This window comes from Xanthomonas hortorum (genome assembly GCF_024339125.1).
GTDB lineage: Bacteria > Pseudomonadota > Gammaproteobacteria > Xanthomonadales > Xanthomonadaceae > Xanthomonas > Xanthomonas hortorum.
Genome location: NZ_CP101417.1, coordinates 2,737,972 through 2,794,797, shown reverse-complemented (window position 1 = coordinate 2,794,797; position 56,826 = coordinate 2,737,972). Strand labels below are relative to the sequence as shown.

52 protein-coding genes, 3 tRNA genes, 1 other RNA gene and 1 pseudogene (2 of these 57 cut by a window edge) are annotated in these 56,826 nt (G+C 64.2%); 13 read left to right on the top strand and 44 right to left on the bottom strand.

Going from position 1 to position 56,826, the window contains the following annotated elements; genetic code table 11:
* The 4 genes from NMB96_RS12005 to NMB96_RS11990 form a co-directional block, all read right to left on the bottom strand.
* A protein-coding gene (locus tag NMB96_RS12005; RefSeq protein WP_023902969.1) for an ABC transporter ATP-binding protein crosses the window boundary here: on the bottom strand, positions 1–378 show its 5' portion. 390 nt of this gene lie to the left of the window's left edge; the window shows 378 of its 768 coding nt (coding positions 1–378); its start codon is at positions 376–378; its stop codon lies off the left edge, out of view.
* Positions 379–395: 17 nt separating this feature from the next.
* A complete protein-coding gene (locus NMB96_RS12000; protein WP_255084933.1) occupies positions 396–1,646 on the bottom strand; it encodes an efflux RND transporter periplasmic adaptor subunit in 1,251 nt (416 codons plus the stop codon).
* Between the two features lie 373 nt (positions 1,647–2,019).
* Entirely contained in the window at positions 2,020–2,967 is a 948-nt protein-coding gene (locus NMB96_RS11995) for a glycerophosphodiester phosphodiesterase family protein (protein ID WP_023902967.1), read from the bottom strand.
* A 157-nt stretch (positions 2,968–3,124) separates the two neighbouring features.
* On the bottom strand, positions 3,125–5,818 hold the full coding sequence (locus tag NMB96_RS11990; protein WP_255086958.1) for a TonB-dependent receptor: 2,694 nt from the start codon (positions 5,816–5,818) through the stop codon (positions 3,125–3,127).
* 49 nt (positions 5,819–5,867) lie between these two features.
* Here NMB96_RS11990 and NMB96_RS11985 point away from each other — a divergent pair, with 49 nt between their 5' ends.
* Positions 5,868–6,119 carry a hypothetical protein gene (locus tag NMB96_RS11985; RefSeq protein WP_225970168.1) on the top strand — a complete coding sequence of 84 codons (252 nt, stop codon included), beginning with the start codon at positions 5,868–5,870 and terminating at the stop codon, positions 6,117–6,119.
* On the opposite strand, the pseudogene NMB96_RS23535 reads toward NMB96_RS11985, so the two are convergent.
* From NMB96_RS23535 to prpB, 11 genes and pseudogenes are all read right to left on the bottom strand, one after another.
* Positions 6,025–6,241, bottom strand: a pseudogene (locus NMB96_RS23535) (hypothetical protein); the annotation flags it as partial. The gene NMB96_RS11985 and the pseudogene NMB96_RS23535 overlap by 95 nt on opposite strands.
* 214 nt (positions 6,242–6,455) lie before the next feature.
* Positions 6,456–6,923: an REP-associated tyrosine transposase gene (locus NMB96_RS11980; RefSeq protein WP_183086857.1), complete on the bottom strand. Its 468-nt coding sequence runs from the start codon at positions 6,921–6,923 to the stop codon at positions 6,456–6,458.
* A 153-nt stretch (positions 6,924–7,076) separates the two neighbouring features.
* Positions 7,077–11,978 carry an alpha-2-macroglobulin family protein gene (locus tag NMB96_RS11975; protein ID WP_255086957.1) on the bottom strand — a complete coding sequence of 1,634 codons (4,902 nt, stop codon included), beginning with the start codon at positions 11,976–11,978 and terminating at the stop codon, positions 7,077–7,079.
* Positions 11,979–12,877: 899 nt separating this feature from the next.
* A complete protein-coding gene (locus NMB96_RS11970) occupies positions 12,878–13,849 on the bottom strand; it encodes a nucleoside hydrolase (protein ID WP_043888992.1) in 972 nt (323 codons plus the stop codon).
* Between the two features lie 105 nt (positions 13,850–13,954).
* Positions 13,955–16,171, bottom strand: coding sequence for a TonB-dependent receptor (locus NMB96_RS11965; protein ID WP_043888991.1), 2,217 nt, complete (start codon positions 16,169–16,171; stop codon positions 13,955–13,957).
* Positions 16,172–16,471: 300 nt separating this feature from the next.
* Entirely contained in the window at positions 16,472–17,671 is a 1,200-nt protein-coding gene (gene prpF, locus NMB96_RS11960) for a 2-methylaconitate cis-trans isomerase PrpF (RefSeq protein WP_023902919.1), read from the bottom strand.
* Positions 17,672–17,762: 91 nt separating this feature from the next.
* Complete coding sequence (locus tag NMB96_RS11955; RefSeq protein ID WP_023902918.1) at positions 17,763–18,080, bottom strand: type II toxin-antitoxin system RelE/ParE family toxin; 318 nt, start codon at positions 18,078–18,080, stop codon at positions 17,763–17,765.
* Complete coding sequence (locus tag NMB96_RS11950) at positions 18,077–18,319, bottom strand: type II toxin-antitoxin system ParD family antitoxin (protein ID WP_043888990.1); 243 nt, start codon at positions 18,317–18,319, stop codon at positions 18,077–18,079. Before NMB96_RS11950 ends, NMB96_RS11955 begins: the two co-directional genes overlap by 4 nt.
* Before the next feature lie 90 nt (positions 18,320–18,409).
* Positions 18,410–21,001: a Fe/S-dependent 2-methylisocitrate dehydratase AcnD gene (gene acnD / locus NMB96_RS11945; RefSeq protein ID WP_183086859.1), complete on the bottom strand. Its 2,592-nt coding sequence runs from the start codon at positions 20,999–21,001 to the stop codon at positions 18,410–18,412.
* A gap of 193 nt (positions 21,002–21,194) precedes the next feature.
* Positions 21,195–22,349, bottom strand: a complete 1,155-nt coding sequence (gene prpC, locus NMB96_RS11940) for a bifunctional 2-methylcitrate synthase/citrate synthase (RefSeq protein WP_255084932.1) — start codon at positions 22,347–22,349, stop codon at positions 21,195–21,197.
* Between the two features lie 75 nt (positions 22,350–22,424).
* The gene (gene prpB / locus NMB96_RS11935; RefSeq protein WP_043888989.1) at positions 22,425–23,321 is read right to left on the bottom strand and encodes a methylisocitrate lyase; all 897 of its coding nucleotides are present in this window, start codon (positions 23,319–23,321) and stop codon (positions 22,425–22,427) included.
* 146 nt (positions 23,322–23,467) lie between these two features.
* Between prpB and prpR the strand changes: the two genes are divergently transcribed.
* Positions 23,468–25,069, top strand: coding sequence for a propionate catabolism operon regulatory protein PrpR (gene prpR / locus NMB96_RS11930; protein ID WP_255084931.1), 1,602 nt, complete (start codon positions 23,468–23,470; stop codon positions 25,067–25,069).
* Positions 25,070–25,309: 240 nt separating this feature from the next.
* Here the strand turns inward: prpR and NMB96_RS11925 are convergent, their stop codons facing one another.
* A complete protein-coding gene (locus NMB96_RS11925; RefSeq protein WP_255084930.1) occupies positions 25,310–25,636 on the bottom strand; it encodes a hypothetical protein in 327 nt (108 codons plus the stop codon).
* Positions 25,637–25,821: 185 nt separating this feature from the next.
* On the opposite strand from NMB96_RS11925, the gene NMB96_RS11920 reads away from it, so the two are divergent.
* Together NMB96_RS11920 and NMB96_RS11915 are read left to right on the top strand one after the other, a co-directional pair.
* Positions 25,822–26,073 carry a type II toxin-antitoxin system Phd/YefM family antitoxin gene (locus tag NMB96_RS11920; RefSeq protein WP_043888988.1) on the top strand — a complete coding sequence of 84 codons (252 nt, stop codon included), beginning with the start codon at positions 25,822–25,824 and terminating at the stop codon, positions 26,071–26,073.
* Complete coding sequence (locus NMB96_RS11915) at positions 26,070–26,327, top strand: Txe/YoeB family addiction module toxin (protein ID WP_023902910.1); 258 nt, start codon at positions 26,070–26,072, stop codon at positions 26,325–26,327. Before NMB96_RS11920 ends, NMB96_RS11915 begins: the two co-directional genes overlap by 4 nt.
* 196 nt (positions 26,328–26,523) lie before the next feature.
* On the opposite strand, the gene NMB96_RS11910 is transcribed toward NMB96_RS11915, so the two are convergent.
* The 12 genes from NMB96_RS11910 to NMB96_RS11855 all read right to left on the bottom strand — a co-directional run bounded on the left by NMB96_RS11910 (position 26,524) and on the right by NMB96_RS11855 (position 36,437).
* A tRNA-Val gene (locus tag NMB96_RS11910) sits at positions 26,524–26,598 on the bottom strand.
* Positions 26,599–26,842: 244 nt separating this feature from the next.
* Positions 26,843–27,196 (bottom strand): PilZ domain-containing protein, encoded by a 354-nt coding sequence (locus NMB96_RS11905; protein ID WP_003483889.1) that lies wholly within the window; start codon positions 27,194–27,196, stop codon positions 26,843–26,845.
* On the bottom strand, positions 27,193–28,152 hold the full coding sequence (locus NMB96_RS11900; RefSeq protein WP_183086860.1) for a DNA polymerase III subunit delta': 960 nt from the start codon (positions 28,150–28,152) through the stop codon (positions 27,193–27,195). The genes NMB96_RS11905 and NMB96_RS11900 overlap by 4 nt, the downstream gene beginning before the upstream one ends.
* Positions 28,149–29,207, bottom strand: coding sequence for an endolytic transglycosylase MltG (gene mltG / locus NMB96_RS11895; RefSeq protein WP_023902908.1), 1,059 nt, complete (start codon positions 29,205–29,207; stop codon positions 28,149–28,151). Before mltG ends, NMB96_RS11900 begins: the two co-directional genes overlap by 4 nt.
* A gap of 66 nt (positions 29,208–29,273) precedes the next feature.
* Complete coding sequence (locus NMB96_RS11890; RefSeq protein ID WP_023902907.1) at positions 29,274–30,629, bottom strand: aminodeoxychorismate synthase component I; 1,356 nt, start codon at positions 30,627–30,629, stop codon at positions 29,274–29,276.
* Between the two features lie 170 nt (positions 30,630–30,799).
* Positions 30,800–32,035: a beta-ketoacyl-ACP synthase II gene (fabF, locus tag NMB96_RS11885; RefSeq protein ID WP_104550722.1), complete on the bottom strand. Its 1,236-nt coding sequence runs from the start codon at positions 32,033–32,035 to the stop codon at positions 30,800–30,802.
* 140 nt (positions 32,036–32,175) lie between these two features.
* Positions 32,176–32,415, bottom strand: a complete 240-nt coding sequence (acpP, locus tag NMB96_RS11880; RefSeq protein WP_002814322.1) for an acyl carrier protein — start codon at positions 32,413–32,415, stop codon at positions 32,176–32,178.
* Positions 32,416–32,571: 156 nt separating this feature from the next.
* The gene (gene fabG / locus NMB96_RS11875) at positions 32,572–33,315 is read right to left on the bottom strand and encodes a 3-oxoacyl-ACP reductase FabG (RefSeq protein WP_255084929.1); all 744 of its coding nucleotides are present in this window, start codon (positions 33,313–33,315) and stop codon (positions 32,572–32,574) included.
* A gap of 87 nt (positions 33,316–33,402) precedes the next feature.
* Entirely contained in the window at positions 33,403–34,347 is a 945-nt protein-coding gene (fabD, locus tag NMB96_RS11870) for an ACP S-malonyltransferase (protein WP_023902902.1), read from the bottom strand.
* Between the two features lie 222 nt (positions 34,348–34,569).
* Positions 34,570–35,547 (bottom strand): beta-ketoacyl-ACP synthase III, encoded by a 978-nt coding sequence (locus NMB96_RS11865; RefSeq protein WP_023902901.1) that lies wholly within the window; start codon positions 35,545–35,547, stop codon positions 34,570–34,572.
* Between the two features lie 88 nt (positions 35,548–35,635).
* On the bottom strand, positions 35,636–35,830 hold the full coding sequence (rpmF, locus tag NMB96_RS11860; protein WP_003483870.1) for a 50S ribosomal protein L32: 195 nt from the start codon (positions 35,828–35,830) through the stop codon (positions 35,636–35,638).
* 97 nt (positions 35,831–35,927) lie between these two features.
* Complete coding sequence (locus NMB96_RS11855; protein WP_043888986.1) at positions 35,928–36,437, bottom strand: YceD family protein; 510 nt, start codon at positions 36,435–36,437, stop codon at positions 35,928–35,930.
* Positions 36,438–36,548: 111 nt separating this feature from the next.
* On the opposite strand from NMB96_RS11855, the gene NMB96_RS11850 reads away from it, so the two are divergent.
* The gene (locus NMB96_RS11850; RefSeq protein WP_255084928.1) at positions 36,549–37,124 is read left to right on the top strand and encodes a Maf family protein; all 576 of its coding nucleotides are present in this window, start codon (positions 36,549–36,551) and stop codon (positions 37,122–37,124) included.
* Positions 37,125–37,227: 103 nt separating this feature from the next.
* Here NMB96_RS11850 and NMB96_RS11845 read toward each other — a convergent pair whose 3' ends face one another.
* Together NMB96_RS11845 and NMB96_RS11840 are read right to left on the bottom strand one after the other, a co-directional pair.
* Positions 37,228–38,943 (bottom strand): hypothetical protein, encoded by a 1,716-nt coding sequence (locus tag NMB96_RS11845; RefSeq protein ID WP_255084927.1) that lies wholly within the window; start codon positions 38,941–38,943, stop codon positions 37,228–37,230.
* Positions 38,944–39,050: 107 nt separating this feature from the next.
* On the bottom strand, positions 39,051–40,901 hold the full coding sequence (locus tag NMB96_RS11840) for a glycosyltransferase family 39 protein (protein ID WP_255084926.1): 1,851 nt from the start codon (positions 40,899–40,901) through the stop codon (positions 39,051–39,053).
* A gap of 36 nt (positions 40,902–40,937) precedes the next feature.
* Between NMB96_RS11840 and NMB96_RS11835 the strand changes: the two genes are divergently transcribed.
* Genes NMB96_RS11835 through NMB96_RS11820 form a run of 4 tightly spaced genes read left to right on the top strand, consistent with a single transcriptional unit; the run spans position 40,938 to position 45,331 of the window.
* Positions 40,938–41,891, top strand: a complete 954-nt coding sequence (locus NMB96_RS11835; protein WP_023902896.1) for an AAA family ATPase — start codon at positions 40,938–40,940, stop codon at positions 41,889–41,891.
* Between the two features lie 5 nt (positions 41,892–41,896).
* A complete protein-coding gene (locus NMB96_RS11830; protein WP_023902895.1) occupies positions 41,897–42,853 on the top strand; it encodes a DUF58 domain-containing protein in 957 nt (318 codons plus the stop codon).
* Entirely contained in the window at positions 42,846–44,798 is a 1,953-nt protein-coding gene (locus NMB96_RS11825) for a transglutaminase TgpA family protein (RefSeq protein WP_023902894.1), read from the top strand. Before NMB96_RS11830 ends, NMB96_RS11825 begins: the two co-directional genes overlap by 8 nt.
* Positions 44,795–45,331, top strand: coding sequence for a Slp family lipoprotein (locus tag NMB96_RS11820; RefSeq protein ID WP_006448424.1), 537 nt, complete (start codon positions 44,795–44,797; stop codon positions 45,329–45,331). Before NMB96_RS11825 ends, NMB96_RS11820 begins: the two co-directional genes overlap by 4 nt.
* A gap of 122 nt (positions 45,332–45,453) precedes the next feature.
* On the opposite strand, the gene NMB96_RS11815 is transcribed toward NMB96_RS11820, so the two are convergent.
* The 4 genes from NMB96_RS11815 to dnaX all read right to left on the bottom strand — a co-directional run bounded on the left by NMB96_RS11815 (position 45,454) and on the right by dnaX (position 49,002).
* A complete protein-coding gene (locus NMB96_RS11815) occupies positions 45,454–45,804 on the bottom strand; it encodes a histidine triad nucleotide-binding protein (RefSeq protein WP_006448425.1) in 351 nt (116 codons plus the stop codon).
* 105 nt (positions 45,805–45,909) lie between these two features.
* Positions 45,910–46,506 carry a recombination mediator RecR gene (gene recR, locus NMB96_RS11810; RefSeq protein WP_023902893.1) on the bottom strand — a complete coding sequence of 199 codons (597 nt, stop codon included), beginning with the start codon at positions 46,504–46,506 and terminating at the stop codon, positions 45,910–45,912.
* A 99-nt stretch (positions 46,507–46,605) separates the two neighbouring features.
* Positions 46,606–46,926, bottom strand: coding sequence for a YbaB/EbfC family nucleoid-associated protein (locus NMB96_RS11805; protein ID WP_005913896.1), 321 nt, complete (start codon positions 46,924–46,926; stop codon positions 46,606–46,608).
* Between the two features lie 6 nt (positions 46,927–46,932).
* The gene (gene dnaX, locus NMB96_RS11800) at positions 46,933–49,002 is read right to left on the bottom strand and encodes a DNA polymerase III subunit gamma/tau (RefSeq protein ID WP_023902892.1); all 2,070 of its coding nucleotides are present in this window, start codon (positions 49,000–49,002) and stop codon (positions 46,933–46,935) included.
* Positions 49,003–49,235: 233 nt separating this feature from the next.
* Here dnaX and NMB96_RS11795 point away from each other — a divergent pair.
* Positions 49,236–49,328: transfer RNA gene (locus NMB96_RS11795), tRNA-Ser, on the top strand.
* 69 nt (positions 49,329–49,397) lie between these two features.
* Positions 49,398–49,494: signal recognition particle sRNA small type (gene ffs / locus NMB96_RS11790), an RNA gene on the top strand.
* A 76-nt stretch (positions 49,495–49,570) separates the two neighbouring features.
* Here ffs and NMB96_RS11785 read toward each other — a convergent pair.
* The 6 genes from NMB96_RS11785 to NMB96_RS11760 all read right to left on the bottom strand — a co-directional run bounded on the left by NMB96_RS11785 (position 49,571) and on the right by NMB96_RS11760 (position 53,365).
* Entirely contained in the window at positions 49,571–50,020 is a 450-nt protein-coding gene (locus NMB96_RS11785; protein WP_043888984.1) for a molybdenum cofactor biosynthesis protein MoaE, read from the bottom strand.
* Complete coding sequence (locus NMB96_RS11780; RefSeq protein ID WP_043888983.1) at positions 50,017–50,262, bottom strand: MoaD/ThiS family protein; 246 nt, start codon at positions 50,260–50,262, stop codon at positions 50,017–50,019. The genes NMB96_RS11785 and NMB96_RS11780 overlap by 4 nt, the downstream gene beginning before the upstream one ends.
* On the bottom strand, positions 50,259–50,756 hold the full coding sequence (gene moaC, locus NMB96_RS11775) for a cyclic pyranopterin monophosphate synthase MoaC (RefSeq protein WP_023902889.1): 498 nt from the start codon (positions 50,754–50,756) through the stop codon (positions 50,259–50,261). Before moaC ends, NMB96_RS11780 begins: the two co-directional genes overlap by 4 nt.
* Positions 50,757–50,832: 76 nt before the next feature.
* Positions 50,833–51,867, bottom strand: a complete 1,035-nt coding sequence (gene moaA / locus NMB96_RS11770; RefSeq protein ID WP_023902888.1) for a GTP 3',8-cyclase MoaA — start codon at positions 51,865–51,867, stop codon at positions 50,833–50,835.
* Positions 51,867–52,616: an MBL fold metallo-hydrolase gene (locus NMB96_RS11765; RefSeq protein ID WP_168956936.1), complete on the bottom strand. Its 750-nt coding sequence runs from the start codon at positions 52,614–52,616 to the stop codon at positions 51,867–51,869. The genes moaA and NMB96_RS11765 overlap by 1 nt, the downstream gene beginning before the upstream one ends.
* Positions 52,616–53,365 carry a 3-deoxy-D-manno-octulosonic acid kinase gene (locus NMB96_RS11760; protein ID WP_255084925.1) on the bottom strand — a complete coding sequence of 250 codons (750 nt, stop codon included), beginning with the start codon at positions 53,363–53,365 and terminating at the stop codon, positions 52,616–52,618. The genes NMB96_RS11765 and NMB96_RS11760 overlap by 1 nt, the downstream gene beginning before the upstream one ends.
* Before the next feature lie 20 nt (positions 53,366–53,385).
* Between NMB96_RS11760 and NMB96_RS11755 the strand changes: the two genes are divergently transcribed.
* Complete coding sequence (locus NMB96_RS11755) at positions 53,386–54,435, top strand: glycosyltransferase family 9 protein (RefSeq protein ID WP_255084924.1); 1,050 nt, start codon at positions 53,386–53,388, stop codon at positions 54,433–54,435.
* A gap of 105 nt (positions 54,436–54,540) precedes the next feature.
* On the opposite strand, the gene NMB96_RS11750 is transcribed toward NMB96_RS11755, so the two are convergent.
* Positions 54,541–54,945: a DUF6165 family protein gene (locus NMB96_RS11750; protein ID WP_104550703.1), complete on the bottom strand. Its 405-nt coding sequence runs from the start codon at positions 54,943–54,945 to the stop codon at positions 54,541–54,543.
* Positions 54,946–55,044: 99 nt separating this feature from the next.
* Positions 55,045–55,135, bottom strand: a tRNA-Ser gene (locus tag NMB96_RS11745).
* A 197-nt stretch (positions 55,136–55,332) separates the two neighbouring features.
* On the opposite strand from NMB96_RS11745, the gene NMB96_RS11740 reads away from it, so the two are divergent.
* Complete coding sequence (locus NMB96_RS11740) at positions 55,333–56,037, top strand: PP2C family protein-serine/threonine phosphatase (protein WP_006450178.1); 705 nt, start codon at positions 55,333–55,335, stop codon at positions 56,035–56,037.
* Here NMB96_RS11740 and dnaQ read toward each other — a convergent pair.
* Together dnaQ and rnhA are read right to left on the bottom strand one after the other, a co-directional pair.
* Positions 56,034–56,768: a DNA polymerase III subunit epsilon gene (gene dnaQ / locus NMB96_RS11735; protein ID WP_006450177.1), complete on the bottom strand. Its 735-nt coding sequence runs from the start codon at positions 56,766–56,768 to the stop codon at positions 56,034–56,036. The two genes, NMB96_RS11740 and dnaQ, sit on opposite strands and share 4 nt — an antisense overlap.
* A gap of 12 nt (positions 56,769–56,780) precedes the next feature.
* Positions 56,781–56,826, bottom strand: partial view of a ribonuclease HI gene (gene rnhA, locus NMB96_RS11730; RefSeq protein ID WP_255084923.1) — the 3' portion only. It continues 407 nt past the right edge of the window; 46 of the gene's 453 nt are visible here — the last part of the coding sequence; the start codon falls outside the window, past its right edge — the gene reads right to left on this strand; it ends in the stop codon at positions 56,781–56,783.

Genomic DNA, 56,826 nt, shown 5'->3' with positions numbered 1-56,826 from the left:
AGCGCTGATGCCATCGCGGTAGGTCAGTGGCAGGGCGACGTTTTCTTCGACAGTGAGATCTGCAATCAGGTTGAAGGCCTGGAAAATGAAGCCGATTGCCTCGTTACGCACGCCGGCACGCGCACGCGCGTTCAACTCGGCGACGTTGCGTCCATCGAGCAGATGCACGCCGCTGCTGGGCGCATCCAGCAATCCCAGGATCGACAGCAGCGTGGACTTGCCGCAGCCCGATGGCCCGGTGATCGCGACAAAGTCGCCGCGCGAGATGTCCAGGGCGATCTCGGCCAATGCGTGGGTTTCCACCTCGTCTGTATGAAATACCTTGCTCAGTCCTTGCAGCCGGATCAGCGGTAAGGCGGCAGCGTCGATGTGATGCATGAAAATCTCCTTGGGCACTAGCGTAAACGCAACCGCGGGGACTGCGCCCACTGGCTGGTATCGGAAAGGATGAGTTGATCGCCCGGCTGCAGCCCGGCACGCACTTCGATGCGGTCGCTGGCGGCGGCGCCGAAGCGCACCGGCACGCGCGTGGCAATGTCCTCGCCGGGGCGGATCACGAACAACGCTGCGGCGGCATTGGGCGCTGCCAACGCGGGCCGCGCGATGCTGACGACATCGTGCAGTGTGCCTAGACGAATACGCCCCTCGACCGACAGGTCCGGTCGCGCACCTGCCGGCAGTGGCTGCGCAAAGCCGACATCCACACTCACGCTACTGCTGCGCACCGCAGGATCGATCCGCAGCAGCGTTCCGGTGACCACCCCGTTGCGGGTATCCACACTCACCGGCAATTCCAGCAGCAGGTCCTTGGCCAGCACTTCAGGTACCTGCAGGCGTGCAAGCAATTGCTCGGGCCGCGCCACCCGCGCCAGCTTGGTACCGACCTCGACCTGCTGCCCAGGTTCGACATCGACTTGCTGCAAGATGCCGTCGATGCCGGCACGCACCTCCAGCGCGGCAACCTGCTGACGCGCGATCGCCAGACTGCTGGCCACTTCATCGCGGCGCGATTGTGCGGCACGCAGCTGCGCTGCCATGTTCTGGCGGAATGCGGCCACGCGTTTGTGCTCGATGTCCGCGCGGCCATGCTGTTGTTCTTCGGTGATCTGGCTCTCGCGCAGCTCGATTGCCGAGATCACCCCCGCCGTATGGCCGCGCTCGTAGGCCTGGGTCTTGACTTCGGCGATACGCCAGTCCGAGGTGGCGCGTGCTTCCAGTGCCTGCTGGTCGAGCAGTTGCGATGCTAGCGCGGTGCGCGCCGCAGCCACATCGGCCTCGGCACCCGCCAAGGCTGCCGCCGCTTTTTCCTGATTGGCCAGCAGCTCCGGATTGAGCATGCGCAGGATCACGGTGTCTGCCTGCACGCGGCTGCCGGCCTGCACCACCACTTGCTGCAAGGTGGCCGGTGCGCCTGCGGCAATCCAGCGCATGTCGCGCGGCACCAGCACACCGGTGGCCCGGATCTCACGCAGCATGTCGCCACGCTCGGCGGTACCGATCCACAAAGTGGCCCGCTCCACGCGTGGACTGGCACGGCCCAGACCAAGCACTGCAACGATGCCGATCAGCGCACAGGCAGTGCCGGCAAGCAGCGCCACGTGCAAACGGCGCAAACGAAAACGCGTGGGAGATTTGGCGATATCCATGCGCTAGTGGCAGCAGAACGCGTGCCAACCTGGCTCAGGTCGCAACCACTTGATTCGCAAAGAAAGCGCACCAAGCGTTCAAAACGCGCAACGTACGATACCGGACAACCACCGACCGAATCCGGACCATCGGTACTCAGATCCGGTGCTGCGGACAGCGCGTTGTCTCGGTCGTGCTGGGGCTCAATACAAACGCTGTCGTATTGCGTCTACCAGGCTGAAGCCAGCGTCACGCTCGGCAGCCTTTCATTCGAGGATGCATGCATCGATCGCACGACGTGCAGCCCACGGTCTACTGGCGATGCACCGTCTTTCGATCCATCAATTGCCAACTAGCTGACGCAATTCTCGCGCGTACCAGCGCTTGCGCAACTCAACGCTTTTCCAAACTCGCGCGATAGCGCAGCAGCGCTTCCGGCGCATCGGTCTGGATGATCGATACGCCATCGCGGTACAGGCGGCCCCACACCTTGTCCGGGTCGCGCTCGGCATCGGCGTCGCCGCCGTAACCGGCGATAAATCCTTCCCATAGCGAGTTGACCATCAGTCGCACGTTGTGCGCCTTGCTCACGGCGACCAATGCTGGTAACTGCGCTGCCGACATCTTGGGTAACTCGAACGCGGCCGGACGCGCGTTGCGCGTTTGCGCGGTGGCGATCGCGGCCAGGTCGGCATTGCCATGCGCGTTGATCAGGATCGGGAAGAAATACACCTTGTCGAACGGCAGCATCGCCGCCATTGGCGGTGTGGCAATGCCGGCTTCGGCCTTGACGATCACCTGGTGCTGCATGCCGGCGCGTGCGACCGCGTCGACCACCTGCACGTAGATCGCATCCTTGACGTCCAGATTGAGCAGGATATGGCCCTTGGACTTGGCCAGCATCTGATCGAGCGTGACCACGCGTTGATCGGTCAGCGGTGCCTGCGCGCCACCTTCGTCGCTGCGCAGGCGCAGCTTTTGCAGGTCAGCCAAGGTCAGCTCGGACAGTTTGCCGGTGCCATCGGTGGTGCGGTCCACGGTGGCGTCGTGCAGCATCACCAGGGTGCCGTCGGCGGCACGCCGCACATCGGTTTCCATCACATCGGCGCCGATGGCGATGCAGCGCTCAAGCGCGGCCAGCGAGTTTTCTGGTGCGGTGCCGTTGAAACCATGCTCCGGTGCCGGCGCGTGGCACCCGCGGTGGGCAACGACCAAGATGCCGCCGTTTGGATTGGTCAGCCGGGCCTGGATCGCGGCCACACCGGTGGGGGCTGCGCTTGCAGTGGTGGCGAGCGCCACGCACAGCATCGCCGCGAGGGCGGCAACAGAACGTAATGTCATCGAACAACTCCGCTTGAAGGGGATTAACAGAACGACTGCGCGTCCGTCGAGCGGGCGCAGCCAGCACACGGTGCGGCATCTACCACTCGCATACGTCGACTCCTACGCATCGACTGCGCCCAGCTGACGACCGCTCACCACGCGCCATTCGCCGTGCTTAAAACGTCGGCGTAAAACGCAGACCGAACCAATAGGTGGTGGGCACCGAGTAACTGTCCTTGAGCAGGTTCTGCCCGGGACCGGTCACGCTGGTGATGCGGCTGTGGGTGAGGTTGCTGACCTGACCGATCAGGCTGAGCTGTTTGCTGATCGCGTAGGTGGCAGTGAAATCCAGCTGCGAGCGCGGCGACCAGTACAGATCCTGCCAATCGATATTGCTGACGATGGCGCGCAAGGCCTTGCCCTGACGGTTGTAGGCCGCGCGTAACTCCAGACCGCCGGTGTTGTAGAACAGCGTGGCATTGGCGGTGTAGTCCGGCTGGCCAACCAGGTTGTCGAGCTTGCGCTCGCGCTGGGCCACGTTGCTGCCGCTGCCGACGCTGTACGGCACATCCAGGCTGCCATCGAGCACGGCGAAGTTCGCACTGAAGCCGACACCGCTCAGCCATGGCGCAATCGGCGCCAGGGTATTGACGATGCCGTTGAATTCCACCCCGCAGATGCGCGCCTTTGCAGCGTTGGCCGGCGTGCTGATCAGCGCGTTGGCGTAGGTGGTGCCGTCGAAGGTGAAGCTGTCGGTGCGCGAGAGCGTAAAGATCTCGTCCTGGATGCGCTTGTCGAACACTGCGGTGGAGGCGAACGCATCGAAATCGCCAGGCAAACGCCATTCCAGCGACAGATCCAGGTTATTGGACACGCGCGGCTTGATGTTCGGGTTGCCGATGGTGACGGTGACGCCTTGCGCATTCGGATTGCCAGCGTCGGCGGTGTTGACGAAGCCGATCGAGGTGCGTGCTGCATACGCATCGTACGGTGGGCGACCGAGCGTGCGGCTGGCACCGGCGCGCAGGTCGAGTGCGTCGGTGAGGTGGTAGGTCATGATCGCCGAGGGCAGCAGATAGTCGTAGTCCGCATTGGTCGGATTATCGACATACACATAGCGATTGGTGGCGGTGTCCAGCTGCCGCTGGCGGCCGACGGTATTGAGCTTGGTACTGTCGAAATGCAGGCCGCCCTGCACGTTGAAACGCTCGCTGCGATAGCTGACCAGGCCATAGCTGCCGAAGGTTTTTTCGGTATGGGTGAAGTTGTCCTGATTGCTGAAAGCCTGCTGGTCGGTGCTGTTGAACGCGCTCAGCGGCGTTGCAGCGAGCACGCGGTTGGCCTTGTCCGAATCGATGGTGATCAGGTTCAGGCCGGCATAGCGCATCGGCGCCCTGCCAGTGCCCGCCACATCGGCCAGGCCGAACGCCGGCGCGCTGGTGTTGGGCTGATACTCGACGCGATAAATGTCGTAAGACGGTTTGTCGGTGGTGTACGACACGCCGGCCGCAAAACCAATCCCTTGATCGCTTTCGCCCTGATTGAAGCCGTAATCGAGCCGGCCGGTGAGGATGCGATCGGCCGCGGTGCGCTTATAGTCCGGGCGCCAGTACGACAGGCTGTAATTGTCCAGGTTGTTGTAGGCCTGCGGCGATACTCCGAAGCGTTGATCGAAGCCGGAGGTGTCGTAGTTGAACGCGTAGTTGGGCGTGGCATTGATGGTCACGCCACTGCCGGTCTGGCCCACCGGCACCGGCGCGGCGCGGGTGATGCCGGTGGCGTACTTGATCATGCGGATCGGCTCGTCGTAGGTCGCATCCGACCACGCACCGCGTGCAGAAAACTGCTGCCGATCGGTGGGCCGCCAGATCGTGCCCAACTGCGCCACCTTGGTGCGCGTGGTGACGATCTGGTTGGAATAGCCCACCTCGATATCGCCACCGGGATAGCTGCCGGAGGTGGCGGTCTGATTGAACACCTGGCCACGGTTGCGCGGGTCGATAAGGACCTCGTTGCGCTGCATGTTGTCCTTGAAATAGTAGTAGCCGGCCGTTGCATAGGCTTCCAGCGCAGCACTGGGATGCACCTCGAACTTGCCGGTCACGCCGTAACGGTCGCGCTGATTCTGCACGTACCAATACTTGTCCTGCTGCGGCACCGCCCAGCCATTGCCGAGATTGGCGCCCGTCTGCAGCACGCCGTTGTTGTCGTAGAACCCGTAGTGCACCGTGTCGGTGGTCATATGGGTTTCGGTGTAGCTGCTCAGCGTCTGGTAGTTGGCCGACAGCGTGAAGCCGTATTGCTGCTCGCTACCGAAGGTGCGGCTGCCGGTCGCATTCAAGCGATAGCCCGGGTCGTCCTGATCGCGCGGCTTGCCGACATCGTTGGCGTGGCCGAGCGCCGCTTCAGCGCTGAAAAAGGGCTTACCGCCGTTTTCGAACGCGCTGCGCGTCTTGAGGTTGATCGCGCCGCCGGTGGCATTGGGATCCAGATCCGGCGTAAACGTCTTGACCACCTGCAGCTCGCTGACCATCGAGGCCGGCAGCAGATCCAACCGCACGCCACGGGTGATCGAGCCGAGCGTGCCGTTCGGCGTGCCGGGCGAGGCGATGGTCAAGCCATCGATGGTGACGTTGTTGTACGACGGGCCCAGGCCGCGCAAGACCGGCGTGGCCGCTTCGTCGCGCGGGTGCTCGTTGTCGGTCGCCGGCAACACTGACAAACCAGGCACACGGCGCAGCGCTTCGACGATGGTGCTGTCGGGCAGTGCGCGCACATCGGTGGCACTGATCACATCGGTGATATTGGTCGCTGCGCGCTTGCTTTCCACCGCGGCGGCATTGGCACGACGCACGCCGGTGACCTGCATGGCGTCGAGGGTTTGCACGCCGGGTTTGCTGTTGGGAGGTGCGTCGGCGTTGGTTACTTCGCCTTGTGCCGATGTTGCCGATGTTGCCGATGAAGGCGATGAAGGCGATGCAGCAGGATCTACGGAATCTGTAGATGCATCCAGCGACGATGGAGAACGTTGCTTTGCCGTTGCAACTTCAGCATCGGACGTGGTTGCCTCGTCAGTATTAGCCGTAGCTGTATCTCTCGGTGTAGGTGTAGGTGCAACTACACTCGCTGATGCGCTCGCGATCGTGGCCATAGCCGCAGAAGACGTTTGAACCGAGGCATCGGCCGGCATGGCTGCACGCTCGTTGGCGCATGCCTGCGAAGCTGGCGAACATGCCGCAATGGCCACGGCGAGAACGGACAAGTGCAAACGGTACGAATCGGAGCGCTGCATGGAATCCCGTAAGTCGCGCAGCAAGGACGCCGCGCCTGTGAGAAAGCACGCCACCGTAGCTAGTAAAAATGACCCTTGCGTGTCGCTTGCATCGCACTGAAAAGACACTGCGCAATGATGTCTCCATATGCGAAGCAGCGGTTTTGCTGGCGTAGGAGCGCGCTTGCGCGCGATGAGGCTTTCCCAGTGATGCCAATCGCGCGCAAGCGCGCTCCTACGGCAGCCAGATTGCATCCCAGAATGGATATTTGCCGATCCTTTCAACCAGTCCGGCGCGTAGCGGATTGGCGATAAGGTAGCGAGCCACGCTGCGCAGATCGTCTTCCTTGCGCAAGGCACGGTCGTGGTAGGCACGCGCCCAAACCGCCTCGCGCATCCCGCGTTGCCTGTTGACCGCACGCGTGCTGGCTGCCTTCATGCATGACACCGTTCGCGCCAGTGGCGTCACATCTCCCAACTCCACCAGCCAATGGACATGGTCCGGCATCAGTACCCAAGTAAGTAACGTGGCATCTTCCGGCAGCGCGGCGATGAATGCGCGGCACGCCGACGCGGCCAGCTGAAAATCGTCGAACACACGTCGCCGCTGGCAGGTTGTGACGGTGAGTAGATAGCAGCAATTTGCAAGCGAGCGCCGGCCACGACGTAGCGCACGATGTCCTGGTGAAATAGAGCTGAGCATCGATACATTCTGGCCCACCCATGCAAACGCTTGCATCGGAGTCGGACGCTCGGGTCGGTGAGAAAACTCCCGAAACGTAGGAGCGCGCTTGCGCGCGATGGGGCATTACCGGGAAAGCCTCATCGCGCGCGAGCGCGCTCCTACATTGATCTCCTACGGCTGCACCACCGTCATCGTTGCCGGCGTACTGCGCCCCACACCGCGCAACTCCGGGCGGTACATGTCTTCCACCAACGATGGCGGCACCGTGTAGGTGCCCGGCGTGACCGCACGCACCAGGTAATACAGCTGCGCCTTGCTGCCCGAGGACAGCGACAGCGCAGCCACATAACGGTCGTCGCGGAACTCTTCGTGTTTGACGTCGGCGGCGCTGGAACGCTCGCTGATGCCGATGCCATCTACCACCACATCGGCCCACTGTTTGGCATCGCCGAGATTGAAGTTCTCGATTTCCAGGCCGGCCGGCAACAGGTCGGTGAGCAACGCGTCCGGCATGCTGCTGTTGGCGGTGATGACCACCCGCACGATCAACGCTTCGCCTTCTTTCAGCGGACGCGGCGTCCACGGTTTGCCGTCGGTGGTGTACCAGCTGCGCTCCACGCTGAGGTTGCGCGTGTCCGGCTCCGGTGCGCTGCGCGGAATGCCGGCCACTTCCAGGCTGGCATACATCGGTGCTTCGCCCTGCGGTGCGAACTGCACACCGCGCGCCAAGGCGGCGCTATCGAAACTACGCCCGAACAAACGGGCCGGCGCAATCTCCTGCACCTCGCCGCCCACTGTCAGCGTGCCGGAGACCTGCTTGCCCTGCCCGACCATCAAGGCCTTGCCCAAGCGCGCAAGCGCCACCTGCTCCTGCGTGCTCAGCCACAGCCAGCCGGTGGCGCGACGTGCATCCAGCGCGCGACCCAACGCAACCGCACGGGTGTCGTACTCGGGCTTGGACAAGCCACGCTCGTGCAGCAGCGCCATCATCAACGCATCGTCGCGGATCGCACTGCCGTAATCGGCGAAGTATAGCGGACGCTCGCTGCTGTCTTTGGCGAACCCTGCCTTGATCGCCGCCTCGCCGCGCTTGGTATCGCCCTGCAGCGACAACGCCGCACCCAGATGCACCAGCGACAAACCGGTCAGTGCCTTGTCGCGCTGGTTGTCGTACAGCGCGCGCAGCGTGCCGAGTGGGGCGCGGTTGACGCGTGCCAGCACGTACCCCGACCAGGCCTGATTGGCGAACTTCAGGCTATCGCGGCGATCCTGCCCGTAGAACTCATTGCCACCGGACAGCAGATCTTCGCTGAGCCGATTGAGCGCTTTCTGCAGCACGTTGTCGGGCACTGCAAATCCGGCGTCCTTGGCGTCGAGCAGGAACTCGGCGATGTAAGGCGTCAGGCCCGGATTGACGTAGCCGTCGTCGCCCCACATCGAAAAATGCCCGCTGGCGATCTGCATCGAGGCCAGGCGACCGAACGCGCCTTCCATGCGCTCGCGGCGCGTGGCCGCATCCAGCCCCTTGGTGCCGAGCGCCTTGGCAGTGGCATCGTCGAGCAGCAGCGCCGCATAGCCCTTGCTGGTGGTCTGCTCGGCGCAGCCGTACGGATACTCCAACGCCCCTTGCAAGGCGCTGGCGAACGGAATCGGCGGCAACGGGCTGACCACCATGCGCGCAGTGACCGAGCCGGCCATCAGGCCATCGGCAAAGCCGCTGTCCAGGGTGATCGGCGCCAGCGGATCGAGCACGCGCGTCTGCGCACGCAACACCTGCGGCCAACCGGCACGCACCGGCAGGTCGTAGCTGCGGTCGGCCTTGAAGCCATTGCCGTCCACACGCACGCGCACCTTGGCCACGCTATAGCCTTCGGTAGCGCTCAACGGGAAGCTCAGTGTCTGCTTGGCATCCACACCGAGCTTGACGCTGCGCGACGCCTCGGCAATGGCCAGTGGGCCAACACCCTCTACGCGCACATTGAACTCGCCCGGCTTGCCGGTGAAGTTCTGCACATCCAGCGTCACCGTGCTGCGGTCGCCCGGCGCCATCACGCGCGGCATGCTGGCCTCGGCCAGGATCGGCGCACGCACTACGGTTTCCATATCGTGATTACCGTAACGCGTGTCCGAATACACCAACGCCGAGACGCGCAGCGTGCCGTTGAAATCCGGTACCGGCAGTTGCACGCGCGCATTGCCCTTGGCATCGAGTTTTACCGAGCCGGAAAACAGGTCCACGGTCTGCACGCGCGCGGTCGGGCGCTTGGCTTGCGGCAAGGCTTCCAGGGCCATGTCGCCGCCGAACTTGAGCTTGCCGCTGGCGCCTTCGAAACTTTCGATCACCCGCCCATAGATATCGTAAGAATCGGTGCCCAACCGGCGCTGCGCGAAGAACTGCGCGTTGGCATCGGGCACCGGGAAGCGGGTGATGTTGAGGATGCCCACGTCCACTGCAGAGATGGTCACGTGCGCAGCCTTGCCGGCCAACTCCGGCACGCTCACCGTCACCGGCAACGCCTGCTCGGGGCGCATCTGCTTAGGCGCAGCCAAGCCCACCGCCACACGCCGTGTCTTGCGATCCATCGGCACAAATGCCACACCCACCGCGCGCGCCGGGGTGATCTTGCTCGGCGCACTACCACCGCGGAATACCAACGCGGTGACGTACACATCGTGGCGCTCCCAGCCTTCCGTCACCGGGATTTCGAAGGTGCTGCCCGGCTTGACGTCGATGTCCCGCACGTACAGCAGCTTGTCGCTTTCCACCAACAGCACGCCCTTGCCGGCATGCGGCGGGGTCAGCGTCACCTTGAGCGTATCGCCGGCGCGGTAGCCGGTCTTGTCCAGCGCCAGCTTGACCTTGTCCGGGCGCGCATCCAGGCCGCGGTTTTCGTCGTTCCAGCTCCAGCCGGCGCGGAACGGGTAGCGCGTGGTCAGGCCGGTGACCGGGTCGAACACGTCCAGGCGGTACTCGCCCCACTCCACCGGGACATCGAGCTTGGCATTGCCGCTGCCGATGTCGAGCGTGCGCGTGTCCTTGTTCTCGAAGCGGCGGGTGAAGTCGTAATCCCAATGGTCGTCGGTGTAGTTCCAGTGGTAGTCGCGCAGCTCGCGCACCAGCGTGGCCTTCAGGCCCTTGGCCGGTTGCGGTTTGCCATCGGCATCCACGCGGGTGATTTCGAAGCGCGCAGTGCCATTCGCATCGGTGCCGTCCTTGTCGTCAAACAAGGGGCGTACGCCAACCAGCGCCTTGGCCGGCCACAACACGCGCTTGACGGTGCGGGTGACGGTGCGCCCGCCGGTCTCGTACACGCTGCCGGACACCACCGCGGCGATTGTGCTGACCGGCTTGGCTTCGGCGGGCAGCGCGATGTCTTCGCGCAAGACGCCGTCGCTGCCGAACTCGGTATCGATCACGTCCTTGGCTTCGCGCGGCAGCTCCAAGGTGGGGTCACCGAAGAACCAGCCCGGCAACGACTCCAGCGGATGCTGTTCGACGCTGACCGCGAGCTTGGCGGTGAAGCGGTTGCCATCGGCCGGCGCGCCATACAGGTACGCGGCATTGGCGACCAGCCTGAACGGCTGGCCGGCACTCAAGGTCTTTTGCGCGGCATCCAGATCCAGCTTCATGCGCTCGGGCAAGAACTCTTCCACGCGCACGGTCATGCCCTGCACGGCGTCCTTGCTGGCCGGATCGGTGCGGAATTCCACCTGCCAGCGCCCGGTCGGCGCATCGGCGGGAATCTGCTGGGTGAACTCGAAATAGCCCTGCTCGCCGGGCTGCAGCTTGGTCTCGCGGAAGGTCTTGCCGTCCGGCTGCTTGAGGCGCAGGAACACTGGCTGCGGCTTGGTCGGCTTGCCGTCGTTATCGCGCAGGATCGCCGACACGCGCATGGTCTCGCCGGGGCGATACAGGTCGCGGCCGGCCCAGGCGAACACATCGAACCAGGCACTCTGCCGCCCGGCCACCGCAAATTCGCTCAGATCCAGCGCCGGCTGGTTGAACGGCAGCACCGAGATATCGGTCTTGCTGCGCGCCGTCAGCACGTGGCCGGCATCGAGCGTGTAGTTGAGCAACGCATTGCCGTTACCGTCGGTGGCGCCCTTGAGGAACAGTTCGCCCTTGGCATCTAGGACGCGCAGTTCCACATTCTTGATCGGCTCACCGCTCTGCAGCGAGGCGGTGTGCACGAACAGCTTGTCCTTGTAGGCGCGCGTATGCAGGCCGATGTCGCTGACGGTGAAGAACGCGGTGTCGAAACCATTGTCGAAACTGCCGGCGCGCTTCATCACCGCGAAGTACAGGCCCGGCTCCTGCAGTTCTTTGATGTCCTGCGTGGGCAGGTAGGTCAGCACACGCTCGTTCTGCTTGCCGCCAAGAATGAAACGATTGACGTAGACCGGGTCGGCCAGCTTGGACAACGGCTCCTTGTCGCTGTAGTCGCTCTCCAGCTCCCAGCTGCCGCGACGACCGCCGCGCTGAAACTGCTGAAAGAACGCCGGCAGCGATTTCTCGCGCACGCGCAAAAATTCAACGTCCACCTCAGGCACGTTGACTGACACCACCGGCAGACCACGGCTCTCGCGCGCAGGCAGTACGCTGCCTTGCGAAGCGAACCCGGCAACAGGCTTCAGCTCGCCGGTATAGACCTTCTGCTTGAGCGGCTTGCCCAGGCGGCTGCCATCGGCGGCCAGCAGGTTGGCATCGACCAGTACGGTGTAGTCCTTGGCCGCTTCCACGTACGGGTAGCGCAGCGTCTTGCCGTCGTCGGACAGCGACCAGCTGCTGTCGCCGGTGCCGACCTTTTCCTCGAAGCGCACCAGCGCATCGAAATCCTGCGTGCCGACCAGCGGCCGCGAGAATTCCAGCGCCAGCGACAAGCCGTCGCTGGTCTGGTCGGGATAGGCACGTGCCAGCGCAAAGCCGGTAATCGCCTGCTTGTCGGCCTTGATCGCCTCGCCGCTGGCGGCGGGCAATTGGCCGCTTTCGTTGCGCTTGCACGCCACCCCGCCGATCGCCACGGTCAGCAGCACCACCCACAGCAACATGCGCCGCGTGCCCGACCACTTCATCCCTGATTGCTGGCTGTCCATTCGTGCTACCCCATGACTGAGGACGCAAGTATAGCGATGCCGTTCACGTCACTGATGGCGGCGATGGGGGCGAGGCATGGACTTACCGATGGGCGGCGATCATGCGCCGCTAGGCGAGCGTTGCGATGGCACCGGCGCGCCCGACCTGCGGACGCAGTGGTTTTGTTGGTCGCATCTCTTTGGATGCAGTCAAAAGTCCAAAGCAAAAAGCCTAGTCGGTCGAGGGCGCGGTGCCCTCACCGCTCGCGGGACACGCCGTGAATCCGTCCGTGGAGGCTCAGTGGCGGCATCCATGCCGCCACATGGTCCCGCAATCGGCGAGGACACCGCACCAGAGAGTTGATGGGTTGCGTTGTTGAAAACATGCACGCCGACCATCTCCACTGGTCCTTGCCCGCCCACCCTCGCGGGACCTTACGCGGCATGGATGCCGCGTAAGAGCCTACACGGACGTACTTGCGGCGTGTCCCGCGACGGTGGGCGGGCAAGGGCCCTGCAACCAAACCGCAGATCAGCCGCTCTACGACTGATCTATCCGCGCTGAGCAATCACTTCGACACACTGAGACTTGAGTCGTAGCGCCGTTTAGATGCAGTCAGAAGCTCAGGTAAGAAACCTTGTCGGTCGAGTGTACGGTGCCCTCACCGCACAAGAGAATTCGTCGGTTGCTTTTGTTGAAGCTACGCAGACCGACCATCTCCACTGGTCCTTGCCCGCTCACCGTCGCGGGACCTTACGCGGCATGGATGCCGCGTAAGAGCCTACATGGACGTACTTGCGGCGTGTCCCGCGATGGTGGGCGGGCAAGGGCCCTGCAGCCAAGTCGCAGCTCAGCGGCCCTGCAAAGGACCGATGTGAAGTCGCTCTGTTCGCCGCTCTTAGGGCAACTGCAACAACGTACGCATGTACATGTCGATCAACGCCGGCTTGTCCGCACGCAGGCAGGCCTGCACGTTCGGTAAGCCAGCGCCTTCGCGGGTGTACCCCTGCGCATCGACGTCCAGATGCAGCGGCGTGGTCGGGCACAGCGCGGGGCGCAGCAGCCAGGCCACCGGCACAGCGTCGAACAAGGTAGGCGTGGCGCTGGCCCAGGGCTGGTCGGTATTGCGCCACTGGTAGTACAGCTGAGTGAGCGCATCGGTGAGCCCATCGCCATGTGCAAACAAGGCGATGCGCTCGGGTTCTTCCAGCGTGATCTGGGTGGCGTCCAAGGGCAGCAACACGATCGGCACGCCTGCCGCGAACACCCGCTGCGCTGCCGGCACATCGGAGAGGATGTTGTACTCCGGTGCCGGCGCACTGGCCGGCCGATACGCCGACTTGCCATAGCCAACGCGTACCGAGCCGCCCATCGCCACGATGCGCTTGAGCTTGGCAAAGCCGGCCGGGTCGCGCTGCTGCGCCAATGCGGCGTCGGTCATCGGCCCCAACACCAGCAAGGTCACCTGACCGGGATGCTGGCGCGCCTGCTGCAGGATCATCTGCGCCGCATCCGGCAGCTTGCCTGGCAGCTGTCCCTTGGCCGCCCAACGCGCCTGGCTGAAGGCAATAGTGCTGGTGGTGCGTGCGCCCACCGCCAACGGAATCTCGCTCCGCCCGGCCTGCTGCAACAGGCGCTGCAACAACTGTGCACGCAAACTGGTATCGCCCCAGGCCGATGCGATGCCCAGCACGCGCAACTGCGGGCTACGCAACAACAGCCCCAACGCAAACGCATCGTCGATGTCGTCGCCGATATCGGTGGAGACCACCAGCAACTCGGTGGACGTAGCCGTTGGCACCGCTTGCGTTGCACCCGCGGCAGGCGTCTGCGCCCACGCCACTGCCGACGCACACCACAGCCCCAGCATCCACCACGCGTTACGCCATATCCGCTGCATGTATCTCCTCCTGCCGCCAAAAAAAACCGCCGGCATCATAGCCGGCGGTTCGAGAGTGCTACACCACAACGCCGATCAGAAATTGGCGCGGAACTGCGCACCAACGATGCGCGGATCGTTGATGAAGCCGGTGAGGTTGTTGAAGTCGATCGCACCGGTCACCCGGATCTGGTTGGTGCAGTTGCGGCAGAACACCGACAGCTCGTACGCACCCGCGCCCCAGTTGTAGCCGATCTTGGCGCCGCCTTCGACCAGCGGCTGGCCGGTGAATTCCTTGGAGTCGTACAGGAAGAAGTTCACTTCGCTGCGGTAGGACCAGTCGGTGTAGAAGAACAGCTCGCCGTCGTTGCCCATCGGGATGCCGTAACGCAGCGTGGCGTTGGCCATCCACTTGGACGCCTGTGGCAGATCATTACCGTCGATCAGCGCGTTGCCGGCCGCATTGAGCGGGTCGGTCACGGTGCATGTGCGGCACACGCCCACCGACAGGCTTGGGTCGTCGATGCGGGTCCAGTTGTAGGCGCCACCGGCGGTGACGCGCAGGTTCTGGGTGATCAGCGCTTCGAAGTCGAACTCGGCACCGCGCGCCTTGGTCTTGTCGGCGTTGAGCAGACGCACGTCGTTGGAGACGCCGCCCACTGCGGTGAGCTGCTGGTTCTTGACGCGGAAATCGTAGATATCGAAGCTCAGACGTGCGCGGTTGTCGAACAGATCCGACTTGATGCCAATCTCGAACGAATCCACCGTCTCCGGCTCGGCCACGGTCAGCGGCGCGGTGCCCGAGGGCACGCCGAAGCTGGCGCCACGGAAACCGCGTGCCGCACGTGCGTACACGTTGACGTCGTCGTTGATGGAGAACGTCGCCGCCAGATCGCCGGTGACCTTGGAGTTGTCGGTCTCGCCGCTGGACGGCTCGACCAGGGTGACGCGGTCCAGCGCCAGCACGTCGAAGGTCTTCTTGTCGTAGGTGTAGCGGATGCCGGCGCGCAGGTTCAAACGGTCGGTGGCCGCATAGTTCAACGAGCCGAACGCTGCCCACGAAGTGTTGCGCTGGCGGGTCAGCTGATAGCTGGCCAGATCACCGCCGCTGAAGGTGTTGTAGGTGTAGTTTTCGCCTTCCACATCGTCGTGGAAGTAGTACAGGCCGGCCTGCCAGTTGAGCGGACCTTCGTATTGCGATTCGGCACGCAGTTCCTGGCTGTACTGGTCCAGGCTCTTGATGCCGCCGGCGGTTTCCACCGGGAACGGAATCACGCCCGGGCCGGACGGCGGTGCGAACACCGCGCCGAAGCCACCGTCGATATCGCCGCGGCTGTAGTACTTGCCGATGCCTTCGTAGGCGGTGATCGAGTGCAGTGCGATATCGCCCAGATCCCAGGTCAGATTGGCGCTGCCGCCGTAGGTCTGCAGTTCCTGGTTGTTGGCGCCGTCGATGAAGGATTTTTCTTCGTCGAAGCCGTCCACCAACTGGTTGGTGCCGGGCTGGATGATATTGGCGCGGAACAGGCGCGCGGTGCCGTCCAGGTGACGCGCATGCGCGTTGAACAGCGCGCTGAAATCGTCGCTGGCCTGATACAGCAGCTGCAGGCGCACGGCCGAGTCGGTATAGCCTTCCAGATCGCGGCCGTCCCTGTTTTCCACCCAATCGTCGCGGCGCTGGCCCAAGGTGGACAGACGCGCTGCCCAATGCTCGCCCATCGCGATGCTCAGTCCGCTTTCCAGCGTCATGGTGCCGTAGGTGCCGTACGACAGGCTGGCGTAGCCGTCGTTGGCGCCGATGGTCGGCTTGACCGAGTTGAACTTGACCACGCCGGCCGGCGTATTGCGGCCGAACAGCGTGCCCTGCGGGCCGCGCAGCACTTCCAGGCCTTCCAGATCGAAGATCGGGAAGCCCTTCAGGAACGCGTTTTCCTGCACCACGTCGTCATAGATCAGCGACACCGGCTGCGAGGCGTAGGTGTTGAAGTCGGTGTTGCCGTAGCCGCGGATGTACACGCGCGGGAACACACGGCCGTTGGACGATTCGATATTGAGGCTGGGCGCCTTGCCGGCCAGCACGCGGATATCCGAGCCGCTGGTGGAGATGGCATCCAGAAATTCCGGACGCAGCACTGATGCCGACACCGGGACATCCTTGGAGTCTTCCGAACGGCGTTCGACCGTGACCTTGACCGCGTCCAGACGCACGACACCGTCGTCGCTGGGCGCCTGCTGGGCAGCGGCATGGAACGGAAGAAGGGAAACGACGGCGACGGCGAGCGCGCTGATCTTGAGCGACCGGCTGGCGGACATGGGAAAGACTCCGAATTCTGGTGGCGGAACGGCCTGATCTGCATGCCGCGTTGCAACAGAATTAACACGATTTACACAAATTTGGCAGAGCGCGTGCGAAAAAGTTTTCGGAATTCGAAAAGGTGTTCGAATTAATGCAACGCGGCCGTGCAATTTGTGCGTTGGGGCGTACTGGGTCTCAGGCCCGGTGCCTGGTGACGGGTCGCCTAGAAAGGAGGCTTAAGCCTGCTGTTCCAATCAAGGGGAGAGGCGTTGACATCGCCAGCGGTGGCGGCGGCATTCCATGACGCTCGGCGCCGATCACTGGGCCTGCACAACATCACCCGGCACCCGCACCCAACCTTCCATCAGCACCCGCGCACTGCGGCTCATCAGCGCCTTGGTCACCTGCCACTGGCCATCCACCGATTGCGCCTCGGCGCCAACGCGCAACGTGCCGGACGGATGCCCGAAGCGCACCGCCGAGCGCGTCGCGCCGCCCGCTGCAAGATTGACCAGGGTGCCGGGCACGGCGGCGGCGGTGCCGATCGCCACGGCGGCGGTGCCCATCATCGCGTGATGCAACTTGCCCATCGACATCGCACGCACCAGCAGATCGAGTTCGGCCGCGTGCACCGGCTTGCCACTGGACGCAACGTAATCGGCCGGCGGCGCAACGAACGCCACCTTCGGCGTGTGTTGCCGCGTGGCGGCATCTTCCACTTTCGCAATCAACCCCATCCGCACCGCGCCGTGCGCACGCAAGGTCTCGAACATCGTCAGCGCACGCGGGTCGCCATTGATCGCTTCTTGCAACTCGGTGCCGGTGTAACCCAAGTCGCGCGCGTTGACGAAGATGGTCGGGATGCCGGCATTGATCAGCGTTGCGGCGATCGTGCCCAGGCCCGGAATCTCCAACTGATCGATCAACTTGCCGGTGGGGAACATCGCCCCGCCCTCGCCTTCTGCAGCATCGGCCGGGTCGAGAAACTCCAGCTGCACTTCGGCCGCCGGAAAGGTCACTCCATCCAGTTCGAAGTCACCGGTTTCCTGCACCTGGCCATCGCTCATCGGCACATGCGCCACGATGGTCTTGCCGATATTGGCCTGCCAGATCCGCACCGTCGCCACACCATCGCGCGGCACTCGCGCGGGGTCGATCAGGCCATTGGCAATCGCAAACGGCCCCACCGCCGCCGACAGATTGCCGCAATTGCCGCTCCAGTCCACGAACGCACTGTCGATGGACACCTGCCCGAACAGATAGTCCACATCGTGCCCGGCGCGCGTGCTTGCAGAGACAATCACACTCTTGCTGGTACTGGAGGTCGCCCCGCCCATGCCATCGATCTGCTTGGCATACGGATCGGGGCTACCGATCACCCGCAACAACAACGCATCGCGCGCAGGACCAGGCTGCTGCGCGGCGGCAGGCAAATCCTGCAGGCGAAAGAACACGCCCTTGCTGGTACCGCCGCGCATATAGGTGGCGGGGATGCGGAGTTGGGGAAGGTGATTCATGGGTGGCCAATCTCAGTTGATCGTTATCGCAGCGAAGACATGCCGACTGCGGCATTGCCATAAGCTCTGCGCGCAACTCGCGTCGAACCACTCACGCGCCGTCGCTCATCCACGCAGGAATATCGCGCTGCATCTGCAGCACACGCCAGATGACAATGCCCGTGTCGCGTTCGATGTAGAACATCAAATACGGAAACCCGTTGAGCGGCCAGACGCGCAGGTCCTGTAATTTCAGCAGCACCGCATGTCGGCTGGAACCGGCACCAGGATGCTGCATCAACATTGTGACAGCCGATTCCAGCGCATCGGCAAACGCCAGTTCCAGCGCGAGCCCACCTTGTTCGCCATACCACGCCGCAGCTTCGTCGACGTCGCGTAGCGCCAACGGGCGCCAACGCACTGGCTTCACTTGCCGGCAGCGCGTGCCTGGGCGCGCTCACGCATGCTGTGGAAGAAATCAGGCTCCATCGCAACCGCCGGCCCGGAGTTGGCCCCATCGAGAAGCAATCCGCGCAGCTGTTCCACATCCCGTTGCTTGCGGATCAGTTCGCGCAGGTATTCGCTGCTGGAACCGTAGGCATGCTCCAGAACTTGCTGATCGACGAACTGCTTGAGCTCGTCAGGCAAAGAGATGTTCATCGTGGCCATACCACCTCCCGATGGCAAAGATTGCCAAAGTGTGCGCGTCTGGTCCGGCGGGTGCAAGCCGGGTCGTCACGTTCGTAAGCTTCGAGTAAGTTAAGCAGCAGAGGCTTCCAGAAAATCCTGCGCAAAGCGCTGCAGCACGCCACCGGCCTCGTAGATCGACACTTCTTCGGCAGTATTCAAACGACAGGTCACCGGCACCTGCAACTGCTCGCCGTTGCGCCGATGGATCGACAGCGTCAGCGTGGCGCCGGGCGTGCGTTCGCCCATCACGTCGAAGGTTTCGCTGCCGTCGATGCCCAGCGTCTTGCGGTCGTTGCCCGGTTTGAACTCCAGCGGTAACACGCCCATGCCGATCAGATTTGTGCGGTGAATCCGCTCGAAGCCTTCAGCTACGATCACCTCCACCCCGGCCAGCCGTACGCCCTTGGCCGCCCAGTCGCGCGAGGACCCTTGCCCGTAATCGGCACCGGCAATGATGATCAGCGGCTGCTTGCGCGTCATGTAGGTTTCGATCGCTTCCCACATGCGCAGCACCTGCCCTTCCGGTTCCAGGCGCGCCAGCGAGCCGGCGGTGATCTGTCCATCGACAACGGCCATTTCGTTGACCAGTTTGGGGTTGGCGAAGGTGGCGCGCTGCGCGGTGAGGTGGTCGCCGCGATGGGTGGCGTAGGAGTTGAAGTCTTCTTCCGGCACGCCCATCTGCGCAAGGTATTCGCCAGCGGCACTGCCGGCCTGGATCGCATTCGACGGCGACAGATGGTCGGTGGTGATGTTGTCGCCCAGCACCGCCAACGGGCGCATGCCATGCAATGTGCGCGCACCGGCCAGCGCGCCTTCCCAATACGGCGGGCGACGGATGTAGGTGCTGGTCGGCCGCCAGGCGTACAGCGGGCTCACCTGCATGCCCTGCCCAACGCTGCGCTTGAACATCGGGTCGTAGACGCTGCGGAAATGCTCCGGCTTGACGCTGCGCGCCACCACCGCATCGATCTCCGCATCGCTGGGCCACAGATCCTTGAGCGTCACCGCCACGCCATCGGCATCGATACCCAGCACATCTTTTTCGATATCGAAGCGCACCGTGCCGGCGATGGCATAGGCAATCACCAACGGCGGCGATGCGAGAAACGCCTGCTTGGCATACGGATGGATGCGCCCGTCGAAATTACGGTTGCCCGACAACACTGCTGTCGCATACAGATCGCGGTCGATGATCTCCTGCTGGATCACCGGATCCAGCGCGCCGCTCATGCCATTGCAGGTGGTGCACGCGAACGCGACGATGCCGAAGCCCAGTTGTTCCAGCTCGCTCAGCAAGCCGGCGTCTTCCAGATACAACTGCACCGCCTTGGAGCCTGGCGCCAGCGAACTTTTCACCCACGGTTTGCGCGTCAGTCCACGTGCATTTGCATTACGCGCCAGCAAACCGGCAGCGATGACGTTGCGTGGGTTGGAGGTGTTGGTGCATGAGGTGATCGCCGCGATGATCACTGCGCCATCGGGCATCTGGCCCGGCACGTCTTCCCACGCGCCGGCAATGCCGCGATCGGCCAGCTCTCTGGTCGCCACCCGCTTATGCGGATTGGACGGTCCGGCCATGTTGCGCACCACGCTGGCCAGATCGAACTGCAGCACGCGCTCGTACTGCGCGGTGACCAAGTCATCCGCCCACAAGCCGGTGTGGTGTGCGTAGGTTTCCACCAACGCAATCTGCGCGTCTTCGCGCCCGGTCAGACGCAAATAGTCCAGCGTTTGCTGGTCGATATAGAACATCGCCGCGGTGGCACCGAACTCCGGCGTCATGTTGGAAATGGTCGCGCGATCGCCAATGGTCAGCGCAGTGGCGCCGATGCCATAGAACTCCAGATACGCACCAACCACACGTTGCTGACGCAAAAACTCGGTCAACGCCAACACGATGTCGGTGGCGGTGATACCGGGCGCTGGCTTGCCCAGCAACTCCACACCAATGATGTCGGGCAAGCGCATCCACGACGCGCGCCCGAGCATCACGTTTTCCGCTTCCAATCCGCCAACACCGACTGCAATGACACCTAGCGCATCCACATGCGGGGTGTGGCTATCGGTGCCCACGCAGGTATCCGGAAACGCAACACCATCGAGCGTGTAGATCACCGGCGACATCTTCTCCAGATTGATCTGATGCATGATCCCGTTGCCGGGCGGAATCACTTCCATGTTTTCGAACGCGCGCTTGGTCCATTCGATGAAGTGGAAGCGATCGGCATTGCGCCGATCTTCCACACTGCGATTCTTGGCGAAGGCCTGCTTGTCGAAGCCGGCGTATTCCACCGCCAGCGAGTGATCGACGATCAACTGCACCGGCACCACTGGATTGACCTGCGCCGGATCGCCGCCCTGCTCGGCGATCGCATCGCGCAAGCCGGCCAGGTCGACCAATGCTGTCTGCCCCAGAATGTCGTGGCACACCACGCGCGCCGGAAACCACGGGAAATCCAGGTCGCGCTTGCGCTCGATCAGCTGGCGCAGGTACGCCTCCAGCATCTGTGGTTCTGCACGCCGCACCAGGTTTTCGGCGTGCACGCGCGCGGTGTAAGGCAGCATTGCGTAGGCGCCTGGTTGCAGCGCATCCACGGCGGCGCGTGCATCGAAGTAATCCAACGAGGTGCCCGGCAGGGGCTTGCGGTACTGGCTGTTCATGGCTGGCGATATCGAAGCGGGCGGGGGCATTTCGGGAGTCGGGAGTCGGGAGTCGGGAGTCGGGAGTCGGGAGTCGGATTAGAGTCTCAGACGCCTTTGGGGTTTTGCCATCTCTCATCGCGATTGCGAGAGCTCGATCGCCTTCATTGAACGACGGCGATCGAGGTGGACCACTCCAACGGCTGGCGCGTTCTCAGGGGCGCTGATCCAACGGTACAAACACCTGATCTTCCGGCCCGGTGTAATTGGCCGAGGGGCGAATGATCTTGCCGTCCACACGCTGTTCGATGATGTGCGCGCTCCACCCTGCAGTGCGCGCCAGCACGAACAATGGCGTAAACATCGCAGTCGGCACGCCCATCATGTGATAGCTCACCGCACTGAACCAATCCAGGTTCGGGAACATCTTCTTGATGTCCCACATCACCGTCTCCAGGCGCTCGGCAATGTCGTACATCTTGCGGCTTCCCTGCTCGTCGGACAGCTCCCGCGCCACCTCCTTGATCACCTTGTTGCGCGGATCGGACACGGTGTAGACCGGATGCCCGAAGCCGATCACCACTTCCTTGCGCTCCACACGTGCCTTGATGTCGGCCTCGGCTTCATCCGGGGTGTCGTAACGCTTCTGTATGTCGAACGCCACTTCGTTGGCGCCGCCGTGCTTGGGCCCGCGCAACGCACCGATGCCGCCGGCGGTGGCGCTGTACATATCGCTACCGGTACCGGCAATCACACGGCTCGCGAACGTGGACGCATTGAACTCATGCTCGGCGTACAGAATCAGGCTGGTGTGCATCGCACGCACCCACGTCTCCTTCGGCGCGAAACCATGCAGCAAGTGCAGGAAGTGCCCACCGATCGAATCATCGTCGGTTTCCACCTCGATGCGCCTGCCGTTGTGGCTGTAGTGATACCAGTAGAGCAACATCGAGCCCAGCGAAGCCATCAGCTTGTCGGCGATATCGCGCGCGCCAGGATGATTGTGGTCGTCTTTCTCCGGCTGCAGGCAACCCAGTACCGACACGCCGGTGCGCATCACGTCCATCGGATGGGCAGACGGCGGCAATTGTTCCAGAGCCGCTTTCACCGCAGCCGGCACGCCACGCAGCGAGCGCAGCTTGGCCTTATAACCGCGCAATTCGCCGTTGTTGGGCAATTTGCCATGCACCAGCAGATAGGCGATTTCCTCGAACTCGCTGGTGGTTGCCAGATCCAGAATGTCGTACCCGCGGTAATGCAGATCGTTGCCGCTGCGGCCCACCGTACACAACGCGGTGTTGCCGGCAGCAGTGCCGGACAAGGCAACGGATTTTTTCGGCTTGAAGCCGGGATTGACGGTGTCGTTCATGCGATGAGCTCCCAAACTATGTCGTGTTGCGGTGTCACGGATGAGGTGTCGAAACGTGCGCGCAGCAGAGCGCGATCATGCGCCTTTGCGCGCAAACAGTGCATCCAGACGCTGCTCGTAGTCGTGGTAGCCGATGCGTTCGTACAGCTCTTCGCGTGTCTGCATGCTTTCGAGCACGGCCTGCTGATGCCCGTCGCGACGAATCGCGGTATAGACCTCCTCGGCCGCCTTGTTTGCCGCACGGAATGCAGACAACGGAAACAGCTGGATTGCCACACCGGCCTGCGCAAGTTGGTCGCGGGTAAACAGCGGCGTCTTGCCGAATTCGGTGATGTTGGCCAGCACCGGCACGCGCACCGCATCGACGAAGCGCTTGTAGGTGTCCAGGTCGTACGCGGCCTCGGCGAAGATGCCGTCGGCACCGGCTTCCACGCAGGCGATGGCGCGTTCGATCGCCGCATCCACGCCTTCCATCTGGATCGCGTCGGTGCGCGCGATCAGGAAGAACGCCGCATCGGTCTTGGCATCGGCGGCCGCCTTGACCCGATCCACCATCTCGCCCTGGCTCACGATCTCCTTGCCCGGCCGATGCCCGCAACGCTTGGCGCCGACTTGGTCTTCGATATGGCAACCGCCCGCGCCCGCCTTGATCAGCGATTTGATGGTGCGCTCGATGTTGAACGCACTCGGCCCGAAGCCGGTGTCCACATCCACCAGCAGCGGCAGTTCGCAGACATCGGTGATGCGGCGCACGTCGATCAGCACGTCTTCCAGCGTGTTGATGCCCAGGTCAGGCAACCCTAACGAGCCGGCCGCCACACCGCCGCCCGACAGATAGATCGCCTGGTAGCCGGCGCGCTGGGCCAGCAACGCATGGTTGGCGTTGATCGCGCCGATCACCTGCAGCGGCGATTCGGCAGCCAGTGCGGCGCGGAAGCGCGTGCCGGCGGAAGCGGTGGGCGAAGACGTCATGGCGGTTCCTGGGTTGGAGATGTGGTGATAAGCGCAAGTGGCATGCCAACTGTAACCCTTTGATTTGACCGCCGAGACCACTTTAATTTGTTGCAAATCCGCAACGTGTGGAGCAGCATGAAACGTCATTGAAACGCGACTGCATGATGCGCACGCCCTCCATCCCCGAGCCTTCCGACGTCTCATCACCCGTGATCTGGACCGTCAGCGTCTCGCGTCTGACCGGCCTGCTAGCCGACGTCATCCCCGAGTTCGACCAGCGCGCGCGCATCGAGCAGATCAACCTCGGCTTTGCCGAGGCGGTGGAGGTCATCGGCCAGCGCCTGCGCCGCGAGCGCTGTGATGTGCTGGTCGCCGGCGGCTCCAACGCCGCCTATCTGCGCAGCCGGCTTGCGCTGCCGCTGGCGCCGATCCAGGCCACCGGGTTCGATCTGATGGAAGCGTTAGCGCGCGCACGACGTATCGCGCCGCGCATCGGCGTGGTCACCCATGCCACCGATGTGCCCTCGTTCCGCGCGTTTCAGCACAGCTTCGACCTCGACATAGAACACCGCCGCTTCGTTACCGCCGAAGACGCGCGCGACTGCATCGCCGACCTGCGTGCAAGCGGCATCCAGGTCATCGTTGGCACCGGCATGGCGATCGATTTCGCCGAACAGGCCGGCTTGCCCGGCGTGCTGCTGTATTCGGCAGATTCGGTGCGCCTGGCGCTCGAACACGCCATCGCCTTGGGCACCGCGCCCAATAACGATCGCCCTAGCGGTCGCACTGGCACACATCGCGCTCGCCGCACCGATGCATTGCTTGGCGAAGACGCGGCAATGGCGCACGTGCGCGCGTTGGTGCAGCTGTACGCACCACATGCCGGCACTGTGTTGATCAGCGGCGAGACAGGCACGGGCAAGGAACTGGTCGCGCGCCAATTGCACGCTGGCAGCCGTCGGCGCGGCCGCTTCGTTGCGATCAACTGCGGCGCCATCAGCGAATCGCTGCTGGAAGCAGAATTGTTCGGCTATAGCGACGGTGCATTCACCGGCGCCCGCCGCGGCGGCCATACCGGCCTAATCGAAGCCGCACAGGAAGGCACCTTGTTTCTCGACGAAATCGGCGAACTGCCGATGCCGCTGCAGACACGCTTATTGCGCGTACTGGAGGAGCGCGAAGTGCTACGTGTCGGCGCCACGCTGCCGGTCGCTGTCGACGTGCGGGTCGTCGCCGCCAGCCTGCAACCGCTGCAGACACTGGTCGAACAAGGACGCTTCCGCCGCGATCTGTTTTATCGGCTGGCAGCACTGCGCATCGCACTGCCGCCGCTGCGCAACCGACCCAACGAAATCGCCTTGTTGCTAACGCATTACTTCCAGCAACTCGGCAGTATCCCTTCGCCACTGATACCGACAGCATTGCAGCGGCTGCAACAGCACGCGTGGCCAGGCAACGTGCGCGAACTACGTAATCTGGTCGAACGCCTGTGTATCCATTGGAAGGCACAGCCACACGACCACCTGAGCCTGGATCAATTGGAAAGCTGGGCGCCAGAGCTATTCGACATACACCTTGGCGACAGCACAACGGCGCCCGGACACACCGATCTTGCAACCTCACGCATGCAACTCACTGCAACAGCAGTCAGTACAGCGCTCGAGCGAGCAAACGGCAATCGCGCCATCGCCGCTCAAGTACTCGGCGTCTCCCGTACCACCTTGTGGCGCTGGATGCAGGCGCACGCTTTGGCATCGCGTGCTTAGGGTGCAAACGCACACTTGGCTTTGGGTGTTTAAGACGCAGCTGCAGGCTCTGGTATCGCCTGCTTAGGACACAAGCACCGGGCTTGGCAGCGCGTCGTTGAGAACGCAAGAATCGCGGTCAGCAGTCAAAACAGCGACGCAATCCACACGAAATGGTCGCTGCTACGTTGGTGATGCGATCCCGCCGCACACGCAGCGCCGCCCACTCCAGCGCACGCCGATTGAACGAGCGCGTAGCGATCACTTGACCCGCGTGTACTCGGCATCGCCTGTGCTCAAGTGACCGGTCGCCTGATCAATCGCGTAATTGACGGTGCCATCCGCGCTGGACACCTGCAGCACACCCTTGTTCAAGATTGCCGGATGATTCTTTGTCTTGACGCCGCTGCCCAACACCTCCGGCGTGGTATCGCGAATGATGAAGCTCTCGCCATTGTGCTCGATGCTCAGCACGTTCTTCTGCGACTTCACGTTGACCCACTTGCCCACGTACTGCTCACCCACATCGCGGGCACAGCCGGCCAGCAACACCATCGCAACCAGAGCACTTCCAAGCAGCGTCTTCATCGCCACTCCTTTTTCAACGCGGGGGTGTTGCAGGATGGCGATTCATTCGCTGGCCCGCAAGAAGCAGGCACAACCGGAATAGCATGACGGTCAGGGACGTTGAACCAGTCCGGAGGCCAGCAGACTGGACAGTTGACTCTCCCAGACACATACGTACAATTTCCTGTACATATCCGGATCATCTCATGGACACCATCACTTACAGCGCCGCGCGTGCCTCTCTGGCCGACACCATGGACCGTGTCGTCAATGACCATGAGCCGGTGATCATCACGCGCAGCGGTGAGCGCGCCGTAGTCATGTTGTCGCTGGAAGACTACAAGGCCATGGAAGAGACCGCCTACCTGCTGCGCAGCCCGAAGAGCGCGCAACGGCTGCTGGAATCCATTGCCCAGCTTGAGGCCGGTCGCGGCAAGGAACGGGAACTGGCTGAGTGATTCTGCAGTTTGCGGACAATGCCTGGGAGGACTACCTCTACTGGCAACAGACCGACAAGAAGATGCTCAAACGCATCAACGAGTTGATCAAGGCCATTCAGCGCGATCCTTTCCAGGGCATCGGCAAACCCGAACCGTTGCGCCATGCGCTGGCGGGCTACTGGTCACGCCGCATCAACGACGAACACCGGATTGTCTATAAGGCCGAGAACGGCATCCTGCTGATTGCTCAGGCGCGCTACCACTACGCGTAATCCTTGCCCATCCACGCTGCCGGCGACACCCGCCAAACGCAGCGTTGGACAGCCACAACGATTCGACGACATCTGTCAGGCGGCACAAATACTCAACTGAACCAGATGCTCAAAACCTTGCAGGACAACAAAAAGCCGGCACTTGGCCGGCTCTTTTCTTCTCGCGCTGAAACCCTTGTCTGCGACTGGATTTCGATGGTGGGCGGTACAAGGTTCGAACTTGTGACCCTTGCCGTGTGAAGGCAATGCTCTACCGCTGAGCTAACCGCCCGGTGACGCGAGCCGCACATTATAGGGCAGCTGTGGCGATCGTCAACAGGTTCATCCAGGGCGCTGGCGCTGCGGTCGAAAACGCCCCGTTCCGGCGACTGAGTGCGGCGTTCCGGCTACCTGGCAGCGACATCGTGGCGGTCGATTCCGTGGTTCAAACGCCCGCTCCCTTCGATGACCCGCTTGAAGACGAGGGCGATCACGCACACGCGGCTGCGCCACGCCGTACTGCACCCGCACCAGCCTCACATCGTATGCGTCGGCTTATCCGAAGTCGTCAACCCCGCCAGCAGCGTCTCGATCTTGTTGCGCACCGCCTCGCCTTCCGGGCCGTCCGGGAACTGCACGCCGATGCCGGCAGCGCGGTTGCCCTGCGCGCCGGCAGGCGTGGTCCAGATGACCTTGCCGGCGACCGGCAGGCGCTCGCTGGAGTCCGGCAGCGTCAGCAGCAGGAACACTTCGTCGCCGAGCATGTAGCGCTTGGGCGTGGGCACGAAGATGCCGCCGCCTTTCACGAACGGCATGTAGGCGCTGTAGAGCGCCGGTTTGTCTTTCAGCGCCAGCGACAAAATGCCTTGGCGTGCATTCATTGCACTCATCGAGTTCCCCTAGAACTTACCGGACGCTCTCCCTCGCGCCAGGACAGCAACAATTCCGTCACCGCCAGATCGGCGCGGACGGTGGTGCGCAGCAGATCGCGCGTGCGATTGGCGGCGTCGAACCAGGTCGCCAGCTTGTGCAACCGCGATGGATCGGTCAAGCCGGCCGATGCCTGTGCCAGCGCCAGGTCGGCGGCGTGGCGCAGACGTTGGTCGGCCTGGCCGTCGTTGGTCCAGCGCTGCGCAACATCGACTGCGCTGGCGCGCCCGGCGGCGATCTGCTCCAGGTCCTGCGTCACCGTGCGACGTACCGCCAGGCCATCTTCGCGCAGCCATTGCGCGGCAAGCCCCGGATGGCCGCGTGCGGCCTCCAGCGCTTCCTGTGCAGCCCGCTCGCCAACGCCCTGCGACAGCAGCCAGGCCAGCGCCTCGTGTGCGGGCGGCAGCTTGAATTCCAGACGCTGGCAGCGGCTGCGGATGGTCGCCGGCAAGCGCGCGGGCTGCGCGCTGATCAGCCACAGGTAGCGGCCCGGCGACGGTTCCTCCAGTGTCTTGAGCAAGGCGTTGCAGGCAGCGCGATTGATCGCATCGGCCGGGTCGACGATCACCACCTGCGCGATGCCGTACTGCGGGGTCAGCGAGAGCTTCTGCGAAATCTCGCGCACCTGCTCGATCACGATCTCGGTGCGCAGCTTGTCGCCGGTGCGGTTGGGAATGAACGAGATCAGCTGCAGGTCCGGGTGGGTCCCGGCCGCGATCAGCTGCCGGCTGCGCTGCGCCAGCGCCGGGTCCGGCGAGCTGGCCAGCACGTGCTCTGCCAGTGCAAGCGCGACCGCGCGCTTGCCCAGGCCGTCCGGCCCGCAGATCAGCAGCCCGTGTCCGAGCCGTCCGGCATCCAGTGCGGCCAGGGTCTGGTCATAGGCGCGCTGTTGCCAGGGCGAAAATGCGGCGGTCATGGCGTTGGTTCCGGTTGCGGCAGGCGGCGGCGCTGCAGGTAACGCGCCACCGCCGCATTGTGCTCGGCCAGCGTGGCCGAGAACGCGTGTGCGCCGGTGCCGTCGCCAACCGCCACGAAGTACAGCGCCTCGCCAGGCGCCGGACGCACCGCCGCCAGCAAGGCCTCACGGCCCGGCATGGCGATCGGGGTCGGGGTCAGGCCGGTGCGGGTGTAGGTGTTGTATGGCGTGTCGGTGGTCAGATCGCGACGGCGGATATTGCCGTCGTAGCTGCTGCCGATGCCGTAGATCACGGTCGGGTCGGTCTGCAGCTTCATGCCCAGCTGCAGGCGGCGCAGGAACACCCCGGCAATCAGCGGTCGCTCGCTGCCCAGCGCGGTCTCCTTTTCGATGATGGAGGCCAGGATCAGCGCCTGCTCCGGCGAAGTCAGCGGCAAGTTGGGGGCGCGCTGCTCCCAGGCCTGCGCCAACGCCTTGTCCATGGCCTCGTGCGCGCGCTTGAGCACGTCCACATCGCTGTCGCTGCGCTGGTAGATATAGGTTTCCGGCAGGAAGCGGCCTTCCGGATGCTGATTGGCAAAGCCCAACCGCGCCATCACAGCCGCATCGTCCAGCGCGCCGATGGATTGCTGCAACGGCGTGGCGGTGGCCAGCGCCGCGCGTAGCTGGCGGAAATTCCAACCCTCCACGATCGTGAAGCGGTACTGGATCACCCGGCCCTGGCGCATGCGCTCGAGCAGCGCGCGCGGCGACAAGGCCGGCGCCAGCGCGTATTCGCCCACCTTGAGCTTGCCGGCCGCATTGACCTGGCGGGCGAGCAGCTGCCATTCCAGATCCGTGCCCTGCGCCACGCCGGCATCGCGCAACTTGCGCAACGTCACCTTGAGCGAATCGCCGGGCGCAATCACCACACTGGGCGCGCTCGCGCTCACCGGTGTATCGGCGAAGTGCAGGTAATGCCGCCACGCCACCACGGCCGCAATCGCCAGCAGCGCCGCGAGCAACAGTGCCGTGCCCAGCACGGCCAGACATCCACGTTTGCCAGTCACCGCCACACGTACCTCGTCATTGCCCCAGCGCCGCGCAGGATACCGCGCGCCGGTGATGTCCCGTTGAAGCGCTCATGTCTGGTCGAATGCACGCAGCAGGCCGCGCGCCTTGGCGCGGGTTTCGTCCAGCTCGCGCTGCGGATCCGAGTCCACCACGATCCCGGCCCCGGTGCGGAAATGCACCTGGCTCCCGGCCACTTCCGCGGTGCGGATCAGGATATTCAGATCCATGTCGCCATCGCGATTGAGCCAACCGAATGCGCCGGTGTAGGCGCCCCGTGCGGTGCATTCGAGCTCGGCGATGATCTGCATGCAGCGCACCTTCGGGCAGCCGGTAATGGTGCCGCCAGGGAACACCGCCGCAATCACCTCGCCGGGCGTGACCTCGGCGCGCAGACGGCCGCGCACATTGCTGACGATGTGGTGCACGTGCACGTAGCTTTCCACGCCCATCAGCTCATCCACCTCCACCGTTCCGGGCGCACAGATGCGGCCCAGGTCGTTGCGCTCCAGGTCGATCAGCATGACGTGCTCGGCGCGTTCCTTCGGGTGGCCGACCAGCTCGCGGATGCGCGCGGCATCGTCGTCACCGGCAAAGCGCGCGCGGGTGCCGGCGATCGGGCGCGTCTGCACCACATCGCCCTGCACCGACACCAGTCGCTCCGGCGAGGAACTCACCACCGCGCGTCCCGCCGCCACAAATAGGCCGGCAAACGGTGCGGGGTTGGCCGCGCGCAGACGCGCATGCAGCGCTGCCGGATCGACCGCAGCAGCGAATACCGCATGCCAGGCGCGCGAGATATTGGCCTGAAACACGTCGCCAGCGCACAGATAGGCGAGCACGCGCTCCACTGCATCGGTGAAGCGTTCGGGCGCGTCTTCTTCGACAGCCACCGGAGCGACCCAGTCCGGCAACGGTGGCAGCACGGCGCAGGCGGCGATGTCCTCAACGATGCGCGCCAGCAACTCTTCGCGCCCTGGCTCGGCCAGTGCGATGCAATGGCCGTCTACCCGATCGCGCAACACCGCGGCCGGCGCACGCAAGGCGAGCGCTGTCGGCAAGTGATCGTCGCGCGCAGGCAACTGCAGAATTGGCTCGACCTGCGCGGCCAGTTCGTAATCCAGCAACACCGCCCAGCCGCCACGAAACGGCCACGGGCTTGTCGCATCGTGCGGCACGCGCTCGGCCTGCCAGGCTGCATCCAGCGCAGCCAGAAAGCCGCCTTCCAGCACGCGTCCGTCGCCATCGCGCGTGTGCCCATCGGCGTCGAGCCGCAGGCTGGCGCCTTCTGCAAGCAGCAAGACATCCCAGCGACCGTGCTCGGTACCGAAGGCGGTGGATTCGAGCAAGGCCGGATAGCGCTGCGGCGCCAGCCGATGCAGCGCCAGCAGGTCGATGTCCGCATGCAAGGATCTGGTGAGCGTCATCGGCCTGGTTTGGCGTGGGGTGCTAGAGCGCGCCGCCCTGCTGCAACTGCAGAGGGCGAGCGACGATGGAATCGGGCTGTGAATCAGAAATCAGGCCGCGCGGACGCGTCGCGCGCGGCGGCTAAAACTATCTTGCGCGCCGTTCTCCGTAAAAAGAACGGCGCGCCAACTCAGATGCGCTTGAACACCAGCGTACCGTTGGTGCCGCCGAAGCCGAAGCCGTTGGACATCACCGCGTCCACCTGCACTTCGCGCGCCACGTTCGGCACGTAATCCAGGTCGCAGCCTTCGCTGGGCTCTTCCAGATTGATGGTCGGCGGGATGATGCCGGTGTGCAGCGCCATCACCGAGAAGATCGCTTCCACGCCGCCGGCCGCGCCGAGCAGATGACCGGTCATCGACTTGGTCGAACTGACCATGGTCTTGTAGGCGTGGTCGCCCAATGCGCGCTTCATCGCCAGCGTCTCGGCCAGATCGCCCAGCGGCGTGGAGGTGCCGTGCGCGTTGAGGTAACCGATCTGCTCGGGATTGAGTTTGGCATCGCGCATCGCCGCAACCATGCTGCGCGCCGCGCCTTCGCCATCTTCGCTGGGGGCGGTCATATGGAACGCATCGGAGCTGGCGCCGAAGCCGACCAATTCTGCGTAAATGCGCGCGCCACGCGCCTTGGCGTGTTCGTATTCTTCCAGTACCAGCACACCGGCGCCATCGCCGAGTACGAAGCCATCGCGCTGCTTGTCCCACGGACGCGAAGCGGCGGTCGGGTCGTCGTTGCGGGTGGACATCGCCTTCATTGCGCAGAAACCGCCCACCGAGCTCGGCGAGGACCCGCGCTCGGCGCCGCCGGCCAGCATCACATCGGCATCGCCGTACTGGATCATCCGCATCGCGGTGCCGATCGAATGGTTGGAGGTGGCGCAGGCGGAAACAGCCGAGAACGTCGGGCCCTTCAGGCCTTTGATCAGGCTCACCTGGCCCGGCAGCATGTTGATGATGGTGCTGGGCACATAGAACGGCGAAATCTTGCGCGCGCCGCCCTCATGGAATTTGATGGTCTGCTCTTCGATACCGAGCAGCCCGCCGATGCCGGAGCCGAGAATGGCGCCAACACGTTCGGCATTGCTTTCGTCGATCTCCAGCCCGGAATCGTCCAGCGCCATGAACGAGGCGCCGACGCCGTAGTGGATGAACGAATCCATCTTCTTGACGTCCTTGGCGGACACAAAAAGCGTGGGGTCGAAATTCTTGATCTCACCGGCGATCTTGGTGGTGAACTGCGAGGCATCGATCTGCGTGATCGGGCCAATGCCTGAGCGCCCGTGGATGATTCCATCCCAGCTGGTGGCCAGATCATTGCCCAGCGGCGACACCATGCCCATGCCGGTAACGACAACACGACGACTCATTGCAGATCTCCTCACCACGCAACAGACGGTGCTTGCGGTTTGCGATTAACGCTGAAAAACACAGGGCCGCATCAGCGGCCCCATGGAATGTCTGACGCAGCAGCGGCTTGACGCACGCCGCGGCGGCCAGGAACAACGCATCAGCTCTTGACGTGAGCCTTCACGTAGTCGATCGCCTGCTGGACCGAGGTGATCTTCTCAGCCTCTTCGTCCGGGATCTCGCACTCGAACTCTTCTTCCAGCGCCATCACCAGCTCGACGGTGTCCAGCGAGTCGGCACCCAGGTCATCGACGAACGATGCGCTGGTGGTGACTTCCTCTTCCTTGACGCCGAGTTGTTCGACGACGATTTTCTTGACGCGTTCTTCGATGGTGCTCATTTGGGATATCGCTCCGGATGGAGTAGTGGTGGTACGAAAAAAACGCCATCGCCGCTGCGATGGCCGCGTTGGATAGTGTAGTGGAAGCGACCGAGCGTTGCATTGCATCACAACTCCCGGCCGATCAGCCACTTAGCGCCTCCCGGCGCCGCACGCTCACGGCATGTACATGCCGCCGTTGACGTGCAGGGTCTCACCGGTGATGTAACGGGCACTCGGGCCGGCCAGGAATGCCACCGCGTTGGCGATGTCCTCCGGCTGTCCCAGGTGGCCAAGCGCGATCTGCTGCAGCAAGGCGGTCTTGGCCTCGTCCGGCAGCGCCTTGGTCATGTCGGTATCGATGAAGCCGGGCGCCACCACATTCACGGTGACCCCGCGCGAGCCGATTTCCTTGGCCAGCGACTTGGAGAACGCAATGATGCCGGCCTTGGCCGCGGCATAGTTGGTCTGCCCGGGATTGCCGGTCACTCCGACCACCGAAGCGATATTGACGATGCGGCCCTTGCGCGCCTTCATCATGCCGCGCATCACCGCCTTGGAGGTGCGGAACACGCTGGTCAGATTGGTGTCGATGATCGCCTGCCAGTCGTCTTCCTTCATTCGCATCAACAGATTATCGCGGGTGATCCCGGCATTGTTGACCAGAATCGAGATCGCCCCAAACTCCTTGCCGATCGCATCGATCAGGCCATCGACCGCAGTTGCGTCGGTGACATCGAGTTCGCGGCCGTGACCGCCGTGGTCAGCCAGACGCGCGCCGATCGCGGCAGCGCCGGACGCCGAAGTGGCAGTGCCGATGACGGTGGCGCCCTGGGCGGCCAGCGTGTCGGCAATGGCCGCGCCGATCCCGCGACTGGCGCCGGTGACCAGGGCGATCTCACCCTGCAGTGGCTTGCTCATGAATTCTTTTCCTCGAAGGGGGACGTCGCAACCGTGATTGCGAACGCTGAGGGAGGCCGGCATGACACCGGCGTATGCGTCGGAGGATCAGTGCGCCCACGCCTCAAGCGCGCCAGCGTAATCGGCAGGCGTGGCCAGAGGACGCGCATCCAGGCTCTTGTCGATGCGCTTGATCAGCCCGCTCAGCACCTTGCCCGGGCCGCATTCGGCGATCCGGGTGATGCCCTGCGCAGCCAGCGCCTGCACGCAGCCGGTCCACTGCACCGGCAGATACAGCTGCTCGGCCAGGGCCTGGCGAATCGCCTCGCTGCCGTCGTGCACGCGTGCATCCACGTTCTGCACCACCGGAATCTGCGGGGCATGCCAGCTCAGGCCGGCCATCGCCTCGCTGAGCTGGTTGGCCGCATCGCGCATCAACGGGGTGTGCGAAGGCACGCTCACCGCCAGCTTGACCGCCTTGCGTACGCCGCGCTCGGCCAGCAAGGCCAGCGCGCGATCCACTGCGGCCGCATCGCCACCGATGACGATCTGACCCGGCGAATTGAAGTTGGCCGGCACCACCACCTGGCTGCCCGCCGCCTCGGCACAGACCTCCAGCACCAGCGCATCTTCGGCACCCAGCACCGCCGCCATCGCGCCGACACCGGCCGGCGCGGCGGCCTGCATGAACTGGCCGCGCAGCCGTACCAGGTGCGCACCGTCGTGCAGCGACAAGGCACCGGCCGCGACCAATGCGGTGTATTCACCCAGGCTGTGGCCAGCCAGCACCGCGGGGCGTTGCCCGCGCTGCGCGTTCCACAACCGCCACACCGCCACGCCTGCGGCCAGCAGGGCCGGCTGGGTGTATTCGGTGCGGTTGAGCATCTCTTCCGGGCCGCCCTGCGACAGCGCCCACAGGTCGACGCCAGCGCCTTCAGAGGCTTCGGCGAAGGTTTCGCGAATCTGCGGATGCAGTTCGGACAGTTCGGCCAGCATGCCTAAGGACTGCGAGCCCTGGCCGGGAAACACGAAGGCGAGAGTGGATTCGGTCACGCGTTGCTGCCTACAAAAATCGAGCCGGGATAATACGTGCGAAATCGCCCTGGCGTCTGTACTGCCGCGTATGCAGGGGTGGCTGGCACCGGGCAAGGCGTCGCAAAAACGCGCACTGGCGCGCTCACGATCGGGCACACGGAAGCATCGGCAGCTTCGGCCCGCGGCAGTCAGACTGGATGTCGAAAGCACTGCCTGCGAGCGCGGCAGTGCCAGGGGAACTCAGTAGCGCAGCAGCGCCGAGCCCCAGGTAAATCCACCACCGAACGCTTCCAGCAGCAGCAGCTGCCCACGCTGCACGCGGCCGGAGCGAACCGCTTCGTCCAGCGCCAACGGCACAGAGGCCGAGGAGGTGTTGCCGTGGCGATCCACGGTGACCACCACTTGGTCCATCGGCAGCTCCAAGCGCTTGGCGGTGGCTTCGATGATGCGCATATTGGCCTGATGCGGGATCAGCCAATCCAGGTCGCCCTTGCCCAGGCCATTGGCCGCCAGCGTCTCGTCGACCACCGAGTCCAGTGCCTTGACCGCGTACTTGAAGACCTCGCTGCCCTTCATCAGCAACACGCCACCGCCGTTCTTGCCTTCGCCGAAACCGACCGACACGCCAACCGGATCCCACAACAGCTCTTTCTTGCTGCCATCGGCGTGCAGATGGGTGCTGAGGATGCCGGTTTCTTCGTCGGCCTTGAGCACCACCGCGCCAGCACCATCGCCGAACAGCACGCAGGTGGTGCGATCAGTCCAGTCGACGATACGGGTAAGCGTTTCTGCACCGACCACCAGCACGGTCTTGGCGTCGCCGCTGCGGATGAACTTGTCGCCGACGCTGAGCGCATAGACGAAACCCGAACAGGCCGCGTTGACGTCGAACGCGCCGCAACCGACATTGCCCAGCCGCGCCTGCAACAGGCAGGCAGTGGACGGGAAGATCAGGTCGGGAGTGGTGGTGCCGACCACGATCAGGTCGATTTCGTCGGCAGTGACGCCGGCCGCTTCCATCGCCTTCAGCGAGGCGAAATACGCCAGATCGCTGGTGGTCTGGTCGTCGGCGACGATATGACGCTCACGGATACCAGTACGCGAGAAGATCCATTCATCGCTGGTGTCGACGATCTTGGACATATCGTCGTTGGTCAACACCTTTTCGGGCAAATAGCTACCCGTGCCCGCGATTCTGGAATAGATCCGCTTGCTCATGCTGTTTCCTAGTGCAAGAGCCGCGGTGACCGGCGGCTCCGGAAGAATCGAGGGTCGCCCGGCCGCTGAGTGCGGCGGGCGCCACGGATCAATCTTCTTGGACGGCCGACGACTTGGTCGCGATCACCTTCTTGCCGCGGTAGTAACCGTCAGCGGTGATGTGGTGGCGCAGATGGATCTCGCCGCTGGTCGGATCGGTCGACAGCTGCTTGGCGGTCAGGGCATCGTGCGAACGACGCTGGCCGCGACGGGACGGGGTGACTCGGGATTTCTGCACAGCCATGGGATTGCTCCAACTTAAGTTCGATAACTTGTCTGTCGAGTCGAACAGGACGCTCTACGCCCGCGTCGACCTGTCTTTCCGCCCTTAACAGCGGCGGTTACTGTTTCTTCAACGCTGCCAGCGCCGCGAACGGACTGGCCTTGTCTTGCTCTTCCTGGGTCGGAACCCACTCGGCCTCGACGGCTTCGCTTCCCGGCGCCATTGGCACCACCGGTACCGACAACACCAGCTCGTCCTCGACCAGATCCACCGCCCGCAGCATGCCATCTTCAGGCACCAGCAGCGCTTCGTATTCGGCCGGCAATGCAGCTTCGTCGGCCTCGTCACGGATCAAACCAAGACGCTGTCTGATTTGCACCGGATACAGAAACCGTTGCAGGGTGCGCTGGCACGCCAGCGGCAGCTCGACATCGATACTGAGTTCGACATAAGCGACCTTCAACAGATTGTCCTGGTCGAATTCAAGCGAATAGACACATTCGCCCTCGTTATCGACAAGGCTTCCTTGCAGACGGGTCATCGCAGAGAGCGGGATGCGGCCATCGAAGCGCCTGCGCGCTGCGACCATCCGCCAAGCATCCAGCATTTCGGGTACGTTCGCGGACATAAGCCGCAGAATGTTAAAGACCCGCAGGTTCCGTGTCAAATGCGCCCATTCACACATGCCATGCGGCGCGGCGGCTGGCAGACTCCCCTGCCCGTCCCCTCATAGCACGCCATGATGCCACGCCTGATCCTTGCCTCAACTTCCGTCTACCGGCGTGAGCTGCTCGGCCGCCTGCAACTGGATTTCAGCACCGCCCGCCCGGAGGTGGACGAGCAGGCGCAACCCGGAGAATCCCCCGGCGCTCTGGCCAGCCGTATTGCCGCCGAGAAAGCAGCAGCGGTAGCGGCGCACGCCCCGGATGCCTGGGTGATCGGCTCGGATCAGGTGGCCGACCTGGACGGCCAGGCCCTGGGCAAGCCGGGAACGCTGGACCAGGCGCGCGCGCAGCTGACTGCAATGTCCGGCCGCGTGGTGCGCTTCCACACCGCCGTGAGCGTGGTCGGCCCGGAGCGCAGCTTGCATGCGCGGGATCTCACCGAAGTACAGCTACGTCCGCTGACGCCTGCCGAGATCGAGCGCTACCTCGCCGCCGAGCCAGCGTTGGATTGCGCCGGCAGCTTCAAGTGCGAAGGCTTGGGCATCAGCCTGTTCGAGGCCATCCGCTCGGAAGACCCCACCGCACTGGTCGGCCTGCCGCTAATCGCGCTGGCAAGGTTGTTGCGTCAGGCGGGATTTCACTTGCCTTGAAAGTGACCGGCAACGATCGCCGAGGAGGCGACAAGACCTCATTTGCCATGCAGCGAGCTAAAAACTGACTCAACCGCGAGACATGCAAGGCGCGAAGGCAAACCTAAAACCAGGCACTGCCTCTCACCTGAAGAGCCCGAAGACAGGATGGAGCAACAGTTCGTGCCGACCAACCAACCCACTGCGGCCCGCGTCCCACGCGCGTCGCCACTCCCAGAGGGGTTTTGTCGCACATCAGGACCAGACGCGACGCCGACGTCTCTGCCTTGAAATCAAATCGAATCGCTGACGCATCATTCAGAAGATTACGGACCGGCGTTGCAGCAACATCTGCGATCGCAACTGGATCGGCAGCGACCTGCGTGCCGTCCAGATAACGTGTTTCCGGCCATGCAAAGATGGACGTATCTTCTGCTTTCAGTAAAGGCAGTGCATCGGCAACTTCCGTGAGAACTGTCTCTCCGTAGACAACATCCGCATCAATCACTCCTGCCGCTGCTGCGGTTGCCGTCATGTTGGCGGCGGTCTGCATGCGCTGCGCAAGAAGCGCCATCCATAGCGTGCTTGGCACCAAGCAACATGCCAGCATCAGGCCCGCCACAGCGACACGGCGCGGGTGGAAATGTCCATACCGAACGAACGACCACAACAACAGACCGCTCCAGAACAGGACCGACCAAGGCAAATAGCGCGCAGCAAGCAATTGCTCGGGAAAAGACTCGAAATAGATGGCGCGCGCTAAAGCGATTGCCGCTCCGATGGCGAGCGCAAACCAGGCAATCGAGATCGCTGTCAGCTCTGCAACCGATTCCGCCCGCCGACGCCAGAGTGAGTAAGTAATGCCCATCAACCCACCCACACCCAATCCCCCTATCAATCTGTGCGGCCAAGCCGAGATCATGACCGGACCGAATAACGCCGTGTATGCATTGGAAATTGCAACTGCAACTGCCCTCAAGGATTCCACTGGCAATTTTGCTGCAACGTTTACGTCAACCAGTGGAAGGCAGGCATAAATAAACGGCGCAGATAGCCAACGCAGCACAATATCCAACTGCGAAAGTGGCGCGATGATGCGCGCGCCCTGTGTGTGCGCATCACCAAAGCCCAGGACCAGCAGTAGAGATACAGAAAAGCCCGGTAGCACAATGCACCATTGGGCCCATGACGCCCTACGCAGCAGCAACATCACCAGCAAAGCAACGAACGTGGCTATGCCCGCACCAAAACAGAAGGTCGCTGCGAACCCGCAGAGTGCCGCCAGTACGGCGCGCCACCAACCGCTGCCATGACCAAGCAACCAACAACCGGCGACCAGAAACGCGGTGATCAGATAGACATGCACCGACTCGTTTGCATGCACCAATGCCCGCTCGTTTCCGAGCCAGAAAATACTCGTCGCACAAACCAGCCCAGCGGCAGCCTGCGCCAAAGAACTCAGACGCTCGGTACGCACCAGACGCAGCAACATCCACACTGTCAGCAATGCCAGCGCAATACCTACCCAGATCTGCAGCCATTGATTGCCATCAAACCATCTGAGCTCTGCCAGACGCAGCAGATTGGGCAGGACCTCACGATGTCCGTTATCCACCGCAAGTACGTTCCGCGGCCAAGGCTGGCCCAGGAGATTTTTCGCGAATCGCCATGGATCGGCATAGAGCACCTTGGGCGACAGCGTAACCATTGCCAACATACCGATTGCAAGATAGGACCACTTGGCACCAACCAGTAGCACCTCCGGCAGCTTGCTCCAAGCCCTGTCTGCCCAACGGCGGTCGCCGGAATCGCCGGGTAAATCCTTATATTTGCGCTGCAATTGCTTTTCCTTTTTCCTTGTCGACTATGACCGGCCGTTGGACCACACAGAAGGCCGCTCGAGCAGTGTTGTGACTCGAACAGACTGCTCTACTCGGCGCTCGAACGTTACAACCCAGCATCATTCGTGACAGTGAGCGGCTGTTCCCACCAATCCTCAACGCTGCCATCGTGGCCGTGCAGGCGCAGCCCCAGCCAATGCGTGCCGGGCGGCACCGCGTGGGTGTCGAGCGTGGCGGTGAAGCCGACGTTGGGGTGTTGCGGGTCGGTGGAGATCTTCCAGTACGGGCGCACATCCAGCGGCGTGCCGTAGTCGGCCTGCGCGGCCGGGCGGCCGTCGAGCAGCAGTTCTACATCCGACAGACCGACGCCATCCTTGAATGCCCAGCCGCGCACTTGCACCCGGCCAGATACGCTTACATCGGGCAGCGGCGTATCGATCCAGGCCATCGCCGGAGCGATGCACGGGCCGGGCTGACGTTGTGCGGGCAGTGCGAACAACAGAAAGCGTTGATAGCCATGGTCGGTAGACACCACCGTGGGCGGCGGCAACGGCCCGACCATGTCGCAGATGGCGTGGTAACGCTTCAGCAGGTCGCGATAGCGCTGATCGCTGGGCGAGAGCACCAGCAGCCGCGGTCCGGCACGCGTGCCGTCACTGAGCAATCCCCACTGCAGTAATTGCGCGCTGCGCCCGTGCTTGTCGTTCAGGTCCGCGCGCAACACTTCCACGTTGGCATCGTGCAACTGGAAACCGAGCTCGGCGCCGACCTTGAAGTTTTCCGCCAGCACCCGCGTGCCAGGCGGCATCTGCGCAAGCTTGACCTTAACCGCGCCCGCCAGATGGTTCCATCCCGCGAAATTGCGCGGGTAGTATTTTTCGCCGGCCGCATGCGCACGAATCGACGGCACCGACACCGCCAAGTAATAGCCGTATGCGCCCAACGTGCCGAGCAAGGCGATCACCCATGCGGCGCGACGCAGCGCATGCGGCCAGCGCATCAGGATCACCGGTACCGCGACCAGCAAGGCCAGATAGCCCGGCAACGGCCAATGGAAACTGATCCGCTCGGCATCGCTGAAGAAACCGAGCACGAAGATCGCCACGGTCGAAATGCCGCCCAGCAAGCCGAAATACCGCCATTGCGCCCGCGAGCCGCCGCCGGCACGCGTGCCAGCCAGTCCGACCTTGACCATCGCCCAGGCCAGCAGCGGGGTCACCAGCACCGCCTGTATCAGCAAGAACCACAGCCCGGTGATCTGGAAGCGCCATGGATGTCGGTCGACCAACTGGAAGCGCAGCCCGGCTTCGTCATGGTCGGTGTTCCAGAACAGCAGCGGCAGCCAGCTCATCGCGCCTACGGTCAGCGCCATCCAGATGCGTGGGTCGCGCATGACCGCGCGCCCCTGCGGAATGCACAGCAACGCGATGCAGCCCACCCCGATCACGCCGACAAAGCGGTAGTGACTGAGCGCGCCGATCACCAGACCAATGGCGAGCTCGAGCGCACTGGTGGCATCGACTTCGCGCAGCAGCCGCGCGCCGGCATCCATGCACAGCACCGCCGCCAGCGCCATCGGCACGTCCGGCACCGCCAGGATGCCGAGCGTGGCCGAGAGTGGCATCAGCAAGGTCAGGCTGCCGGCCTGCCAGCCCAGCGTGGAGCCGAACCAGCGCGTGGCGATATGCGCGATCAGCCACGGCAGCAGCGCGGCGATGGCCAGAAACGGCAGACGCAAGGCCAGCAGATGATGTCCGCCGACTTCCACACCCAGCCGCGCCAGCCAGGCCGTCATGCCGGGCAGATCCGAATATGCGGCAGCCAGATGCTGGCCTTCCTGCCAATAGAACGCCTCGTCCACGAACAGCGGCAGCCGCGCGGCAATCAACAGCTTGACGGCTGTCGCCAGTGTCCACAGGATCACGAAAGTGCGATGTGCGCGTTGGTCCCCTTGCATTGCCCTGTGCACTCTTCTTCCACCTACGGAATTGTGATGTCGACACCGCTGCGTTCCACGGAAATGCTAACCGATGCGCTGCGCCAATCGCTGCGGCGCGCACAAGACCAGGTCAATTCGCTATTGCTGGGCAAGGCGCAGGAAGTGCGTTTGGCATTCGTGGCGCTGCTGTCCGGCGGGCATTTGCTGATCGAGGATCTGCCCGGCCTGGGCAAGACCACCCTCGCCCACGCGATGGCCTCCAGCCTGGGGCTGGGCTTCCAGCGCGTGCAGTTCACCTCCGATTTGCTGCCGGCCGATGTGCTGGGCGTATCGGTGTACGACGCCGCCTCGCGCCAGTTTCAGTTCCATCCAGGCCCGGTGTTCACCAACGTGCTGCTGGCCGACGAAATCAACCGCGCGCCGCCACGCACGCAAAGCTCGCTGCTCGAAGCCATGGCCGAACAGCAGGTCACGCTCGATGGCGTCACCCATGCGTTGCCGGAACCCTTTTTCGTGATCGCCACGCAGAACCCGGTCGATCTGTCCGGCACCTTCCCGCTGCCGGATTCGCAACTGGACCGTTTCCTGCTGCGCCTCAGCCTGGGCTATCCCAGCGCCGATGCCGAGCGCGCGCTGCTGTCGGGCGTGGACCGGCGTGAATTGATCGCCCAGGCGGTGCCGCAACTCAGCGATAGCGACGTGGTCGCGCTGCGCGCGGTGGTCAGCCAGATCCATACCAGCGATGCGCTGATCGGCTATGTGCAGGCGTTGCTGCTGCGCAGCCGCCAGCACGCCGGGGTGCGCGTCGGTCTGTCGCCGCGTGCCGGTATCGCGCTGCTGCGCGCGGCCAAGGCCTACGCGCTGCTGCTAGGGCGCGAGCACGTGCTGCCGGAAGACGTGCAGGCGCTGTTCGTGGCCGTGGCCGGGCATCGGCTGGTGCCAGAGGCCGAATCTTCGTCCGGGCCGGCACTGGCCAAGGCGCTGCTGCACAGCGTGCCGGTGGACTGACCAACGTGCGTGCGCACTTGCGCGGCATCGGCCGCCGCCTCAGCCTGCTGGCGCGTCCGCGGGGCGCGGAGGCCTTGCCGATCGTGCTGGATCGGCGGCGCATCTACGTGCTGCCCACACGTTTCGGGCTGTTCGTCACCGCCTTGCTGCTGGCAATGCTGCTGGGTGCGTTGAACTACAACAACAACCCCGCCCTGCTGCTGGCCTTGCTGCTGGCGACCGCCGGGATTGCCAGCAGCATCATGGCGCACCTGCAATTGTCGGCGCTGCGCATCGATGCGGTGTCGGCCGAACCGGTCGTCGCCGGCGAGCCATTACGCATGCGCGTATCACTGGCGCGTCGCGATACCCGTGTGCGTCGCGGATTGCGTCTGGACCATCTGGAAAGCAGCGGTTTCTGCTCGTTGATCGAGCACGACATGGCCGATGTCGACCTGCTGGTGCCCACCGAACGCCGCGGCTGGCAGGACATCGAACGCATCCGCCTGTCCAGCACCCAGCCGCTGGGGCTGGTGCGCGCCTGGTCGTGGGCTTGGCCGGAAACGCCGTTACTGGCTTATCCCAAGCCCGAAGAACAGGGGCCGTCATTGCCCGAAGGCGCCGGTTCGCCCAACCAGACCCGCCTCCACGCGCAAGGCGAAGAACTGCATCAATTGCGTCCTTACCGCGCTGGCGATGCGCCGCGAACGATTTCCTGGAAACACTCGGCGCGCCGCGACAGCCTGCTGGTGCGCGAATACGAGCAACCCCTGGGCATCGAAGTCACGCTGGACTGGCGCACGCTCAACGCACTGCCGTACGAACGCCGCATCGCGCGGCTTGCCCGCTGGATCAACCTGGCCGAGCGCGACGGGCGACGCTACCGGTTGCTGCTGCCGGGCCAGCCGCCGCTGGGTCCTGCACAAGGGCCCTCGCATCATCATCTGTGCCTGCGCGCCCTGGCCCTGCTTCCTCATGACTGAGCCGTCCCTCCCGATCACACAGGCCAGCCGCGGCTGGGTGCTGGCCACCAGTTGGCTGGCACTGGCGCCGTTGCTGTTGCAGCTACCGGGGTTGCTCGCCGGCACCATTGCCGTGGCAGCCGTGCTGGTCGTCGTACTGAGCTGGCGCGGCACCTTGATGGCACCGGTGCGGCTATTGCTGGTGGTCGCGATGCTGGCAGCGGTGTATTGGCAGATCGGCATGCGCTTCGGGCGCGACACCGGCTGCGCGGTGCTGGCCGCGATGCTGGCGATCAAGGCTTCCGAACTGCGCACCTTGCGCGATGCGCGCAGCCTGCTCGGCTTTGCGTTGTTCGCCCCATTCGCAGCCTTTCTGCTCGACCAGGGGCCGGCGACGATGGGCCTGGCGCTGCTCGCGGTGGTCAGCGCGCTACTCAGCATGCAGCGGCTGGCCGACGAGGAGCACCGCACCGGCACGCCAGCCCTGCGCCTGCAACTGCGCAGCATCGGCAAGCTGGTCGCCATCGGCGTGCCGTTGGCGCTGGCCACGTTCTGGTTGCTGCCGCGGCTGAGTTCGCCGCTGTGGGGCGTGCCCGAGCGCGCGCTGTCGCGTCCCGGCCTGTCGGACAACATGTCGCCGGGCGAATGGATCGACCTGATGGCCGACGACAGCCCGGCCTTGCGCGTGCAGTTCACCGGCAAGGCACCGCCGCCAGAGCAACGCTACTGGCGTGGGCCGGTGATGTGGGACTTCGACGGCCGCACCTGGCAGCGCGCGCGCTGGACCGGCCGCGCCCAACCCGCATCGGTCACTGCCGGGCCGCAGACCTACCGCTATCGCCTGGACTACGAGCCTACCGACCGTCGCCAACTGGTGTCGCTGGACCTGCCCACGCAAGCGGTGGCCAATGCCGAGCTGTCGCCCGACTACGAACTGTTTGCGCAGCGGCCACTAAGCGCGTTGACGCGTTGGGAGCTGCAATCGGCACCACCGGCACGCTTCGACACCGACCTTCCAAACCAACTGCGCAAGCGCGCCCTCGCCCTGCCACCGGGCTTCAATCCACGCACGCTCACGCTGGCACGGCAATGGCGCGCGGAAGCCGGCAGCAACGACGATGCCGTGGTGCAGCGCGCGCTGCAGTGGATCACCCGCGAATTCGCCTACACGCTGGATACGCCGCTGCTCGGGCGCAACAGCGTCGACGAGTTCCTGTTTCAGCAGAAAGCCGGTTTCTGCGAGCACTTCAGCTCCTCATTCGTGGTGCTGATGCGCGCGGCCGGCATTCCGGCGCGCGTGGTCACCGGGTATGCCGGCGGCACCTACAACGGCTTCGGCAATTACTGGGTGGTGCGGCGCATGGATGCGCATGCCTGGACCGAAGTCTGGCTGGCCGGGCGCGGCTGGGTGCGCGTGGACCCCACCGCCGCAGTGGCGCCGGAACGCATCTACGACACGCTCGAAGACCGCGTACAGACCGGTGCAGGCAACAACTTCGCCCAGCTCGGCGCCTGGGAAAGCCTTGCCCAGGTCAGCGATCTGCTGCGGCGCGGCTGGAACGACCTGGTGCTGTCCTTCGATGCCGACCGCCAGCAACGCCTGTTGCAGCCGTTCGGCATCGATCGCCTCGACACCACGCAGCTGGCCGCGATCTTCGGCATCTTCGCCGTCAGCGCACTGGCCTGGATGGGCTGGTTGCTGGCGCGCGGCGAGCGTGAGCGCGATCCGCTGCTGCGTGCCTGGCATCGGCTCGGCCGCCGCTATACCAAGCTTGGCCTGGCACGCGAACCCTACGAACCGGCCATCGCCTGGGCGCAACGTGTCGCCCGTTCACACCCGAATACGGCATTGTTGCCGCTCAGCCAACGTTTCGCTGCCGCGCGATACGCTGGCGCTGATTCGGACAGCGCCTCACTCCTTAAAGATCTGCTGCAGCATCGCCCGCGAACCGGAGCTTCCTCATGAGTACCCGCTTTCTTCTTCCCATTGTCGCTGTGCTCGGGCTCGCAGCCTGCGCGACTGCGCCCAAGCCTCTGCAGGGCCAGTTTCCTACGGTCAGCCCGAGCGATTCCACTGCGAGCGCCCAGGTCGGTACGTCCGTGCGTTGGGGCGGCAAGATCATCCAGACAACACCGAGCCAGGGCCAGACCTGCTTCGAGCTGATCTCGCGCCCGCTCAATGCCAGCGGGCGCCCGGACCGCAACGCCGTGGATGCCAGCGATGGCCGCTTCCTGGCCTGCCGTTCGGGCTTCTACGATCCGGCGGTGTTCGAGCCGGGCCGCGAAGTGACTTTCATCGGCAAGATCGAAGGCTATGAAACCACCAAGATCGGCGAGTACGACTACAAGCTGCCCAAGGTGAATGCCGACGTGGTCTACCTGTGGCCCGTCTTGCGCGAAGTCGACGTGGTGCCGGCCTACCCGTATGGCCCGTGGGGCGATCCGTGGGGCCCGCGCTGGGGCGGCGGCTGGGGCTGGGGTGGCCGCGGCTGGTGGTAATCGACCGCTAAATAGTTGTCACACAAGAACGCCGCTCGCAGGGAGCGGCGTTTTTGTTTATGCGATTTGGCGACTCGCATCAGACGCGTTATGCGCTCGGGCGTGCTCGATCGAGGAATGCATCAAGGCGTACCGAAACGCCCCAGCGGCGCGCCAGCTAGCAGATGCAGATGGATATGGAACACCGTCTGACCTGCATGCTCGCGGCAGTTCATCACGATGCGATAGCCATCCTGCGCCAGTCCCTGTTCGCGTGCGTACGACGCCGCAGCAAGTGCGAGCTTGCCGACCAGCAGCGCCTGCTCTGGCGGCACATCGTCCAGCGTGGGAATGGCGTGCTGCTTGGGAATAAACAGCACATGCACCGGCGCCTGCGGTGCGATGTCCTGAAAGCCCAGCACCTCGTCGTCTTCGTAGACGATGTTGGCCGGGATTTCGCGACGAATGATCTTGCCGAAGATGGTGTCGGTCATAGCAGGGGATTGGGGGGTTGGTCATTTGGGATTGGCAAGAGCTTACCGCGCGCTTGTGATGCTTTGCTTTTACGAATCCCCAATCCCGACGCGCCAATCCCAGCTTTAAAGCACCTCGCTGCGGGTACCGAACGCGTGCGACAAAGTGCCGCGATCCACGTATTCCAGCTCGCCGCCCAGCGGCATGCCTTGTGCGAGCCGGCTTGGCCGCACCGCATGCTGGCGGGCAAGCTGCGCCAGGTAATGCGCGGTCGCTTCGCCTTCCACCGTGGCATTGGTGGCGATGATCATTTCGGTGACTTCACCGGCGGCCAGACGCTCGCCGAGCCGGTCCAGCCCCAGCTCGCGCGGACCGATGCCATCCAGAGGCGACAAGCGCCCCTGCAGAATGAAGTACAGCCCGCGATACCCGGTGGCGTGCTCGATCGCCAGGCGATCGGCCGGCGATTCGACCACGCACAGCTGTTGCCGGTCGCGACTGGCGCTGGCACAGATCGCGCAGATCTCCGACTCGGTGAAGTCGCGGCACTGCGTGCAATGCCCGACCTTCTCCACCGCATTGGCCAACGTCGAGGCCAGGCGACGCCCGCCCTCGCGCTCGCGTTCGAGCACGTGGTAAGCCATGCGCTGCGCCGATTTCTGGCCGACACCCGGCAACACCCGGAAGGCCTCGATCAGTTGTTCGAGAAGGGATGAGGACATTGAATGGCCGGGATTCGGGAGTGGAGATTCGGGATGCGCAAAGGCAAAAGCAATCTCGCTTTTGCCAATCTCCAATCCCGAATACCCAATCCCTGATCTTTAGAACGGTAGCTTCATGCCCGGCGGCAGCTGCATGCCGGCAGTGGCCGAGCCCATCCGGTCCTTGGATTCGGCATCGATCTTGTTGGAGGCATCGTTGAAGGCGGCGGCGATCAGATCCTCGGCCATTTCCTGGTCGGAGAGGATGCTGGGGTCGATCCGCACCTTGCGGCACTCCTTGGCGCCGGTCAGCGTCACGCTGACCATGCCGCCGCCGGCAGTGCCGGTGACTTCCAGCTTGGCCAGTTCTTCCTGGGCGCGCTGCAGGTTTTCCTGCATCTTCTGCGCCTGCTGCATCAATTGGGCAATGTTCCCACGCATGTGTCGTTACTCGTCGTAAGGGCGGATGGAATCGGGGACGACCCGCGCGCCCTGCTGCTGAATCAGCTGCTGCACATTCGGGTCGTTCATGAAGGCGGTTTCGGCCGCGCTCTGGCGCTCGCCTTTCTGGCGATTGGCCCGCTCATGCAGGGTCTCGACATCGGCACTGCCGGTTTCGATGACGATGCGCGGCGTGTTTCCCAACTCGGGCGCGAGCGCTTGCGCAAGGTTGGCGATAGAGCGTTCGGAGTTCAGATATTCAAAGCCCGGCGCAAGCGCCAGACGCAGCACGCCCTCGCGATGACTGACGAAGGCAGCATTGGCCGCAAGCTGGCGCGAGGGGCCGTTCAAGCCGCTGCGGGTGACCAGCTCCAGCCATTGCTCGGCGTCGGCAATCTGGCCGTCGTCGAGCAGAACCGACGGATCGGATGTTGGCGATGCTGCGGATACGGCAGTTGCGGAGGGTGTCGCCACAGCCGGCGCTGCATCCGCGGCGAGCGCCGGTGCCACCGCAGCCACCGGAGGCGCAACAGCAGCTTCAGGCGCAACCGCGACAGGTTGTGGCGCGACAACTGCTGCCGGGGCTGCCCTTGCGGCTTCCGGCGCGGACACAGCGGGCGACGCGGAGACGGGCGCAGATTTCGCACGCACAGGCGCATCGTCCATCGCCCAGGGGGGCGTGTCGTCGTTGCGCGCGGGGGTGGCTGACGGCGAAGCATCGGAAGAGGCCGCCGGAGCAGTCAGGACGACAACCGGTGCAGGCGCTGTAGCGACCACTGCAACTGCGGGAGCTGCGGGCGCCGGACGCGCCACATCCGCCGCAACGGCAGCCGGCGTCGCTTCAATCACCTCGGCATGCTTAGCCACTGCCTGCTTCGCGACTGCAGCAGGCACCGCCGCGACCGGTGCAGCAATCTGACCGTCAGCTGCTGCCGAACGCGCACCGCTACCGGCGCCAGCACCGCGTCCATCGTCAGCGCCACCAGCCGGCACCGCCGCCGCAGGACGGAAAGCGAGCATGCGCAGCACCGCCATCTCGAAACCGGCGCGCGGGCTCGGCGCCAGATACAGATCGCGACGCCCGTTCAGCGCCATCTGATACCACAGCTGCACCACTTCCGGCCGCAGCTGCGCGGCATACGCGGTCGGGTCGATGCCATCGCCGACAAACGCCACCGACGGCACCAACTGCTGCACCTGGATACGGTGCAAAGCCTCGGCCAAGGCCTCCAGCACGCCGCTCCAGTCAGGCGAGAATTCGGCCAGCGCGGCGACTACCTGCAACAGGCGCGCGCCATCGCCATCGGCCAGCGACTGCAACATCGCGCCAACCTGGGTGCGGTCGACCGTGCCGAGCATGGTGCGCACCACGTCCTCGCGCAACGCGCCGCCGGCATAGGCGATGGCCTGATCAAGCAGCGACAAGCCATCGCGCAACGAGCCATCGGCGGCCTTGGACAGTTGCACGATCGCCGACGGATCCGATTCGATCTGCTCGGCGGCCAGGATCCGGGTCATCTGGCCCTGGATCTGATCTTCGTCCAGCCGCTTGAGATTGAACTGCAGGCAGCGCGACAGCACGGTCACCGGCAACTTTTGCGGGTCGGTGGTGGCCAGCAGGAACTTCACGTGCTCGGGCGGCTCTTCCAGCGTCTTCAGCAGCGCGTTGAACGCCGCCTTGGAGAGCATGTGCACTTCGTCGATCAGATAGACCTTGAACTTGCCGCGCGAGGGCATGTACTGCGCGTTCTCGATCACCTCGCGCACATCGTCCACACCGGTGTTGGAGGCGGCGTCGATTTCCAGCAGGTCGATATAGCGGCCGGCATCGATATCCAGGCAGGCCGGGCACGTGCCACACGGATCGGCACTGGTGCCGGTCTCGCAATTGAGCGACTTGGCGAAGATGCGCGCGATGGTGGTCTTGCCCACGCCGCGGGTGCCGGTGAACAGAAACGCGTGGTGCACGCGCCCACTGTCGAGCGCGTTACTGAGCGCGCGGACCACATGTTCCTGGCCAACGAGTTCGGCAAAACGCTTCGGGCGCCACTTGCGGGCGAGAACAAGATAAGACATCGGGCAACCAGCTTCCTCTGAACCGATATTGTGCCATGGCGCGCCAGATTGATCGTTCAGCAGTGGTACCCCGCCGTCCCCGCTGACCGAGGTCGCCCGGCAAGCGCGTTTGCTTAACCTGAGGGCCTACATCGGCGGCATGCTCCCGACCGCAGAGATCGTTCGCCTTGTTAACCGCGCCCGCGGCGGCTAGAATCCCGCTCCTGCCGCTGACCCAGTCGGACGGCAGGTACGGAGAGGTGTCCGAGTGGTTGAAGGAGCACGCCTGGAAAGTGTGTAAGCGTCTAAACCGCGCTTCGGGGGTTCGAATCCCCCTCTCTCCGCCAGTTTTATGATCCTGCAACACGATTGCATGGATCCAGGGTCACGCCAGTGGCCCACGTCTTATGGTGGCCCCGTCGGTCCCTCGCGACGCTAGATCGAAAATCCCGCCAGGGCCGGAAGGCAGCAACGGTATCGATTGACGCGGGCGCCGAGGTCAACCGGCGGGGACACCACCCTAATCAAAAAAACAGGCTGCCCATGTGGCGATGGTTGTGTGCGTATTCGCAAAGCGGCAGCAACGCTGTCATCGCGTCTGCGCTTCCGGATGCAGCCAGCCCGCATCGCCTTCCAGGTAATGCTCGTGCTTCCAGATCGGCACGCGCGCCTTGACCTCGTCGATGATGAAACGGCAGGCATCGAATGCGGCACCGCGATGCGCCGCACTGACGCCCACCCACACCGCCATGTCGCCGATGCGCAGCTCGCCCACGCGGTGCACGCAGTGCGCGTTGACGATGGCAAACCGGCTCATCGCTTCGTCGAGCACGCGTTGGCCTTCGGCCTGCGCGAGTGCGGCATAGGCTTCATAGCGCAGCCCGGCCACGCCGCGGCCTTCGTTATGGTTGCGCACCCAACCCTCGAAACTGGCGAACGCGCCGGCATGCGGATGCTCCAGCGCAGCACGCAAGCTGTCGCTCGATAACGGCACGTCAGAAAGCGCAAAGATGGCGGTTGTCCGCTCGCTCACACTCAACCTCCCGACACCGGCGGAATAAACACGATTTCACTGCCGTCGCGCACCTCGTCCTCCCAGCGTGCGAACGCGCCATCCACCGCGACGCGCAGCTGCGTCGGCGTCCAGCGCAGGCCATGGCGCTTATCGAGTTCGGCATAGAACGCGCGCAAATCCTGCGCATCCGAGTGCACCTGCTCGCTTGCAACGCCCGCCGCTTCACGCAAGCTGGCGAAATACAGCACCGTCACTGTCGCGCTCATCGCGTTGCTCCGATATCGCGCTTGCCGCCGCGTTTGGACACCAGCCTGGTTGGGCCGATGCTCATTGCATGCGACAACGCCTTGCACATGTCGTAGACCGTCAATGCCGCCACGCTGGCACCGGTAAGCGCTTCCATCTCCACCCCGGTGCGGTGTACGCAGCGCACCGTGCAGCTGATCTGCAGCACCTGTTCGCCCGCCCAGTCGATCTCGAAGCGACATGCATCGATCGGCAGCGGGTGGCAGAACGGAATCAATTCGTGCGTGCGCTTGACTGCCATGGTGCCGGCGATCACTGCGGTCTCCACGATGCCGCCCTTGGCGCTGCGCAAGCCGTTGGCACGCAGCTGCGCGGCCACGGCTGCGGGAAATCGCACGCGACTTTCGGCAGTGGCACTGCGTGCGGTAACCGCCTTGTCCGAGACATCCACCATGGTGGGCAGCCCGGCGTCATCCAGGTGGGTCAGGCGTGCGGAACGGCTTTTTGCGGGCATGGGAAACGACACAATGACAGGCGCTCAGGATGCGGCATTCTCGGTGAAAGCGGTGCCCTGATGAAACAACCACCACTCACCCACCGATCAAAAACATCTCGACCGGCTTGCCGCGGCGCGGCCTCGACGAAGCACGCACCTCGCTGTAGCGGTCGCCACGGATGCTCCAGCGCGCGCGCAGATGTTCGGACAATCCATGCTCGCCCTGGCCCAACGCCGGCTTGAGGTCATGGCCCTGGCTAGCAAACAGGCAGGTATACAACTGCCCATCGGCCGACACGCGTGCGCGCTGGCAATCGCCGCAAAACGGCACGCTGACCGAACTGACGAAACCCACCTCGCCCGCGCCGTCGGCAAAGGCATGCCGTTGCGCTACTTCGCCGGTGTAATTGGCATCCAGCGGCGCCAGCGGCCAGCGTGCGTGGATGCGTTCGTGCAATTGCGCTGAGGTCACCACCGCATCCGGCGTCCAGCCATTGCAGCTACCTACATCCATGAATTCGATAAAGCGCAGCACGTGGCCGGTGCCACGGAAGTGCTCCACGAGCGGCAACACCTGATCTTCGTTGACGCCGCGCTGCACCACGCAATTGATCTTCAACCGCTGGAAGCCGGCCTGCTCGGCAGCGGCAATACCGGCCAGCACCTGCGCGATCTCGCCGCGGTTGCCGCTCATGCGTCTGAACAGCTCCGGATCCAAGGCATCCATGCTCACGGTGATACGGCGCAGCCCGGCCTGACGCAGGGCAACCGCCTGACGCGCCAGCAAGGTGCCGTTGGTGGTCAGCGCCAGATCCTCGATGCCGTCGATGGCGGTCAGTCGCGCAACCAAGCTCGGCAGGTCGCGTCGCAGCAGCGGCTCGCCGCCGGTCAGACGCACCTTGGTGACGCCCACCGACACGAACGCGCGCACCAGCGTTTCCAGCTGATCGAAACTCAGGCGTTGCTGCGCGTCGAATCCGTAGTCATCCGGCACGCGATCGGCTGGCATGCAGTAGCCGCAGCGGAAGTTGCAGGCCTCGATGACCGACAGCCGCAAATCGCGCAGCGGCCGGCCATAGCGGTCCTGCATCGGCGCGGCGATCTGATTCGGCAGCAGCAAGGCGCTCATCAGGGCACCATGGCGGCGGTCGGCTCCGCCAGCTCCAGGTAGTGTCCAGGCACTGCAACGCGATGGCCGCGTGCGCGAAGCACGTCGCCGTCGGCGTCGCTGGCGTAGTGGTACAGCAGCATGCGGCTCAACAGGTCCTGCGGGTATTCCCGCTCCAAATCGTCCACGCCAGTATGCGACGGGTTGCCGTGAACGCCGCAGTCATGCGCGATGAGCTCGCCGTCATCGGCATAGCGGGCCAGCATTTCCGGGATCGGCCGGGTATCGCCGCTCCACACCAGCGCACCCTTCAACCGCAGCCCGTAGGCGGTCTCCGGCCAATGGTGGCGCACCGGGAACACTTCAAGCCGCACGCCGTCATGCCAGAACGCATCGCCGACCGGCACCAGCTGAAACGCGTCCCAGAAGTTGGCGCCGCCCTCGGCTAGCACGTTCGGGTAGTCGGCGATCCGCCGCTGCAGCAGCGGCACCACCGGCGCCGGCACGTACAGGCGGGTGCGCCCACGCCGCTCGGAGAAATAGCTGTCCACGAACACCCGCTCCAGCCCGCCAACATGGTCCAAATGCACATGGGTGATGAAGAACGCCTGCGGCAACTGGCCGTAATGGGCCTGGTAGGCAGTCAGCCCCTCGCTGCCGCAGTCGATGGTCAGCCACGGCGCACCGGCACGCTCGAGTGTGGCCATCGGCGAGCCAAGCGCCACCGCCGACGCATTGCCGACCCCCTGCACACGCAACGCCCAGTTCATCAATAGCCCCGGCCCCAGGCCAGTTCGTAAGCGCGATGCAGGCGCTCGTAATCCTTGTCGACATCTTCGCGGCTGCGCGTGCCGCGCAATTTCAACAGCGAGCGATGCAGCCGCGCCAGATTGCGCTCGCGCCAGCGCGTGGCCGGAATGCGCAACACGCCACGGTCGAAATCGATCAACCAGCCGTGCCCACCGGCATCGAACAGAATGTTGTGCGCGTTGAGATCGGCGTGATCCAGGCCGGCGCGATGAAAGCGCGCAATCAACCGCCCGGTCTCTTCCCACGGCGCGCCACGCCCGGCAACCTGCGCGTGATCGGCCAGCGAGCGCACGTTTTCCAGGCGTTCCATCAACAGCGCAGCGCGATAGCCCAATCCTTCGCGCAGGTAGCAGGCCGCCAACGGGCGCGGCACCGGCAACTTGCGGCTTAGCAAATCGCGCATCAGCCGGAACTCGGCGAAGCTGCGCGTGCGCCCTGCCCCTTTCCACAGGTAGTGATCGCGACTCACCCGGGCAGCCATGCCGCCACGCAGATACTGGCGCAACACGCTGCGGCCGAACGGCGCATCCACAAACCACGCCCCGCCACGCCCGCCCTCATCCACCGGCCGTGCCCTGTCGCCCCAGTGTTGCGGCGAAAACAGCGTGGCATCGGCTTGCCGCAGCCGTTCGCGGTCGAACAGAATGGCGCCATAACCGCGGCCTTCGCGGTACGGCGTCAGCGCTTCAGTGGCGTCGAAAGAAACCATCTATCGAGTCTAACAACACCATGGCTTCTACGCCCGCTTCGTTATGCCTGCTGCGCCTGTCCGCCCTGGGTGACGTCACCCACGTGGTGCCGCTGGTGCGCACCTTGCAGGCGGGATTTCCGGCAAGCCAGCTGCATTGGATCATCGACAAGGCCGGGCTGAAGTTGCTCGACGGCCTGCCCGGTGTGCAGTTTCATGCCTACGACAAGCGCACCGGCGTGGCCGGCATGCGCGCGCTGCGCCAGTCGCTGGCGCCGCTGGGCCGCTTCGATGCCTTGCTGCAGATGCAGGTGGCCTTCCGCGCGAATGTGCTGTCGGCATTCGTGCCGGCGCGGCGGCGGATCGGCTACGACCGCAGCCGCTCCAAAGACCTGCACGGCCTGTTCGTCAACGAGCGCATCGCCGACCGCCCCGGCATCCACGTGCTCGACGCCATCGGCAGCTTCGCGCAGCCGCTCGGCTTGACCCAGACCCAGGTGCGCTGGGATCTACCAGTGCCGGACGAGGCGCATGCCTGGGCGCGCGCGCAGTGGGATAACGACGGCCGCCCCGTGCTGATGATTTCGCCCTGCTCCAGCCATGCGCGCCGCAACTGGTACGCCGACCGCCACGCGGCGCTGGCCGATCACGCCGCTGCGCAAGGCTGGCGAATCGTGCTGTGCGGTGGCCGCAGCGAGCTTGAACGCAGCACCGCCGATGCCATCGTCGCGGCCGCGCACACGACGGTGCTGGACCTGGTCGGCAAGGACACGCTCAAGCAGCTCCCCGCCCTGCTCGCCCGCGCCGATCTGGTGGTCACACCGGATTCGGGCCCGATGCACATCGCCAATGCGATGGGCACCAAGGTGCTCGGCCTGCATGCGGCGAGCAACCCGTTGCGCAGCGGCCCGTATTCGGACGTGCGCTATTGCGTGGACCGCTACGACGCGGCCGCCCGCAAACACCTGGGCAAGCCGGCCGACCAGCTGAAATGGGGCATCAAGATCGAGTTCGACGAGGTGATGTCGCTGATCACCGTGGACGATGCGATCGCTGCTTTCGAGCGTTATCGCACCGATCATCCACGCTGAGAGGCGGCGAAGGACGGCCGCTCAAACAGGCGTTCAATCGCTTGAGCAAGCGGCGCGCACTGCGCCGTTGCTCGACTGCCTAGGGGCAGCGCAAAGCATCAGCGCTCAGACACCCTTGGCGCGATAGTCCTGATACGACTTCTCTTCTACATACGACGAACCCAGCGCCAGGTTGATCTCTTTCTTGATGCGCGCGCGCTCATCGTTTTCGATATAGACGCTGCGCGCCAGCTGCACGAATGCATCGTCGAAAGTCTGCGCCTGCTCCTTGAGACGGATGTCGTCTTCGATCACCCACAGCCGCTCGTTGACGGCCTTGAGCGCGGCACGCAAACGCACGATGTCGTGACCGGCGGCCGGATGCGCCATCCAGCTGATTTCCAGCGCAGACAGCTCGTTGCGCACATTGGTCAGCTTGGCAGGGTCGCTGATGCGCTCGGACTTGATCTGCAGGATCGCGATCTTGTCGAGCAGCTCACCAAAGGACACCGGCACCAGAATCTCGGACATGTCATGCCTCCAACGGATAGCAAAGGTGGAAGTGTAGGCATCGCACCGGCTGGCCGCGACCCATAAACAAAAGCCCCCTTGCGGGGGCTGATGCGAATCTGGCGGAGAGGGGGGGATTCGAACCCCCGAGGCGCTATAAACGCCTGCCTGATTTCGAGTCAGGTACATTCAACCGCTCTGCCACCTCTCCAGATGGTCCCCGGTGTCCCTGGGCCGTGAATCATACGGGCACAGGCGCCAAGCCACAAGCGGGCTGGGCAAGCTCGACACACGGCGCCATCCGGGCCCGGAGTGAACCCGCACTGCAGTACCGGCAAGCAGTCTGTTGCCGCTGGCCGGTCGGGCCGCGATGATGGTGGCGCATCTTTCCTCTGGCGACCCGGCCCCATGCTCGAATTCGGACATCTCACCCACGTCGGCCTGCGTCGCGACCTCAACGAGGACACGTACTACGGCGACAGCGAGCTGGGGTTGTGGCTGGTCGCCGATGGCATGGGCGGGCATGCCTGCGGCGAAGTGGCCAGCGCGTTGGCGCGCGAAACCATCGTGCGCGAAGTGCGCGCCGGCACCCCGCTGGCGCAGGCGGTGCGTATCGCCGACGAAGAAATCATCAAGACCTCGCGCCGCTGCAACGACACCTTGCCGATGGGCACCACCGTGGTCGCCGCCCGTGTGCTGGGCCAGCGCTTCGAAGTGGCCTGGGTCGGCGACAGCCGTGCCTATCTGTGGCGCGACGGCCGGCTGGCACAGCTGAGCCAGGACCATAGTTACGTGCAGGAACTCATCGCGCAGGGCACGCTCACCAGCGAGCAGGCACGCGCGCATCCGCATCGCAACGTGGTGACCCAGGCGTTGGGCGTGACCGACCCGGCCCACCTCAATGTCGCCACCATGCAGGGCGAACTCAAATCCGGGATGCAGTTGCTGCTATGCAGCGACGGCCTGACCGAAGAAATCGACGACGCCACCATCGCCGCAACCTTGTCGCAGGCCGATTGCAGCGCGCAGGAATGCGTCGAATGCCTGGTCGCCGCCGCACTGGATGGCGGCGGCTCGGACAACATCACCGCGATTCTGGTGCGTAGCTACTAGCCGGCAGCGGCAGTTTCTTCGACCGGCGCATCCCACAGCGCACGCCCGGCCTTCTTGCGCAACTGCGCCAGACGCGCCTCGTGCGCCTGCGACTCCGAGGCAGTCACCGCCACGCGCGGGCGCGGCAACAGCAGTGCCGGATCGAAGCTGATCATGCCGTCAGCGTCCTGGGTGCTCTGACCGGCATCGGCGCTGGCAAACCCGATTTCCTCCTGGCCCGACGTCAGCGCGATATACACATCGGCCAGGATCTGCGCATCGAGCAAGGCGCCGTGCAACTGGCGATGCGAATTATCCACGCCTAGACGTTTGCACAAGGCGTCCAATGAATTGCGCTGCCCCGGATAACGCTCGCGCGCCATCATCAAGGTATCCACCACGGTGGCGCGCTCGACGATGCGGCCGTAGTTGTCGCCCAGCAGCGACAATTCGTTGTCCAGGAAGCCCAGATCGAACGCAGCGTTATGGATGATCAGCTCCGCGCCGTCGATGTAGGCCAGGAACTCCTCCACCACATCGGCGAACAAGGGCTTGTCGGCCAGGAATTCCAGGGTCAACCCGGTCACTTCCTGCGCGCCGGGTTCGAAGTCGCAATCGGGCTTCAGATAGCGATGGAAGTTGTTGCCGCTGGGGCGCCGCTCCAGCAGCTCCACCGCACCGATTTCGACGACGCGGTTGCCCTTGCGCCATTCCAGGCCGGTGGTTTCGGTATCGAGAATGATCTGACGCATGAATCCTCTTGCTTATTGTGTTGCCAGGCCGCCGCGCTGGGCGATGGCCTGATTGCGG

Bases quoted from the DNA above. Each gene is read 5' to 3' on its own strand.
- NMB96_RS11815 (WP_006448425.1), bottom strand. From the start codon at position 45,804: ATGACCGACACCATCTTCGGCAAGATCATTCGTCGCGAAATCCCGGCC.
- rpmF (WP_003483870.1), bottom strand. From the start codon at position 35,830: ATGGCTGTGCAGAAATCCCGAGTCACCCCGTCCCGTCGCGGCCAGCGT.
- NMB96_RS11975 (WP_255086957.1), bottom strand. From the start codon at position 11,978: ATGAAGTGGTCGGGCACGCGGCGCATGTTGCTGTGGGTGGTGCTGCTG.
- NMB96_RS11990 (WP_255086958.1), bottom strand. From the start codon at position 5,818: ATGCAGGTCACCGGCGTGCGTCGTGCCAATGCCGCCGCGGTGGAAAGC.
- NMB96_RS11900 (WP_183086860.1), bottom strand. From the start codon at position 28,152: ATGACCGCCGCATTTTCGCCCTGGCAACAGCGCGCCTATGACCAGACC.
- NMB96_RS11805 (WP_005913896.1), bottom strand. From the start codon at position 46,926: ATGCGTGGGAACATTGCCCAATTGATGCAGCAGGCGCAGAAGATGCAG.
- NMB96_RS11995 (WP_023902967.1), bottom strand. From the start codon at position 2,967: ATGACATTACGTTCTGTTGCCGCCCTCGCGGCGATGCTGTGCGTGGCG.
- NMB96_RS11925 (WP_255084930.1), bottom strand. From the start codon at position 25,636: ATGAAGACGCTGCTTGGAAGTGCTCTGGTTGCGATGGTGTTGCTGGCC.
- NMB96_RS11765 (WP_168956936.1), bottom strand. From the start codon at position 52,616: ATGAACTGGGCGTTGCGTGTGCAGGGGGTCGGCAATGCGTCGGCGGTG.
- NMB96_RS11760 (WP_255084925.1), bottom strand. From the start codon at position 53,365: ATGGTTTCTTTCGACGCCACTGAAGCGCTGACGCCGTACCGCGAAGGC.
- NMB96_RS11740 (WP_006450178.1), top strand. From the start codon at position 55,333: ATGCTCGAATTCGGACATCTCACCCACGTCGGCCTGCGTCGCGACCTC.
- moaC (WP_023902889.1), bottom strand. From the start codon at position 50,756: ATGCCCGCAAAAAGCCGTTCCGCACGCCTGACCCACCTGGATGACGCC.
- NMB96_RS11980 (WP_183086857.1), bottom strand. From the start codon at position 6,923: ATGCTCAGCTCTATTTCACCAGGACATCGTGCGCTACGTCGTGGCCGG.
- dnaQ (WP_006450177.1), bottom strand. From the start codon at position 56,768: ATGCGTCAGATCATTCTCGATACCGAAACCACCGGCCTGGAATGGCGC.
- NMB96_RS11970 (WP_043888992.1), bottom strand. From the start codon at position 13,849: ATGCTGGGGCTGTGGTGTGCGTCGGCAGTGGCGTGGGCGCAGACGCCT.
- NMB96_RS11865 (WP_023902901.1), bottom strand. From the start codon at position 35,547: ATGAGCAAGCGGATCTATTCCAGAATCGCGGGCACGGGTAGCTATTTG.
- NMB96_RS11780 (WP_043888983.1), bottom strand. From the start codon at position 50,262: ATGAGCGCGACAGTGACGGTGCTGTATTTCGCCAGCTTGCGTGAAGCG.
- fabF (WP_104550722.1), bottom strand. From the start codon at position 32,035: ATGAGTCGTCGTGTTGTCGTTACCGGCATGGGCATGGTGTCGCCGCTG.
- NMB96_RS11920 (WP_043888988.1), top strand. From the start codon at position 25,822: ATGGACACCATCACTTACAGCGCCGCGCGTGCCTCTCTGGCCGACACC.
- acpP (WP_002814322.1), bottom strand. From the start codon at position 32,415: ATGAGCACCATCGAAGAACGCGTCAAGAAAATCGTCGTCGAACAACTC.
- acnD (WP_183086859.1), bottom strand. From the start codon at position 21,001: ATGAACAGCCAGTACCGCAAGCCCCTGCCGGGCACCTCGTTGGATTAC.
- NMB96_RS11840 (WP_255084926.1), bottom strand. From the start codon at position 40,901: ATGCAAGGGGACCAACGCGCACATCGCACTTTCGTGATCCTGTGGACA.
- NMB96_RS11750 (WP_104550703.1), bottom strand. From the start codon at position 54,945: ATGTCCGAGATTCTGGTGCCGGTGTCCTTTGGTGAGCTGCTCGACAAG.
- fabG (WP_255084929.1), bottom strand. From the start codon at position 33,315: ATGAGCAAGCCACTGCAGGGTGAGATCGCCCTGGTCACCGGCGCCAGT.
- dnaX (WP_023902892.1), bottom strand. From the start codon at position 49,002: ATGTCTTATCTTGTTCTCGCCCGCAAGTGGCGCCCGAAGCGTTTTGCC.
- moaA (WP_023902888.1), bottom strand. From the start codon at position 51,867: ATGAGCGCCTTGCTGCTGCCGAATCAGATCGCCGCGCCGATGCAGGAC.
- prpB (WP_043888989.1), bottom strand. From the start codon at position 23,321: ATGACGTCTTCGCCCACCGCTTCCGCCGGCACGCGCTTCCGCGCCGCA.
- prpF (WP_023902919.1), bottom strand. From the start codon at position 17,671: ATGAATCACCTTCCCCAACTCCGCATCCCCGCCACCTATATGCGCGGC.
- NMB96_RS11890 (WP_023902907.1), bottom strand. From the start codon at position 30,629: ATGACGCTCACCAGATCCTTGCATGCGGACATCGACCTGCTGGCGCTG.
- NMB96_RS11905 (WP_003483889.1), bottom strand. From the start codon at position 27,196: ATGAGTGCAATGAATGCACGCCAAGGCATTTTGTCGCTGGCGCTGAAA.
- NMB96_RS11965 (WP_043888991.1), bottom strand. From the start codon at position 16,171: ATGTCCGCCAGCCGGTCGCTCAAGATCAGCGCGCTCGCCGTCGCCGTC.
- prpR (WP_255084931.1), top strand. From the start codon at position 23,468: ATGCGCACGCCCTCCATCCCCGAGCCTTCCGACGTCTCATCACCCGTG.
- NMB96_RS11825 (WP_023902894.1), top strand. From the start codon at position 42,846: ATGACTGAGCCGTCCCTCCCGATCACACAGGCCAGCCGCGGCTGGGTG.
- NMB96_RS12000 (WP_255084933.1), bottom strand. From the start codon at position 1,646: ATGGATATCGCCAAATCTCCCACGCGTTTTCGTTTGCGCCGTTTGCAC.
- NMB96_RS11835 (WP_023902896.1), top strand. From the start codon at position 40,938: ATGTCGACACCGCTGCGTTCCACGGAAATGCTAACCGATGCGCTGCGC.
- recR (WP_023902893.1), bottom strand. From the start codon at position 46,506: ATGTCCTCATCCCTTCTCGAACAACTGATCGAGGCCTTCCGGGTGTTG.
- NMB96_RS11820 (WP_006448424.1), top strand. From the start codon at position 44,795: ATGAGTACCCGCTTTCTTCTTCCCATTGTCGCTGTGCTCGGGCTCGCA.
- NMB96_RS11950 (WP_043888990.1), bottom strand. From the start codon at position 18,319: ATGGCCACGATGAACATCTCTTTGCCTGACGAGCTCAAGCAGTTCGTC.
- NMB96_RS11855 (WP_043888986.1), bottom strand. From the start codon at position 36,437: ATGTCCGCGAACGTACCCGAAATGCTGGATGCTTGGCGGATGGTCGCA.
- NMB96_RS11850 (WP_255084928.1), top strand. From the start codon at position 36,549: ATGATGCCACGCCTGATCCTTGCCTCAACTTCCGTCTACCGGCGTGAG.
- NMB96_RS11755 (WP_255084924.1), top strand. From the start codon at position 53,386: ATGGCTTCTACGCCCGCTTCGTTATGCCTGCTGCGCCTGTCCGCCCTG.
- prpC (WP_255084932.1), bottom strand. From the start codon at position 22,349: ATGAACGACACCGTCAATCCCGGCTTCAAGCCGAAAAAATCCGTTGCC.